This is a genomic window from Orrella dioscoreae (assembly GCF_900089455.2).
Lineage (GTDB): Bacteria > Pseudomonadota > Gammaproteobacteria > Burkholderiales > Burkholderiaceae_B > Orrella > Orrella dioscoreae.
This window is the reverse complement of record NZ_LT907988.1, coordinates 2,207,080-2,263,076: the sequence shown is the minus strand read 5'-3', so window position 1 is coordinate 2,263,076 and position 55,997 is coordinate 2,207,080. Positions and strand designations below refer to the sequence as shown.

Below are 55,997 nucleotides of genomic sequence, written 5' to 3'. Positions count from 1 at the left end.
CAGAAATCGGGCAAAGCGGGCATTGTAGAAGAAGCCGGGGCAGGTCTCACATGGCCATGCTTCCCGGGGGGCACCGGGGCGGCGCAGCAGCCAGTCCCGGAACAGGCTAGCCAGGGCTTGCCCGCCGACGCAGCCGTGATCACAATGGCCAGGATCGGGTACTGGCGGGAGGCCGCCCGAACAACGGAAAGGAAACCCATGCCTGCCACCAGGATAGACACCCGACGGGGATGGATCGGCGAACGACGCCTGGCCGTCATCGAAGCCGTCCAGCGCGCGCTCCAGCAAGGCTTGAAGATCCCGGACGACGATCGCTGCATCAGCCTGGCTGAACATGACGCCGATGCCATGATCGTTCCCCGGGGCAAGGGGCCGGCCTACTCGGTCATCGAGATCAAGCTCTTCTCCGGGCGCTCGACCGAGGCCAAACGGCGCTTGTATGCCGCCATGACGGACGAGCTGTCGGCCCTGGGCGTGCCGAAGCACGACATCAAGATCATTCTTGTCGAAATCGACCCCGTGAACTGGGGGCTCAGGGGATTGCCCGCCAGCGACATCGATCTCGGTTTCAAGATAGACGTGTGAGCGAACGCCCCGGCTGCATCGCGGCCCGGCGACAAAAACCCCACGCCGCGCCTTCGGCTTGCTGCCCCCCGAGGGGGCCGCTTTTTGGCTTGGGACGGCCCGGCAACAAAAAAAAGCGGGCTGCCCGAAGACAGCCCGCTCCGCCTGGTGGAAGGAAAAACCGGCACCCCTACCGGCCCTTCCCCCACCGGGCTATCGCCTGGAGGCGAGGTGAAACCTTGTGCGCCTAGAAGGCGCGCGAGACCGAGAGCACGGCGCCCAGGCGGCCCGACTCCTTGCCCTTCTTGGTCGGCAACCAGTTGTCGTCGGTGGCGCCCACGGCAGCCAGGCCCACCACCCAGCCGTTCAGGTCCTTGGTGACGCCCAGCTTGTAGTCCACGTAGTGGCCGATGCTATCGCCGTTCATGTCGACCTGGTTCTTGAGCTTCTGGTAGCCCACGTGCGCACCCAGGCCCCAGCCGTTGCCCAGGTCGAAGTTGGCGGCGGCATCCAGGTACCAGGTGCCCTTGCTGTCAGGCGTGTTGAAGAAGTCGGTGGGGGTGTAGGAATACTTCAGGCTGAAGACGTCGTAGCTGAAGCCCACGTACAGGTCGGTGTTCTTGAAGTTGCCGCCCTTGCCATCGATGGGCGTGGTGTCCGAGCCGGGGTACCAGTACTGCAGCACGCCGACGTCCAGCCCCAGCCCGCCGCCCAGTTCGCCGCGCCAGCCGCCGTAGAAGTCCATTTCCAGGTTGGCTTCATTGAACACGTTGTCGGCGACGTTGGAGTTCCAGTTGCCGACATAGAAACCCGAGGTGTGGGCGATGTCGAAACCGGCCTGCACGGCGGGACGGAAATTGGTCTGCGAATAGCCACGGAAACGGTAGTCATTGGCAATCGTTGCGTTGCCGGTCAAGCTGAAGCCCGAGCCCAGGTCGGTCTCGGCAAGGCTGGGCGCAGCAAAACCCGCGGCCAGAACGGCGGTGAGCGAGGAGGCAAGCAGCGTCTTCTTCATGATGGGTTCCTGGATGGCAGGGAAAAGGCAAAAGGGAGTTTTCCGCCCCGCCCGCTACCGGCGGATCTGCCGGTGTGATGGGGTTCAACTTTGCTTAAGCACGTTTCGTGCCAACCTGGAACGCAGGGTCTGTCATCGCTGGTAATACTCTGCGCCGACCTGACACGCCAGGGTTCCAGCACCACCGTGGTGCGCAGCGCTGGCGCGCACGCGGCTGCACGCTTCAAAATGGGGAAAACAACAGGGCGGCGCACCGCAATGCTTCGGTGCGCCGCCCAGACGGGACAAGCGGGATCCGGCGGAATTGCCGGCAATCAGTCGGGCATCAGCCCTGGTTGGCGGGCGCGCGGCGCTTGCCGTGCTCGGCGTGGCGCTGCTTCACGAACTCGGTCACCTTGCCTTGCTGCGTGGCATCCAGGCTGTCCCAGAGGGCAAGCCACTGCTTCTGGACGCCTTCGGCCTGCGCGCGGAACTTGTCGCGCTGCGACTCGCGCGCCTGGACCAGCGCACGCGGATCGAGCTTGCCGGCCTGCAGTTGCGCATCCAGTGTGGCACGGCCGGCCTGGCGGTCTTCGCGCATGGCCTGGTGCAAGGTGCGCTGGGCATCACGCGCCTCGGTCAGATGCTTCTGTTGCGCATCGTTCAGCGCCAAGCCATCCAGGACGGGCTTGGGCACCGGGCCCAGGCCAGGAATCCAGGCGGCGTCGCGGTGCTGCTTGCCAGCGTGGTGGCGGCCTTCCTTGCCGGGTTTGCCTGCCTTGCCATCATGGCGCGATGCCTCGGCCGACGTGGCTTTGGTTTGCGTGGCGGGGGCAGCATCGGTCGCGGCCAAGGCCGAGCCGGAGAACGCGGCGGCCACGGCCAGGGTCAGGCCAGCGAGGGTTGCGGATCGGTTCATGGCGTCACTCCTTGTGTGTTAGGACGTGAACGCATTGTGGGCGCGGGGCGATTTCGCTTGGATTACGCGAAAAGCGAGAATGCTTCAGGCGATTACGCCCTGCCCCGCGCTGTCTGGCGCCTTCATGCCCAGGCGGCCAGGTATTCCTTCCAGTGCGGCGCATCGCTGGCGGCCAGCGTATCGCGCACCAGCGCGATCTCGGCGTCATAGGCCTGCTGGTCGAGTTCGCCGCGCAGGAAGCGGAAGCGGCAATACACCAGCCAGGTGTTGACGACGTCGGTCTCGCAGTAGGCTCGCACCTCGTCGGCGCGGCCATCGTTCCATGCCGGCCAGACCTGGCTGCCGTCCATGCCCAGCTTGCCGGGGAAGCCGCAGAGCTTGGCCAGCTGGTCCAGCGGCGCATTGGCGCGGCCGTTGTACTTGGCCAGCAGGTCCATCAGGTCGATGTGCCGGTTGTGATAGCGCGAGATGTAGTTGTTGTAGCGGAAGTCCCGGTCGTCATCGCCCGTGTCCCAATACCGGGGCGCGGGCACGCCGTGGATGAGGCTGCGGTAGTGCAGCACGGGCAGGTCGAAGCCCGACCCGTTCCAGCTGACCAGCCGCGGCGTGTAGCGCTCGATGGTCTTGAAGAAACCCGAGATCAGCGTGGATTCGGGATCGCCGGGCTGGCCCAGCGTGCGCACGCGAAAGCCCTGGTCGTCGCGGAAGACGCAACCGATGACGGCGATCTTCTGCAGGTGCAGCGGCAGGAAGTCGCTGCCCGTGGCTTCGCGGCGCGCCGCGAAGGCGCGTTCGGCAACCTCCAGGTCAGGGACGTCGTCGCCCCAGTCGTGCAGCTTGCGCAGCCCTTCGACGTCGGGCAGCGTCTCCAGGTCGAAGACCAGCGTCGGGGTCATCGCGGCGGCAGGTAGCGCAGCGGGTCGACCGGCGTGCCCTGGCGGCGCACTTCGAAGTGCAGGCGCGGCGAGGTGGTGTCGGTCTGGCCCATTTCGGCGATCTTGGCGCCGCGCTTCACATCCTGGCCGCTCTTGACCAGCAGCGAGCGGTTGTGCGCATACGCGGTGATGAAGCCGTTCTGGTGATTGATGATGATCAGCTCACCCAGGCCGCGCACGCCATTGCCGCTGTACATGACCTTGCCGTCGGCGGCCGCCGTGACCGGGTCGCCCGGCTTGCCGGCGATGTCGATGCCCTTGGTGGTGGCGCTGAAGTTCTGGATGATCTGGCCCGATGCGGGCCAGGCCCAGTTGACGAGCGAGGCATCCGCCGCGCGCGGCGCAGGCTTGGCGGGTTCGGACGCAGGCGTGGCCGTGGCCGGCTGCGCCGGCTGCTCCGTGGCGGCAGGCGCCTCGCCCACGGGCTCGAGCGGGCGGCTTTCGATCTTGCCCGGCGCGGTGGACGCCGCGCCGACCTGCGTGGCGCCCGTGCCGGGCCGAGGCGCCGAGCCGCCGCTGGACAGTTGCAGCACCTGGCCGATGCGCAGGTGATTGCGGTCGGCGATGTTGTTCCAGCGGGCCAGGTCGTCGACGCTGACATTGTTGTTGCGCGCGATCTGGTTGAGCGTGTCGCGCGGCTTGACCACATAGGTGGCGCCCGATGAGGGCGGGGCCTGCGTTTCCGTGGGGGCCTGCTGCTTGGTGATGTCCACCACGGGCGCGCGTTGCTGCGAGGCGCAGCCTGCAAGCAGCATCACGCCGGCCATCAAGGCCAGCAGACCGGGGCGGCCAGACAGGGCCGCGCCACGGGAAACCAAGGATCCGGTCAGTTGAGACTGCCCGACGAGCATACGATTCTCCTGTTTGCTCATGATTGTATTCCGGCCCGCAGGGGCACGAATCTGACGGCTTCCAATTCCGTGCGTTTCCAGGTGGAAACGTCCGTCCGTTCTATCAGCACCAGGCGTTGTTGCACCGTGCCTTCGGGCGCGATGAGACGGCCGCCCACGGCCAGTTGTTCCAACAGCGCCCTGGGAATTTCGATGCCTGCGGCCGCCACAACGATAGCATCGAACGGCGCGGCCCCGGGCACGCCCGCCATGCCGTCTCCAAAAGAGAGTTTTACCCGGTGCAGACGCAGCCGGCGCAGGCGGTCGCGCGTGCCGTCATAGAGCCCGCGCACGCGCTCGATGGCATAGACCTCGCGTATCAGCTGGGCCAGCACGGCGGCCTGGTAGCCGCAACCCGCGCCGACCTCCAGCACGCGCTGCGGCGCGCGGTCGCGCAGGACCGCGCTGATCATGTGGGCCACGACCCACGGCTGGGAGATCGTCTGGCCGAAGCCGATGGGCAGCGCCGCGTCTTCGTAGGCACGGCTGGCCAGCGCCTCGTCGACGAAATGATGGCGCGGCACGGCCATCATGGCGTTCAGCACACGCTCGTCGGCAATGCCTTGCTGGCGCAGGCGCTGGACCATGGCCGCGCGCATGCGGTCGGAATTCAGGCCCAGGTTGCCGGGCATGCCCTGCACCGACACCGAAGGCGGCACGGCCGCGGGACGACCCGTGGCCGGCGCCAGGATGCGGGTGTTGCTGTTGCTGGTCGTGATGCCGCGCGCGGGGCTGGCCACCGGCGCATTGCGCGGGCCGATGCCGATGCCCGGCTTGCTCCAGAACGATGGATCGGGGGAACGCTTGTTGCTCATAGCGGCCCTGCCCAGCCGCGCACCTCGGCCAGCTGTTCGTGATGCGTCAGGTCCAGGCGCAGCGGCGTGATGGACACCGCGCCCTCGGCGGTGGCATGGAAATCGGTGCCCGGCGTGGCATCCAGGGCATTGCCCACCGGACCGATCCAGTAGACCGTCTCGCCATAGGGGCTGGTCATGCGCACGACCGGCTCGGAGGGATGGCGCTTGCCCAGCCGGGTGACGCGGATGTCACCCATGTCTTCGATGGGCAGGTTGGGGATGTTGACGTTCAGCAGGATGGGCGCGGCCAGCGGACTGGCCAACTGGCGCTCGACCACCCGGCGCGCGACGGCCGCGGCGGCGTCGATGTGCTGCCAGCCCTTGTTGACCTGCGAAAAGGCGATGGCGGGAATGCCGAAGAGATAGCCTTCCGTGGCTGCGGCGACTGTGCCCGAATAAAGCGTGTCGTCGCCCATGTTGGCGCCGTTGTTGATGCCCGAGACGATCAGGTCGGGCCGGTGCTCGAGGATGCCCGTGAGCGCGACGTGCACGCAGTCGGATGGCGTGCCGTTCACATAGATGAAGCCGTTGGCGGCGGTGCGCACGGCCAGCGGGCGATTCAGGGTGAGCGAGTTGGACGCGCCGCTGTGATTGGTTTCCGGCGCCACCACCGTGATCTCGCCCAGGTCGCGCAGGGCGTCCGCCAGGGCCTGCAGGCCAGGCGCGGTGTATCCGTCGTCGTTGGAAACCAGAATATGCATGCGTCGTCCAGGAAACGGCGCCGCCCTCCTGCACAGAGGGCGCGCCGGCAAAAAAACGTGACCGAACGCGGCAGATTGTACCTTTCCCGCCACGCCCCAAAGCGCCAAACAACGACGGTAGAATGCGACCACTTCGCATCCCCCGCCATTTCCATGACCACCACCGATACCCTGCCCCTGCTTCTGCTGGTTCTCGCCGCCGCCTACCTGGTGGGGTCCGTCCCCTTCGCCGTGGTCGTCAGCCGCCTGATGGGGCTGCAGGATCCGCGCAGCTATGGCTCCGGCAACCCCGGCGCCACGAACGTGTTGCGCACGGGCAACAAGCTGGCAGCCGCCCTCACCCTGGTGGGCGACGCGGCAAAGGGCTGGCTGGCGGTCTGGGCGGTGGAAACCTGGGGGCCGGCCCACGGCCTGGGCTCGGTGGCGCTGGCGCTCACGGCACTGGCCGTCTTCCTGGGCCACCTGTATCCGGTGTTCCTGCGTTTCAAGGGCGGCAAGGGTGTCGCCACCGCGCTGGGCGTGCTGCTGGCCATCCAGCCCTGGCTGGCGCTGGCCACGGCACTGACCTGGCTGGTGGTGGCCGTGTGCTTCCGCTACTCCTCGCTGGCCGCACTGGTGGCCGCGCTGTTTGCACCGGTGTATTACCTGTTCGGCTCGGGCATCGTCTGGTACGCAGCGCGGCCCGTGGCGGCTGCCATCGCCGTCATCGGCCTGCTGCTGATCTGGCGCCACCGCGGGAATATCTCGCGCCTGATGGACGGAACGGAAGGACGTATCGGCGGAAAGAAGAAGGATCCGCAGGGCTGATCGCCCCGCGGTCCCGTCGGCCCGGGCAGGTCAGGCGGATATCTCGGCCAGGTCCCAGCGCGGCCGCACCGAGAACGCATGCTCGGTCGCCTGCGGTGCCTTGGGATCGAACAAGCCGGCGTTGACCCGCTGCGCGGCCGCGAACGCGATCATGGCGCCGTTGTCGGTGCACAGCGACAGCGGCGGGAAGAAGGCCTCGGCCTTCAGCGGGCGCAAGGCCAGCGCCAGGCGCTCGCGCAGCTTCAGGTTCGCGCCCACCCCGCCCGCCACCACGATGCGCTTGAGTCCCGTGCGTTTCAGCGCCTGGGCTGCCTTGGCCACCAGCACGTCGACGATGGCGTCCTGCGTGGCGGCGGCCAGGTCGGCCGCCAGCGCCGGCGTGTCGCCGCCCTGCTCGCGCGCCGTCTTCAGGCGCGTCAACACTGCGGTCTTCAGGCCGCTGAAGCTGAAATCGAGGTTGCCGCTGTGCAACATGGGCCTGGGCAGGCTGTGGCGCGACGCGTCGCCGTGGTTGGCCAGCGCGGCCAGTGCGGGCCCGCCCGGATAGCCCAGGCCCAGCAGCTTGGCGGTCTTGTCGAAGGCTTCGCCCGCCGCGTCGTCCAGGGTTTCGCCCAGCAGTTCATAGCGCCCCACCCCGTCCACCCGCATCAGCTGGGTGTGCCCGCCCGAGACCAGCAAGGCGATGAAGGGAAACGCCGGGGCGGGCTGCGCCAGCAGGGGCGACAGCAGGTGGCCCTCCAGGTGATGGATGGGAATGGCCGGCAGCCCGCGGGCCCAGGCCAGCGACTGGGCGAAGCTTGCCCCCACCAGCAGCGCGCCAGCCAGGCCCGGCCCGGCCGTATAGGCCACGGCGCCGACGTCGTCCAGCGTCAGGCCGGCCTCGGCCAGCACTTCGCGCGCCAGCGGCAACACCCGCCGGATGTGGTCGCGCGAGGCCAGTTCCGGCACCACGCCGCCGAAATCGGCATGCATGGCGACCTGGGTGTGGAGGGCGTGCGACAACAGGCCGCGCTCGGTACAGACCGCCGCCACGCCGGTTTCGTCGCAAGAACTTTCAAAACCTAGAATAATCATGGCCGGAATTTTACCTTTCGCGGGGAACCCCCATGTTCGAGAAGCTGTTCAAACTGCGCGATCACAACACGACGCCGCGCACCGAGGCCGTCGCCGGGCTGACGACCTTCCTCACGATGTCCTACATCATCTTCGTCAACCCGGACATCCTGTCGAGCACGGGCATGGACCGCGACGCGGTGTTCGTCGCCACCTGCCTGGCCGCGGCGCTGGGTTCGCTGATCATGGCGCTGCTGGCCAACTGGCCCATCGGCATGGCGCCGGGCATGGGACTGAACGCCTTCTTCGCCTTCACGGTGGTCGGCACCATGGGCTATTCCTGGCAACAGGCGCTGGGGGCCGTGTTCATCTCGGGCGTCATCTTCCTGATCCTGACCGTCACGCAGGTGCGCACGTGGCTGATCCAGGGCATCCCGAAATCGCTGCGCAGCGCCATTGCCGCGGGCATCGGGCTGTTCCTGGCCATCATCGCGCTCAGCAACGCCGGCATCGTGGTGGACCACCCCGCCACCAAGGTCACGCTGGGCGACCTGCGCGAACCGGGTCCGTTGTTCGCCATCCTGGGCTTCTTCATCATTGCCGCGCTGGACGCCCTGCGCGTGCGCGGCGCCATCCTGATCGGCATCCTGGCAGTCACGGCGCTGTCCATGCTGCTGGGCTTCAACACCTTCAAGGGGGTGTTCGCGCCGCCGCCCAGCATCATGCCCACCTTCATGCAGCTGGACATCATGGGCGTGCTGCAGACGGGTTTCCTGCACGTGATCCTGGTGTTCGTGCTGGTGGAAGTGTTCGACGCCACGGGCACGCTGATTGGCGTGGCGCGCCGCGCGGGCCTGGTTCGTGACGGCGAGGCCCAGCGCCTGGGCCGCCCGCTGATGGCCGACAGCACCGCCATCGTCGCGGGCTCGATGCTGGGCACCAGCAGCACCACCGCCTTCGTGGAAAGCGCTTCGGGCGTGCAGGCGGGCGGGCGTACCGGCATGACCGCCCTGGTGGTGGCCGGCCTCTTCCTGGCCGCCCTGTTCATCTCGCCGCTGGCGGGCTCGGTGCCGGCCTATGCCACGGCGCCCGCGCTGCTCTACGTGGCCGGCCTCATGATGCGCGAGCTGATCGACATCGACTGGCACGACGTGACGGAAGCCACGCCAGCCGCGCTGACCGCGCTGGTCATGCCCTTCACCTATTCGATCGCCAACGGCCTGGCTTTCGGCTTCATCAGCTACGTGGTGCTGAAGGCCGCGACCGGCAAGGCCAGGGAGGTGCATCCGGCGATGTGGCTGGTGGCCGCGCTGTTCGTGATCCGCTACGCCTTCTTCCCCGAATGACGGGCGCAGGCATGCTGCGGCTGGAAAACCTGGGCAGGCGCCATGGCGACCATGTCGTCTTCGAAGGGCTGACGCACACGTTCGGCCCCGGCTGCGTGGCGCTGTGCGAGGAAGAAAGCACAGGCAAAACCAGCCTGCTGGAGATCATCGCGGGTGTCCTCAAACCGGACGCCGGCGACGTATGGATCGATGGACACTCCCTGCGCCAGGCGCCGCAACAGGCGCTGGATCGCCTGGCCTACGTGCCCGACAACTGCCTGGTGGCGCCCACGCAGACGGGACGTGACATGCTGGTCCAGGCCGCTGCCGCGAAGCAGGTCGCCCTGGATGATGCCGTGCTGGGGCTGGCGGACGCGCTGGGCCTGGCGCCGCACCTGGACAAGCGTTTCGAGCAGATGTCCACGGGCACGCGCCGCAAGGTCTTCCTGACGGCCGCCGTACTGGGCGATCCGGCCGTGGTCGTCGCGGACGGCCCCAGCAATGGCCTGGATGCGCAGGGGCGCAGCGTGCTGGCCGAGGTCTTCAGGCGGTGGGGGCAGGACCGGGTCGTGCTGTTCGCCAGCCATGACCCCGACCTGGTGCGGGCCTGCGGGGCGAAGGCGGTCGAGGTGGGATCGCTGCGATAGCGATGTGGCGGCGAGCCGTCTCTACAACACCTCCCAGCCGCCCTTCCCCCGCGTCAGGTCCGTCGCCAGCGCCTCGGCGGCGGCCAGGCCATCCAGCGGCACGGCCAGCGTCAGCCACGCGCCCTCGGCGGTGAAGTCCTCCTGGTCGATCCTGGCACCGGCCTGCGCCATGCGGGCCTTGAAACGGGCCAGGTCGGCGTAATCACAATGGCAGCGGGCGCGCGCCAGCGCCACCTGCGTGATCTTCGGCGCGGCGCGCAGGCATTGCGCCGCGCAGCCGCCATAGGCGCGCATCAGGCCGCCCGCGCCCAGCTTGATGCCGCCGAACCAGCGCACCACCAGCACCGCCACGCCGTCCAGGCCCTGGCCATCGATGGCAAGCAGGATGGGCTTGCCGGCCGTGCCCGTGGGCTCGCCATCGTCGTTGTAGCGGTATTGCTGCCCCAGGCGGTAGGCCCAGCAGTTGTGGGTGGCGCCGGGGTCGCCATGCTGCGCGAAGAAGGCCATGGCCTCCTCCACGCTCTCGATGGGCGCGGCCCAGACCAGGAACCGGCTCTTGCGGATGTCTTCCTGCAGCGCGTGGGGGGCTGCCAGGGTGATTCTGTCGGTCATGCGCAATGCGCGGCACGGCAAGCCTCAGGCTTGCCGCGGTGCCGGTCCGGCTGCCTGACGGATGGCACGGCAGGCGCGAACAACGATCAGCCCTGCTCGCGCGAAGCCAGGAACTCTTCGTAGTTGCCGCGGTAATCCACGACCTTGCCATCGCCCGCCACTTCGAAGATGCGCGTGGCCAGGCCCGAGACGAACTCGCGGTCATGCGACACGAAGACGAGCGTGCCTTCGAATTTCTCAAGCGCGAATTGCAGCGACTCGATCGATTCCATGTCCAGGTGGTTGGTCGGCTCGTCCATCAGCAGGACGTTGTGGCGGCCCAGCATCAGGCGGCCGAAGCTCATGCGGTTCTTCTCGCCGCCGGACAGCACGCGCACGGCCTTCGAGATGTCGTCGCTGGAGAACAGCAGGCGGCCCAGCACCGAGCGCATGGCCTGGTCGTCGTCGCCCGGCTGGCGGTACGCGGTCATCCAGTCGAACAGGTTGTCGTCGGAATTGAACTGGTCGGAAACGTCCTGGGCCATGTAGCCCTTGTCCGCGTTCTCGGACCACTTCACCTCGCCGCGGTCGGGCGCCAGGTCGCCGGCCAGCAGGCGCAGCAGCGTGGTCTTGCCGACGCCGTTGGCGCCGATGATGGCGATCTTCTCACCGGCCTCGACCATGGCCGAGAAGTTGGTGATGATGGGGCGGTCGTAGGCCTTCGAGATGGCTTCGACGTGGACCGCCTGGCGGTGCATGACCTTGTTCTGCTCGAAGCGGATGAAGGGGTTCTGGCGCGAGGACGGCTTGACCTCGACGGCCTCGGCCTTGATGCGGTCGATCTGCTTCAGGCGCGAGGTGGCCTGGCGGGCCTTGGACTTGTTGGCCGAGAAGCGGCGCACGAAGTCCTGCAGCTCGATGATGCGTTCCTTGGCCTTGGCATTGGACGCCGTGACACGCTCGCGCGCCTGCGTCGAGGCCAGCATGTAGTCGTCGTAGTTGCCCGGATAGACGCGCAGTTCGCGATAGTCCAGGTCGGCCATGTGCGTGCACACTTCGTTCAGGAAGTGGCGGTCGTGGCTGATGATGATCATCGTGCTCTGGTAGCCGTTGAGCACGTTCTCGAGCCAGCGGATGGTGTTGATGTCCAGGTTGTTGGTGGGTTCGTCCAGCAACAGCACGTCGGGGTTCGAGAACAGCGCCTGCGCCAGCAGCACGCGCAGCTTCCAGCCCGGCGCGATCTCGCGCATCGGCAGTTGGTGCTGCTCGACCGGGATTTCCAGGCCCAGCAGCAGTTCGCCGGCGCGGGCCTCGGCCGTGTAGCCGTCGTATTCGGCGAACTTGGCCTCGAGGTCGGCGGCCCTCATGTAGTCGTCTTCGGACGCCTCGGGGTTCGCGTAGATCGCATCGCGCTCCGCCATGGCTTCCCACATTTCGGTGTGGCCCATCATGACGACGTCCAGCACCCGCATGTCTTCGTAGGCGAACTGGTCCTGGCGCAGCTTGCCCAGGCGCACGCCCGGCTCCAGCGAAACGTTGCCCGAACTGGACTCCAGGTCGCCGCCGATGATCTTCATGAACGTCGACTTGCCCGAGCCGTTGGCACCGATCAGGCCATAGCGGTTGCCCTCCCCGAACTTGACGGAGACGTTCTCGAAAAGGGGTTTGGGACCGAACTGGATGGTGAGATTGGCGGTAGAGATCACGATGGTAAAAGAGGAAAATCCATGTAACGGGCGGCGTGCCCAAGCCGTCAGTGTAACGCGGGCGTTGCGCGCTCCCAACTGGTGTAACCGATGTGCCTATTCGGCCCTATCCGGGACCTGCCCGCGTGCTATACCCCCTTCTGCCGGCCCATGAATTGGCGGCAGAAGGAGAATGGCCATGTTCAAGACCCTGGAGCTCGTGGTTGGCCACCGTACCGCGACCGTCTGGATGAATCGCGCCGAACAGCGCAACGCCCTGAACGGTCCGATGATTGAAGAACTGGTGCAGGCCTTCGCCGGCCTGAGCCAGGACGACACCGTCCGCGCCATCGTGCTGGCCGGACGCGGCTCCGCCTTTTGCGCGGGCGCCGACCTGACCTGGCTCCACGCAGGCACGCCCGCCGAGGCGGAGAACCCGAACGACGTGGAGGCCATGAAGACGTTGTTGCGCACCGTCCACGCCTGCCCGAAGCCGGTGCTGGCCCGCATCCACGGCGCGTGCATCGGGGTGGGCATGGGGCTGGCGGCGGCGTGCGACATCGCGATTGCCGCGCGCACGGCCTCCTTCGGCCAACCCGAGACCCGCCTGGGCCTGATGCCTGCCTTGACCGCGCCTTATGTGGTGAAGGCCATGATGCCGCGCGCGGCGCAGCGCTGGCTGCTGACCGGAGAGGCCTTCGGCGCCGAAGAGGCCCGCCGTATCGGTTTCGTGCACGACGTGTGCAATCCGGCGGAGCTGGATCCACGCATCGACGCCCTGCTGGGCAGCTTCGTGATGGCGAGTTCGCAGGCCGTCAGGGCCACCAAGGCCCTCCTGCGCACGCTGTCGGATGCGGAAGACCTGGGGCCAGGCCGCAACGCCGACAGGGCGTTCTAGGCGGCCGCACAGGCCGGGGCCCTGCCCCGGCCGGCGTCAGTGGGCGTGATCCTCGCCAGGCGCGTGGCTCGGCCCATGGTCATGGCCGCAGGCATCGCAGTGGCCGTGTGCCGCGTGGTCCTGCGCGTGGCCGTGATCCTGCCCATGGTCATGGTGGTGCTCATGCAGCACCAGGTAAGCCATGCCATCTTCCGTCGCCAGACCCACTTTCGCGCCGATGGGCAGCGTGGCCTTGGTGGGCACGTGGCCATAAGGCAGGCCCGTCACCACCGGCACCTTCACCACGCCGCGCAGCCACGCCACGACGGCGTCCATGTCGTAACCCTGATCGTGCGGCGCCAGCTTGTAGTCGGTGAAGCGGCCCAGCACGATGGCCTTCTGCCTGGCCAGGATGCCCGCGTGCAGCAGTTGCGTCAGCATGCGCTCCACACGGTAGGGATGCTCGCCCACGTCTTCCAGCACCAGGATGCCGCCCCGGACCTTGGGAAGATAGGGCGTGCCCACCAGCGAGGCGACGATGGCCAGGTTGCCGCCCCACAGCACGCCGCGGCAGTCCACGGCGTCGGCGCCGGGCGCCTCGAAGCTCAGGATCTCCAGTTCGCCGCGCATCGTCTCAGCGAACAGGTCCGGCGTCAGCGCATCCAGCTTGCGGCCGCCGAAATCGGCGCAGGCGCACGGCCCCGTATAGCTGACCGCGCCCGTCTGCGCGAGCAGGGCCAGGTTGAAGGCGGTGAAATCGCTGTGGCCCACGAAACGCTTGCCGCTGTCCGCGATGGCCTGCCAATCCAGCAGGTGCAAGAGGCGCGACAGGCCATAGCCGCCGCGCGTGGCCATGACGATGGGCAGCTTCTGCTTGATGGCGCGCGTGAAGGCGGCGGCGCGCTGCGCGTCGGTGCCGGCGAAGCGCTGGTCCACCGCCAACGCGGTGCGATCGACGGCAGTGCGAAAACCCATCCCGCCCAGCCGCTCGCACGCGAGCGCCAGGGCCGCTGGCTCACGCACGGCGCCAGACGGCGAGATCATGTAGATGCCGCGGTAATCGGCCGGGGTCGGATGGATGTGGCTGGGGCAGTTGTCGGCGCGCTTGGCCCTGCCCTTGCTCTCGGTTTTGCTCATGAAGAAATATCCTGGTCGTCGTCCACGGCGGGCGCCGTGGGGGCGGAAGGCTTGCGGCGGCGTTCGCGGAAGAAGTCGCGCAGCAGCTCGCCGCAACGCGCTTCCAGCACGCCGCCTTCGTAACGGGTCTGGTGATTGAGCTGGCGCACGCCCCCGACGTCCAGGACGCTGCCGCAGCAGCCCGTCTTGGGATCGGCGGCGCCGTAGACCACGCGCGCCAGGCGCGCGTGCAGCATGGCGCCCATGCACATGGCGCAAGGCTCCAGCGTGACGTACAGGGTGGCGCCGGGCAGCCGGTAGTTGCCGGCCTGCCGCGCGGCGGCGCGCAGCGCGACGATCTCCGCGTGGGCCGTGGGATCGCTGTCGACGATGACGCGGTTGTGGCCGGTGGCCACGAGCTCGCCCTGCGCATCGACCAGCACCGCGCCCACCGGCACTTCGCCGATATCCCAGGCCTGCTGCGCCGCGCGCAGCGCCAGGGCCATGCAGGCTTCGTCGGCGGCCCGCGTGGCGGCAGCGCCAGCGGCCTGCGGGACCAGCGTGTCAGCCACGGTACACACGCGACTTCAGCGCGATGCGCCCGGCCAGGCTGGTGACTGCCTCTTCCAGCCATTGATAGAGCTCGGCATCGTCGTCGTAGCGCGCCTGGTTCAGGTTCGACACGCGGCCATCCTCGATGAAGCCCCATGCCCGGCTGCGCTTGTCGCGGTGCTTGCGGTCCCACACGCCGAAGGCGAAGCCACCGGCGCGGCGGATGACCGAGAAACACGGGATGTCGGTGTAGCCGTCGCCCACGAAGATCATCTGCTCGAACGGGATGCGCAGACGGTCTTCGGGCACCTTGCGATTGACCTCGAAAGGTTTGCCCACGTAGGCCGGGCCGATGATGCCCTTCTGGATGTGGAAGAGATAACGGGTCTTGTCGGTGAAGCTGACGATGCGGCGCGGGAAGACGATTCCGCCGGCGTCGTCGTAGGTGAACTCGGAGGCCCAGATCTCGGTGAACTCGTGCGCGATGGGCGTGGCGCGCACCACGTCGCCGATGCCGCTGGAGATCAGGTAGAACTCGAGCTGCACCTGCGGATGCGCCTGGCGTACGGCCTGGCGCAGGCGCGAGAACAGCGTGGGCACGCCGTCATGCAGGGGCAGCGACTGGCCCCAGGCACGCAGGCGCTCGCGCGTGATGCGGCCGTGGCTGCCTTCGCGCGAGAGCTCGATCATGCGGTGGAGATAGGCCGGGACGGGATCCCAGTCCTGGGCGAGCAGCGGGTCGACCTGGTCTTTCCAGAAGCTCGCGGTGTCGACGCCCATGCTGTCGAGAAAACCCGAGGTGCTGTCGGGCGCCAGCGTGTCGTCGAAATCGAAGATCAGGGCAATGACATCGGACATGGGCGCGCCACAGGCAGGAAGGAAGGCGCCATTGTACTGGGCGCCCGCCCCGCCGCCTGGGTAGCGCGGGCCATCCCCCGTGCACCGCCGGGTGCGCGGGGGCCGGGATCAACGGACGTTGGTGCCGGGCGCGCCGGGGGTGCCCATGGGAGCGGGGGTCTGGTAGCCCTGGGTGGGCGGGGCCGGCGGCTGGTAAGCCGGCGGGGGCGATTGGTAGGCCGGGGGCGGCGTCTGGTACGTGGGCGCCGGGTTATTGCCGGTGGCGGGCGGCACCGGCATGGGCGCCGGCGCCGTGGCAGGCGCCGAGGTGCCCGGGGCGTGATAGACCGGCGGCGGATTGCCGGCGGCCGGGGCCGCGCCAGGCGCCGGCACCGTGATCGTGCGTTCGCGCAGGACGCCGCCGCCCGGCACGCTGCCGTGGACCTGGGTGTCAGGCGACTTCATGGTCGCCTCGCAGGACGCGCGATCCGCCGCGGGCAGGTTCTGGCAGCGGCGCACGGCGTTCTGCTGGCGCTGTTCGGGCGTCGTCTGGACGTTCGGGCGGGGCGACTCGGTGCGCACCGCGCCCGCTTCCCGCAGGCAGGTGGCGCGATCCTGGCCGGTGGTGCCGCTGTTGCAGGCAGCCACGTCGCGCTGGTATTGCTGTTGGCGCGCCGAATCGGCGGCCAGGGCCGGGCCGGCGGCCGTGGCCGAGATCAGCAGCGCGGCGGCGCACAAGGCGAAGCCGCGGCGCGCGGGCTTGCGTTGGGGCATCTGGTCGAGGGTATTCCGCATGGCGTATCTCCTATCCAACCCATCGTGGGCGGGGCTGTTGCGCCAGCCTTGCCGTTGCCTGCGCGAAAGACCGCGCCGGCCGCCGCAGGGCTGGGTGGAAACCCATTATGCGGGCCCCGCCCGGGGCTCGGCCACCGCCTGCTTACGTCTGGCAAGAACTCTTTCCAATCCCTACCGCGCCCGCGGGGGCGTGCCCCATCTGGAGACGATTGTCACAGGCGCTTGCGCGCCAACCGTCGTTCAGGCGCGCCGGCGGCGCCGCGGTCCCGCCACGCAGGCAATGGCCAGGATCAGCCCCGACATCACCGCGATCATGCCGGCGGCGCTGACGCTGTCGGGCGAACCGAACAGCATCGGCCCGTAGGCGGCCAGGAAAAAGCCCGCCAGCGAGGAGAGGGCCGCGAACGCCACGCTCCAGCCGATCTGCGCCCCCAGCTTGTCCGTCATGAGGCGGGCCGCCGCGGCCGGGCAGATGAACATGGCGACCACCAGGATGGCCCCCACCGCCTCGAAGGCCGCGACCGCGCTGACCGCCACCATGACCAGCAGCAGGAAGCCCGTCAGGCCCGGCCTGGCGCCCACGCTGGCGGCGAAATCGGCGTCGAAGGTGCCCAGCACCAGTTCGCGCCGGCGATGGAACAGGAACAGCGCCACCACCAGCAGCACGACGGCCAGGCGCGGCAACTGCACCGGCAGCTCGGCCAGCACGGCGGGATCCAGCAGGTCGCCCCAGTCGATGGCGGCCAGCCAGATGAGGCTTTCCAGGTTGCCGTACAGCACGTGCTCGACGTCCAGGTGCACGGCGCTGGCGCGTGAGCGCTCCAGCCACAGCACGCCGGCGGCGAACAGCGCCGTGAAGACCACGCCCATGGCCGCGCCGGATTCGATGCGCCCCAGCTTGCGGATGGCCTCGATGAGCCCCACCGCCAGCACCGCGGCAATTGCCGCGCCCGCCAGCATGGGACCGGTGCTGACCGTGCCGGTGACCAGGAACGCGCCCACCACCCCCGGCAGCACGACGTGGCTGACCGCATCGCCGATCAGGCTTTGCCGGCGCAGCACCAGGAAATTGCCCAGCAGCGCGCACACCACGCTGGCCAGGAGGCCGATGAGCGCGGGGGTCAGGCTCAGGCCCAGGAAGTCGGCCAGCATCATCGCGCCGCCTCCAGCTTGCGCTCGAGATCGGCCAGCGTATCGGGCGGCAGCACCTCGCGGATGGGCAGCACGCGCTGGTACAGCCCTGCCGAGACGCTGCCGGGGCTGTCGCGCCGGTATTGCATCCACAAGGCCTCGTCGCGCGCGGCCTGCGCGGCGGCGATGGCGCCCGCTTCCGTGGCGACGCCGTCGCGCCGGATGTGCCCGGCCCGGCGCAGCACCCGCAAGGTCAGGCCGTCATAGATGGGTTCGCCCCGCCCGATGGCCAGCAGGCCTTGGCGCCGGTGCACCCGCAGGCGAAAGGCGTAATAGCGCACGGCCACGGCCAGCAGGCCACGGCTGGGCGCCAGCAGCATCGACACGGCGAAGATGCTGAACAGCGTCAGCACGATGAGCGAGCCCGTCGGCAGGCCCCGCGCGGTGGAAGACAGCGCGGCACCCACGTAGCCGCCCACCGCGCCCAGGCCCGCGGCGATGGGCACCATGCGGTGCACGCGCTCGGTCCAGAAACGCGCGGCAACGGCCGGGATGATGGTGAGCGCCACGCTCAGCACCAGCCCCACGACCTTCAGGCCGGTGACGACGACGGCCAGCAGCACCAGCGACAGGGCGAGATCCGCACGGCGCACGTTCACACCCGAGACCTCGGCATAGTCGGCGTCGAACGCCACCAGGGCAAAGCGCCGGCGCAGCAGGAAGATGGCCAGGGCCGTGACCGCCGCCATCACGGCGATGAGCACGGCCTCGCTGCGCAGCATGCCCGCGGCCGACCCCAGCAGATAGGAGCCCAGGCCCGCCTGGCTGCCGGTGCGCATGACCTGGATGACGGTCAGCAGCACGACGCCAGCGCCGAAAAACACGGACAGCACGGCGCCGATGGCCGCATCCTCGCGCAGCCGGGTGCGGCCGACGATGGCGCCCACCGCCAGCATGCCCAGCGTGGCGGAAATGGCCGCGCCCAGCATCAGGCCTGGCATCCAGCGGCCATTGCCGGTCCATACCGCCATGACGATGAAGGCCAGCGCCAGGCCCGGCAGCGTGGCATGGCCCATGGCGTCGCTGACCAGCGAACGGCGGCGCAACAGCACGAAGGCGCCCACCGCGCCGCCGGCCGCGCCCAGCAAGGCGGCACCCAGGGTGACCAACGCGGTGTTGTAGCCGGCCTGCATCAGCAAGGCGGACAGGAAGGCCTGCATGGTGTCAGTCCTGTCGGGCGGAAGCGTCGGTTGCAGCCACGGCCGCCGAGTCGTGCGCCTCGGCCAGCCGGTCGATCTGCACGCCCGCCAGGCGGCCGCCGTAGGCGTCCTGCAGGTTGTCGGCGGTGAAGGCCTCGCGCACCGGGCCGGCCGCCACGCGCTGCACGTTCAGCAGCAGCACGTGGTCGAAATATTCCGGCACCGTGGCCAGGTCGTGATGCACGCACAGCACCGTCTTGCCGGAACGGTTCAGCGTGCGCAGCACGCTGATCAGCGCGCGTTCGGTGGCGGCGTCCACACCGGCGAAGGGTTCGTCCAGCACATAGAGATCGGCGTCCTGCACCAGGGCGCGCGCCAGGAAGATGCGTTGCTGCTGGCCACCCGACAGCCGCCCGATCTGGCGGTCGGCGAACTCGCGCATGCCCACCTGCTCCAGGCAGGCGGCGATGCGCGCCTTGTGGCCTGCCTGCAGGAAGCCCCACGGGCTGAGCTGCCGGTAAAGCCCCATGGCCACGACGTCGAAGGCCGTGGCGGGGAATTCCCAGTCGACGCTGGCGCGCTGGGGCACATAAGCCACCCGGTGGCGATTGGCCGCGAACGGCAGCCCGAACAGGCTGACCTCGCCCGATACCCGCGGAATGATGTCCAGCGCGGCCTTGAGCAGCGTGGACTTGCCCGCGCCGTTGGGTCCCACGATGACGCTCATGGCACCGGCCGGCACCACGTGGTCGATGGAGAACAGCACGGTCTTGCCGTCATAGCTGACGGTGAGGCCGCTGAGCGAGAGCGCGGGCGGCGGCGCGCCGGCGTCGCGGGAAGGCGCGGGAGGCTTGGCTCTGGGCATGCCGATCATTTCTTGCAAGGCGCCACGCCCGCGGGAGGCTGGCCGGCGTCGCCGCCCAGCGCGCAGGCGATGGTCGAGACGTTGTGGGCGATCATGCCCAGATAGGTGCCTTCGGGCGTATCCGGCGCGCCCATCGCGTCGGAATACAGCTCGCCGCCCACCCTGACCGTGTGGCCGCGGGCGGCCGCGCCTTCCATCAGGGCGCGCACGTTGCGCTCGGACACGGACGATTCGACGAAGATGGCGCCGATCTGGCGCTTGGCCAGTTCGCCCACCAGGCGTTCGACCTGGTGCAGGCTGGCTTCGCTTTCCGTGGAAATGCCCTGGATGCCCAGCACTTCGTAGCCATAGGCGCGGCCGAAATAGCGGAAGGCGTCATGCGCGGTCACCAGTACGCGCCCCTTGGGCGGCACGCTTTCCAGCACCTTGCGCGAATAATCGTCCAGCTCGTCCAGTTTCAGCTGGTAGGCGCGCGCATTGGCCTCGAAGACGGCCCGGCTGGCCGGCTCGGCGTCGATCAGCGCGTCGCGCGCGGCCTGGACCACCCGCTCCCACAGGGACGGATCCATCCAGACGTGAGGGTCGTAACGATCGGGGTAATCCTCGTCGGCCAGCAGGTCGGCGCGCGGCAGCGCGGTTTCCGCCAACGCCACGACACGCTGGCGGCGGGCCAGGTCGTGCATGAGCTTTTCCAGCTGGGCTTCCAGGTTCAGCCCGTGCCACACCACCAGGTCGGCGCGCGTCAGCCGGCCGATGTCCGAGCGCGTCTGGCGGTAGGTGTGCGGGTCGACGCCCGGCCCCATCAGGGTCGTCACGCTGACCCGTTCGCCGCCCACGGCCTTGATCGCATCGCCCAGCATGCCGGTGGTGGCGACGACGTCCAGCGGCTCGCCCGAGGGCTGCGCCCGCGCCGGCAGGGCCGTGAGGAGCAGTACCGCCAGCACCGCGGCCAGCGCGCCCAGCCAGGCCTGGCCTGTCCGCCTCGGCCGGCCGAAGGCGGTCGCCGCGCCTGCCCGTGTTTGCGTGCCTGGGTGTGCCGATACGTCCATGCCCCTGATCATGCCTGCCATCCGTGTTGTCAAATCACCTTAATGATAAGGGTTTGCGTTTGATCACAGGGAATGCCCTTGTGTCGTGCAGGCCTATGACGCCGCGCAACGGGCTTGAGAGGCGCAAGACGTTGCGCTACTCTGGCTCGCCCGTGCGCTGCGGGCGCTGGCGGGCCCCGCCCCGGAGACACGAATCATGACGCCGTCCACGCCCTCTTCCCCCGTCACGCGCCCGGCGGCCCTGCTGCCTTACGGGGTGCGCATCGAGATGGGTGCCGGGGCCGACCCGCAAGCCGTCGAAGCCGAGGCCCGCGCGCTGCTGGCAGCGCTGTCCACCGAAGACTGCACCGACATCCTCCACGAGGCGGGCGGCGTACTGCGTCTGGTCTTGTCGGCCGACGCCACGGCGCGCTGGGCGCCAGGCCTGGACACCACCGGCCTGGTGGACGCCCTGGGACTGGACACCCACGCCCGCGAAGCCGACCTGGACCGCGAGATCCTGCTCGCCCTGCTGCTGGCGCCCGTGCCGCTGGCCTATCCCAGCGTGGCGGAACTGGCCTCGGCCATCCGCATCCGGCGCTACACGGTGCAGGCCGCCCGCAAGACGGCGCTGGCCTTCGACACCGAGGCAGCCGAGCGCCCCGAAGACTGCTGGACCTATTCCGAGGCCACCGGCTTCGTGCTGCGCCCGGGCGCCGACCTGATCGATGCGCTGCGCAAGGCCACCCAGCCCGACGCCACCGGCAAGCTGTATGCGTTCTCTTGCTATCGCGCCACCGAATACGTCACGCTGCTGGGCATTGCCCAGGAGCTGCAAGACACCAATCCGCCGCTCTATCGCCGCCTGCAACGCCAGTGGGAGCAGCGCGCCATCATGTCCGGCCTTTTCCACGACGTCTTCCTGCGCGAGTACGGCTCGCTGCAGGCCCCCTTGCCCTCGCGCTATTACGTTCCCGGCGACCGCCTCTGGTTCCGCAACCCGGACGAAGCGTCGGCCAATGCCGAAGGCTACGAGGGGTCGTGGGTGGTCTACGTGGGCGAAGGCCGCTATACGAATTTCTGGAAGCGCGACCAGCCCTTCACGCTGGTGTCCAAGTGCCTCGAGATCTACCACTGGCGCGATGCCACCTATGAGAACGACCGCGGCCAGTTGCGCGTGAACGACGACGAGGTGGATCGCCGCGTGCACCAGACCCAGCAGGATCCCCAGGCCGTGCAGGCCATCCTGGCGCGCATGCTGCGCATCCGCGACCCGCAAGGCGTCTACGCCGAAGGCGGCTGCATCGATGCGACGCGGGAATGCGCGCGCTGGGTGCGTCCCGGCAGCGCGGACCTCGCGCTGCCTTGAGCGGCCTCCCCCGGCGCTGCCCCTGAGACTGGCCCCCTGGCGGCAACCGCCAGGGCCTCTACCGCCACGCGGCCATCTCCGGCTGCTATGCTGCGACGCTGGCCGCGCCAGATGCCGGCCTCCATCGTCCGGCTGGCGGGCCGCTGGAGTTCCCAACACTATGAATATGAAGCGCTTTTCCAAATATTTCTTGCGCGGCCTGATCGCCATCCTGCCCCTGGCGCTCACGGTCTACCTGCTGGTCCTGCTGGTGGCATGGCTCGAGTCCACCGCCATGACCCTGCTCAGCCCCTTCATCGGCAGCTTCTACGTGCCTGGCATGGGCCTCGTGCTCGGCATCCTGGGCATCTTCGCGCTGGGTGCCCTGCTCTCGGGCGCGCGCGTCCAGAAGGTCATGACCTATGTGGAAATGCCCTTCACCACGGTGCCCGTGGTCAAGAGCATCTACTCCTCGCTGAAGAGCTTCGCCGATTACTTCTCGCCGCGCGGCAAACAGGACGGCCCTGCCCAGCAGGTGGTGCTGCTGCGCCTGCCTGACCAGCCGCTGGAGGTGGTGGGCCTGGTCACCCGCCACGGCGTGGACGGCCTGCCCGAAGGCTTCCTGCAGGACGACCGGGTGGCCGTCTATCTGCCCATGGGTTACATGATCGGCGGCTACACCGTGTTCGTGCCGCGCAGCTGGGTGCACCCCATCGCGATGTCGGTCGAGGAAGCGATGCGCTCCTCGCTGATCGCGTGGATGTCGCGCAGCACCGATCCGCTGCGTCCCGGGCCGGCCGAGACGCCGGCTGCCGCGGCCGTCGTGCCGCCGGCGGCGGCCACCGCGACGGACACCGCGGCCCCGCCCGCCGCGGCCGACGGCGAGGCCGACGCCGAGGACGCCAGCACGGTGGCCCGGCAGGAACCGCCCCAGGAGCCCCGCGCATGAAGCTGCGCATGGCCAGGAACTCCATCTTCGCGATCCTGCTGCGCTCGGCGTGGTGGATCAGCGCCGCCATCGCCGCGGCCATCGTCATCGCCGCCAACGCGCTGCTGCCGCCCCAATACTTCGGCTTCGGCGCCTTCGCGGCTTTCCCCTTCGTGATCATCGCCGGCATCGCGCTCTACAAGCAGCTGCAACGGCCGTCCGAGGCGCGCGTGGCGGAAATCGAGAACGCCGCCCGTGCCATGAGCTGGCAGACGTTCTCGCAAGCCCTGGCCGATGCCTTCACGCGTGACGGCAGCCAGGTCGAGACCCTGAACGGCGATCCACGGGCCGATTTCGCCCTGACCCGCAACGGACGCCGTGCCGTGGTCGCCGCACGCCGCTGGAAGGCGTCGCGCACCGGCCTGGAAGCGTTGCGCGAGCTGGTGGCGGCCCGCGAGGCCCACGCGGCGCATGAGTGCATCTATGTCGCGATGGGCGACCTCAGCGAACAGGCGGCGCGCTACGCCAAGCAGGAGCAGGTCCACCTGCTGCAGGGCCCTGAACTGGCGCGGCTGGCGCCCAAGTTCGCGCAGGCGCACTGAGCCCTGCCCCTGGGCGGGGACGGCATGCCCGGCGCTGCCGGTGCGATAATCGCATCCCGCCCTTCCCCCTATTGCTGGAGACTGCTGTGAGCCGCATCGACGATGCCTTGCACGACCGCGAGGTCGGCCAGGCCGACGCCACCCTGGACACCACCCGCATCGACGACGTGCGCATCAGCGCCGTGCGTCCGCTGATCTCGCCCGCCCTGCTGCAGGACGAGCTGCCCATCTCGGCCAACGTCCAGGCCCTGGTCGAGCGCAGCCGCGCCGAGATCTCCGACGTGTTGCATGGCCGGGATGACCGGCTGGTGGTCGTCGTGGGGCCCTGCTCCATCCACGACCATGGCCAGGCCATGGACTATGCGCGGCTCCTGAAGCAGGCCGCGCAGACCCTGTCCGACGACCTCGTCCTGATCATGCGCGTCTACTTCGAGAAGCCGCGCACGACCGTGGGCTGGAAGGGCTACATCAACGATCCGCGCCTGGACGGCAGCTTCCGCATCAACGAAGGCCTGCGCCGCGCGCGCGAACTGCTGCTGGAAATCGGCGAACTGGGCCTGCCTGCCGGCACCGAGTTCCTGGACCTGCTGAGCCCGCAATACATCGCCGACCTGATCGCCTGGGGCGCCATCGGCGCGCGCACCACGGAAAGCCAGAGCCATCGGCAGTTGTCGTCGGGTCTGAGCACGCCGCTCGGCTTCAAGAACGGCACCGACGGCGGCGTGCAGGTGGCGTCCGACGCCATCGTGGCCGCCCGGGCCCCGCACGCCTTCATGGGCATGACCAAGATGGGCATGGCGGCCATCTTCGAAACGCGCGGCAACGACGACACGCACGTCATCCTGCGCGGCGGCAAGTCGGGCCCCAACTTCGACCGTGCCAGCATCGACGCCTGCTGTGCCGTGCTGGCCAAGGCCGGCCTGCGCGAACAGGTCATGGTCGATTGCTCGCACGCGAACTCCAACAAGTCGCACGCGCGCCAGGTGAACGTGGCCGATGACATCGCCGCGCAGATGTCGGCGGGCGACCGCCGCATCGTCGGCGTGATGATCGAGAGCCACCTGGAGGAAGGCCGCCAGGACCAGCGGCCCGGCGAGCCGCTCAAGCACGGCGTGTCGATCACCGATGCCTGCCTGAGCTGGGCCCAGACCGAGCCCGTGCTGCAGACCCTGGCCGCTGCGGTCCGTGAACGGCGGAAGGCTGCCTGATACGGGCTGGACTTCCCAAGCAAAACAGGACGCCACGGCGTCCTGTTTTGCATTGCGCCGAGCGCGTCAGGCCTGGCCGCCCCGCGCCTCCGACAGCGCAATGGTCAGGTGCTGCACTTTCTTCTTCAACTGGTCACGCTCGTCGGTCAGCTCGGCCACGCGGTGTTTCAGCTGCGCGATCTCGATCTGCTCGGGCGTGGCGTCGGGCGGCAGTTCCAGCGGTTCCGGGGCGGGCTTGGGCGGCAGGCGCGACTCCCGCACCTGGCGCGCAGCCTGGCGCAGTTCCTTCTTGCCGCCCGCCACCGCCGCCACCTGCTGCTCGCCCGGCAGGCTGGCCACTGCCGCCGCGGCGTTGATGGAGATGACGCCCGACTTCACCGCGTCGACCAGCTCGGGCGCGGCGGTCTTGCGGATTTTCTCGATCTGGCCAAGCGTGTTGCTGCTGATGCGCGCGGCACGCGCCAGGGCCTCGCGGCTGATGGCGGGCGCGCTGGCGACGGGCGAGGGATCGAAGGCCGGCCCCGGGTCCGCAGGCGGCGCGGACGCATCGGCGTCAACGGCAGGCTCCTCGCGCGCGCGCTCGGAAAGAATCTCCTTCTTGCGCAAGGCCAGCACGCCGCGCTGGAAGTCAGACACGCTGCGGCGGCCCAGGTGGTTGTCGATCATCCACAGGTGCACGTCTTCCATGCTCTTGAAGCGCGTGTTCTGCACGGTCTGGAACGCAATGCCATGCTTCTGGCAGATGCCGTAGCGGTTGTGGCCATCGACCAGCAGGTCGCCCCACAGCACCAGCGCGTCCCGGCAGCCCTCGTCCAGCAGACTGCGCTCGAGCGCGGCGTATTCGTCTTCGGTGAGCGGGTCGATGTAGCTGCGCAGCGATTCGTCGATTCGAATGGTCGTCATGGGAATGCCCGGGAAATACCAATGAGTAAGAAGACCAGCGTGCCGGCCAACCCGTAATGATGACACGAACATTTTGTTAACCCCTTGGCGGGCAGGGACTTCCCGGACGCGATTGCCCCGCGCGGCTAAGATGGCGCCGGCTGTCCCGTTCAGTGGGACGGCAGCAGACTCACCCCGCCACGCGGGCTGGGCAGCAAGACCGCGTGGCGGGGCGCAGACCTTGCCACTTCCAAGACGGTCGGGAGGAGACTCAGCCATGGAACGGACGTCCGCGGAACCCTTCCATTTCAATGACCGAGTAGACCTTGCTTATGAAGAAAATCCTCAAAACCCTCGTGGGTCTCGTCGCCCTGCTGGCGCTGGCCGTGGGCCTGTTCCTTTATTGGCCGTTGCACGAGCGCTCGGTGCCACCCGCCGAGAACGCCGAACCCGTCGATGCCGTGCTGATCGGCGGCGGCATCATGAGCGTCACGCTGGCCACCTATCTGCAGGAACTCGAGCCTGAGTGGCAACTGCACCTGTTCGAGCGCCTGGACGGCGTGGCGATGGAAAGCTCCGACGGCTGGAACAACGCCGGCACGGGCCACTCCGGCTTCGCCGAACTGAACTACACCCCCGAACGCGCCGACGGCTCCATCGAGACCGCCCGCGCCGTGGGCATCGCCGAACAGTTCGAGGTCTCGCGCCAGTTCTGGGCCCACCAGGTCCAGCAAGGGCTCATGCAGACGCCGTCTGACTTCATCAATCCGACGCCGCACATGAGCTTCGTGTGGGGCGACGAGAACATCGCGTACCTGCGCAAGCGCCACGAAGCGCTGATCAAGAACCCGCTTTTCTACGGCATGCAGTATTCGGAAGATGCCGCGCAGATCGCCCAGTGGGCGCCCGTGATGATGGAAGGCCGTGATCCCAAGCAGCGCATCGCCGCCACCTACATGCCGCTGGGCACGGACGTGAACTTCGGCGTGATCACGCGCCAGCTGACCCAGGCCCTGCAGAAGAAACCCAACTTCCACCTGCACCTGGGAAATGAAGTGCGCGCGCTGCGCCAGAATGCCGACAAGACCTGGAACGTCACGGTCTACGACCTGAAGGCCGGCAAGGAGCGCACCGTGCGCTCGCGCTTCGTCTTCATCGGCGCGGGCGGCGCCTCGCTCAAGCTGCTGCAGCTGTCGGGCATCCCCGAAGCGCAGGACTATGCCGGCTTCCCGGTGGGCGGCCAGTTCCTGGCCTTCGAATCGCCGGCCATCGCCGACCGCCACGACGTGAAGGCCTACGGCAAGGCCGAAAGCGGTTCGCCCCCCATGTCGGTGCCGCATCTTGACGCGCGCAAGCTCGACGGCAAGCCCGTGGTGCTGTTCGGGCCGTTCGCGCTCTTCAGCACCAAGTTCCTGAAGGAAGGCTCGTGGTTCGACCTGTTCTCGTCGGTCAACCACGACAACGTCACCGGCATGCTGCGCGTCGGTTCGGAAAACCTGGACCTGGTGCGCTACCTGGCGCAACAGGCGCAGCTGTCCGACGAGGCCCGCCACGCCGAACTGGTGAAGTACTTCCCGCAGGCCAAGCGCGAGGACTGGCGCCTGGTGACGGCAGGCCAACGCGTGCAGGTCATCAAGCGCGATCCGGAGAAAGGCGCCATCCTGCAGTTCGGCACGGAAATCGTGACCGACAAGGACGGCACCATCGCGGCGCTGCTGGGCGCCTCGCCCGGCGCGTCGACCTCGCCGCCCATCATGCTGCAACTGCTGGCGAAATCCTTCCCCAAGGAAATGGCCGACGGCTGGCAGGCTCGCCTGAAGGAAATCATTCCTTCGTATGGCCGCAAGCTCAACGACAGCCCCGCGCTGACCAACGAGATCCGCCGCCAGACCAGCCAGTCGCTGCAACTGCCCTACCTGGACGTGCCGCAGGACCTGAGCACGGCCAGCGCGCCGGTGGTGACGCCGGCGCAACCCGCCGCGCCCCGGCCTGCCGCCGACCAAGCCGGCCCGCAAGCCGTGCCGCGCACGGGCAATGCCAACGCGGAAATGCAGGCGCTGTAAAAGGATAGTCGCCCAAGCGAAAAGGCCGCGTCATGAACTGACCCCCGAAAGTTGGACGAAATCCAATCTTCGGGGGTTTTTGCATGGCGAAGTACGACGAGCAGTTCAAGCTCAGGGTAGTCAGGCGGTATTTATCGGGCTCAGCGGGAGCCAAGACGGTCGGTGCTGAGCAGGGTCTTGGCCATGCGACGGTCAGACGCTGGGTGCAGAGCTACCGGGAGCATGGCCTGTCCGGGTTGCGCCGCAAGGGGGCAAGCTATGACGCAGCCTTCAAGCTGCAGGTGCTCAGGCGAATGCGGCAGGAGCACTGGTCACAGGCCCAGACGGCGGCCGCGTTCAACATTCGCTGTGCGACTCACATTGGCAAGTGGGCACGCCAGTATGATGCGGGAGGACTGGGCGCATTGGCGCCCAAACGTAGAGGTCGACCTCCGATGCCCCACAAGCACCCGCCCGCGCCAATTCCCACGGACATGACTGCCGAGCAGATGCGCGAGGAGCTGGCCTATCTGCGCGCGGAGAATGATTATCTAAAAAAATTGAAGGCCTTGATCGAAGCGGAACGGACCGAAGCGCTGGTGAAAAAGCGCAAATTGTCCAAGGATTGAGGCCGACACATCCGCTGTCGCTATTGCTGCGGGCGGCCAAGCTCTCGCGCAGCACGTTCTACTACCATCTGAAGGCGCAGGGTGCGGTCGATCAGTACGCCGCGCTCAAGGCCAAGATCCGTGCTATCTACACACGTCACAAGGGCCGCTACGGCTACCGGCGCATCACGGCCGCGCTGCGCCAGGCCGGCCAGTGCGTGAACCACAAGACGGTGCAGAAGCTGATGCGGGCGTTGGGACTGAAGTCCTTGGTGCGACCGAAGAGGTATCGCTCGTACCGAGGCGAGGTAGGCCGCGTGGCGCCGAACGTGCTGGCGCGCCAGTTCGAGGCCGACCGTCCGAACCAGAAGTGGGTCACCGACGTGACGGAGTTCAACGTGCGCGGCCAGAAGCTGTATCTGTCGCCGGTGATGGACCTGTACAACGGTGAGATCGTGGCCTACGAGACCAGCGAACGCCCGCTGTTCGGGCTGGTGGGCAACATGCTCAAGAAGGCGATGCGCCGCCTGTCGCCGGGCGACCAACCGCTGCTGCACTCGGACCAGGGCTGGCAGTACCAGCAGCCCAGCTACCGGCGCATGCTGGCCGATCGTGGCCTCACGCAAAGCATGTCGCGCAAGGGCAACTGCCTGGACAACGCCGCCATGGAGAGCTGGTTCGCCACGCTCAAGACCGAGTGCTTCTACCTGCGCCGCTACGACAGCATCGAGCAGCTTCAAAAGGCCATCGGCCAGTTCATCCACTACTACAACCACCAGCGTATCCGGCTCAAACTAAAAGGCCTGAGCCCGGTGCAATACCGAACTCAGGCCTTGGCCGCCTGATCTTTTAAACTGTCCAACTTCTGGGGGTCAGTTCATCACGCGGCCTTTTTGCTTGGCGTCGCGCCCCGGGGCCGACAGGCCCGGGGCGCGACGCACGGGTGACGCAGCGTCAGCTGCCGACCACGCCGCCGTCTTCCTTCCAGATCACCACCGTGGACGAACGCGGACGTCCGCCCGTGGCTTCCGGCCACTTCGAGAACGCCAGCGGATCGACCTCGGGGTCGGGCAGGCCCGCGGCACGGGGATGCTGGCCGTACTCGCCCGGGTGCTGCACGTTCACGAAGACATACTTGTGATCCGGCGTCCACGTGATGCCCGTGATTTCGCAGCCCGACGGGCCGACCAGGAAACGGCGGATCTCGCCATTGCCGGCGCCCGCTTGCGGATCGGCCACCAGCATCTGGTTGTTGCCCTGGCCAGCATAGCGGCCGGTGTTGGAGTAGTTGCCGTCGGTCTGGATCCAGAGGCGGCCATACTTGTCGAAAGCCAGGCCGTCCGGGCTGTTGAAGGTGTTGTCCGCCGTGATGTTGGCCGAGCCGGCCACCAGGCCGTCACCCGCGTTGGGGTTGCCGGCCAGCACGAACAGGTCCCATTCGAAGGTCAGGGCGGCGGCATCGTTGCCGGTCTCGCGCCAACGCACGATCTGACCGTAGACGTTGTTCGCACGCGGGTTGGCGTCGTCTTCCGCACCGGCGGCGCGGCCGCTGTTGTTGGTCAGGGTGCAATAGACCTCGCCCGTCTGAGGATGCACCGTGACCCACTCGGGACGGTCCATGGGCGTGGCGCCCGCGGCGTCGGCGGCCAGGCGGGTGTGGACCAGCAGCTCGCCGATGTCGGCGAAGTCGTCGGCCAGCGTGCCGCCCGCCGTCTTCGGCGTGTCCAGGCGCAACGGGATCCAGCGGCCGGTGCCCATCATATCGCCCGTGGCTGCGCCTTCCTCGAACACGGCAACGTAGAGCGTGCCGGTTTCCAGCAAGTTGCGGTTCAGGTTCGGCGTGGCGGCGTCGTACTTGCCGTCGGACACGAACTTGTAGATGTAGTCGTTGGCCTGGTCATCGCCCATGTAGACGACGACGCGGCTGTCGGCGGCCAGGGTCTGCGCGGCGTTCTCGTGCTTGATGCGACCCAGCGCGGTGCGCTTCTTGGGGGTGGAGTTCGAATCGAAGGGATCGATTTCGACGATCCAGCCGAAGCGGTTCGATTCGTTCGGCGTCTGGACATAGTCGAAACGCGTATCGTGGTCTTCCCAGCGATAGCCGCTGGTGGTGGCGCTCAGGCCGTAGCGGCGCTGGCTGGCATCGCGCGCATCGGCGCCGGTGGTGGTGCCGAAATAGCCATTGAAGTTCTCTTCGCAGGTCAGATACGTGCCCCACAGGGTGTAGCCGTTGCCGCAGTTGTTGACCGTGCCGAAGGACAGCGTGCCGGTCGGGTCGGCCGCCGTCTGCACCAGGGGGTGGCCGGCCACGGGGCCGGTCAGCAGCATGGGCGTATTCAGGTGAATGCGGCGGTTGTACGTGGAGGGGATGACCACTTGCCAGTTGCCGTCGACCAGCCGCACGTGCGCGACCGACACGCCATGGGCGTGCTGGCCCTTGCGGATCTGTTCGAGATCCCAGCCCGCGCCACCCGGCACCACCGTGGGCGGATAGAAGAACTCGGGGTTCAGGTACTCGTGGTTCATCACCAGCAGGCCTTCGGTGCTGGTCTCGCCGTCCAGCGGGAAGAAGTGCATGCCGTCATGGTTGTCGCCGAATTGCAGCGTTTGCTCGGCAGCGGTATTGGTGGCGTCGGTTTTCCAGGCGGCAGCCGCATTCACCAGCGGATCGCCCCAGCGACAGAACACGGCGGAGCGATAGCCGGCGGGCACGACGATGTCGTCGCCCGTGCTGGCGGGGATGGCCTGGAAGCCCAGCAGGGGCGCATCGGGCGTGGGGGTTTCGGGCGGCTCTTCGCCAGGCGCCGGCGCGTCGTCATTGTCGCTGCTGCTACAGGCGCTCAGTCCCATGCCGAAGAAGCCGACAGCCCCAAGGCCCAGGCCGGTTTTGAGGAAGCCGCGGCGAGCCTGCGCGCGTGCCACGATCTCATTGAAGGTCGTGTTGCCAGAAGCATTGGTGGGGATGTTCTCGGGATCGATGAGGGGCATGGTTCACCTTCTTGAAATAGAAAAATGGAGCTGGGCGAGCATCCCGCTTTCCGGGCCTGCCGCCAATGAGGCAGGGGAGTCAGGAGATGGCGCGACGATGCTAAGCACCGCAAATGACGTACGGATGACGCTTTCGAAAGCAGTCTGTAAGGAAATGCAGTGACGACGACTCCCTTGCATTTCCACAGCCAGCCGCAACAACACTGAAACAAGAGGCCAGGAGAATCCCGCTTTCTTTCAGACCCCTTTCACCTTCAGAACACATGTCCCTCCCCTCCCGGTTCCGCCTGGCGCGCTGCGCCCACGCCGTCGCTGCCTGCTCGCTCGCCCTGACCCTCGCCGCTTGCGGCAGCTCGAATGACGACGAGCCGGCCAGCACGCCGCCTGCCGTCGAGCCGACGCCAACGCCGGTGCCCACGCCAGTGCCCACGCCCTCAAGCGTGAAACTGTCCCTGCTGTCGCGCTACCAGTCGGGCGAATTCGGCGTGAGCGCCGCCGAAATCCCCGCCTACGACGCCGCCAGCAAGCGCGCCTTCGTGGTCAATGCCCGCAAGGGTTCCGTCGACGTGCTGGACATGAGCGATGCCGCCGCGCCCAGGCACCTGGGCGAAATCGACGCATCGGCCGTCGCCGCCGGCGCCGAAGTCAACAGCGTGGCTGTGAAGGACGGCGTGGTCGCCCTGGCCATCCAGGCCGCCGACAAGACCGACCCCGGCTTCGTGGGCTTCTACCGTGCCGACACGCTGGCCCCGCTGACCCACGTGGTCGTGGGCGCCCTGCCCGACAACCTGGTGTTCACGCCCGATGGCAAGACCGTGCTGGTCGCCAACGAAGGCGAACCCAGCGATGACTACCAGCGCGATCCGGAAGGCTCGATCAGCATCATCGACGTGAGCAACATCGCCCGTCCCGGCGTGCGCACCGCGCGCTTCGCCGCCTGGGACAGCAAGGAACAGGAACTGCGCGACCAGGGCGTGCGCATCTTCGGACCGAGAGCGAGCGCGTCGAAGGACCTGGAGCCCGAGTACATCGCGGTCTCGGCCGACAGCAAGACGGCCTGGGCCACCCTGCAGGAAAACAACGCCCTGGCGCGCATCGACATCGAGACCGCCACCGTCACCGCGATCCTGCCGTTGGGCTTCAAGGACCACGGCGTGGCCGGCAACGGCATGGACACCAACGACGAGGACCAGGTCATCGACATCCGCGAGCGTCCGGGCGTGATGGGCATGTACATGCCCGACGCCATGGCCGCCTACGACGTGTCGGGCAAGACCTTCCTCGTCACCGCCAACGAAGGCGATGCGCGCGCCTGGGGCGAGGACATGCCGGCTTACTGGGGCACGTCCGCCACGCCGGGCGATGTCAACCTGGGCTTCGTGGAAGAGTTCCGCGTGAAGCATCTGGTGCACAACAGCGGCTTCGCCCGCCGCCGTGGCGACGACCTGCCCCCGCAGTTGGACGCGCTCGCCACGCGCGCACTGCTGAATCCTGCCACCTTCGGCTATTGCGGCGCCATGACCATCGCCTCGGGCGGCACGTCCACCACCAGCGGCGATTGCCGCGAGGACGAAGAACTCGGCCGCCTGAACGTCACCTGGACGATGGGCTATCGCGCCGACGCCACCGGCGCCCCCGTGAAGTTCAACGCCACCGGCGCCGAAGACCCTGCCGGCACGCTGTTGATGTACGACAAGCTCTACAGCTTCGGCGCCCGCTCATTCGCCATCTGGGGCGAGGACGGCAAGAAGGTCTGGGAATCGGGCGACCAGTTCGAACGCTTCCTGGCTTCCGACGCGTGCCAGCTGGGTGCGGCACGCAACATCCCCTGCAAGACCTACTTCAACAGCGGCCACGATGAAGGCGGCGCGATGGACAGCCGCAGCGATGCCAAGGGTCCGGAACCCGAAGGCATCGAACTGGGCCGCCTGGGCGACAAGACCTTCGCCTTCATCGGCCTGGAGCGCATGGGCGGCGTCATGGTCTACGACGTGAGCACGCCCACGGCGCCGGTCTTCGTCGACTACTTCAACACCCGCGAAGACTGGGACACCGCGGACCCCAGCACCGTCCTGTCGACGGTCGGCGACCTCGGTCCGGAAGGCCTGAAGTTCATCTCGCCCCCGGAGTCGCCCACGGGTGAAGCCCTGCTGGTGGTCGGCAATGAAGTCAGCGGCACGACCGCGATCTACACGGTCGGTCAGCTGTTCGAGGACAGCGGCGACACGGCGGCGCACGCGCAGTAAGCCTCGTCATGACTGCGGCGCTTGCGGCCTGGCCGCAAGCGAAAACGCCCCGTCCAATGGACAGGGCGTTTTGCATTCTGGCGATGCAGGAAGAACGCGCTCAGCGCTGGACCGGCACGAACCCTGGCGAAGACAGCGCGGGCGCGGCCGGTGCCTGCACGCGCTGCGTGGCGCCATCCGCCGACAGCACGACGCCGTCGGCCTCCACGCGCGCCAAGGTCACGCCCTGGGCCAAGGGCTGGCCCACCCGATAGGCCTGGGGCGGCTGGCCGTCGACACGCAGCACCGCGGTGCCACGCTCGCCGGCAGAGATGAGGCCGACGATGACGACCTTGATGGCGGACGATGCCGACGCGCCGAACCACTGCGCCAGCGGCGCGATGTCGCTGCGCGCGGGCGGTGGCGCGGTCAGGCCGGGCGGCAAGGCCTGGGGCTTGGGCGCGAGCAGCAGCGCCCCCCAGACGCCGACGCCGGCGGCGCAGGCAAGCATGGCGCCACGGCGGGCGAGTGTTATGAAATTGAAATACATGGGAAGCGCGGTCCGGCCGCAACAATGCGGCGTTCTACATATGGCTGTCACAACGGAGGCCGATGATAGCCGGGTCTCGTGACAATTGAGTGTTTATCTGTCCGCACTTTGCCAAAGCTCGCGCAGATCGCAACGCTTGCATCAACGGGCTTTGCCACGCTGCCTCCCCCTTGGGCCCCTGCCAGCAAAAAGACAGGTGACATACATATGACTGTCACAAAAGAGCCGCATCATAGCCACGGTTCATGACAGTCCGACGTATGTGTTGTGACAGTCATGCCTCGCTTCCCGGGACCGCCGCCCAACGCGTGCAGCCTGCCAGCATCGCTTCCATCCGTATCGCTTCAACCCCCGCCATTGATGTCTATTCCCTCCCGATCCCTCCCCGCCTCCGCCCTGTCCCGCTCGCGCCGCGCCTTTCGCGCCGGACACGCCTGTCGCCAGCGCGGCTTCTCTCTCATCGAGATCATGGTGGTGGTGGTCATCATGGGCATCCTGGCCGCGCTGGTCGTGCCCAACCTGCTTGACCGGCCCGACCAGGCGCGCGCCGTCGCGGCCCGCCAGGACATCGCCAGCATCGCGCAGGCGCTCAAGCTCTACCGGCTGGACAATGGCCGCTACCCCAGCTCCGAACAAGGCCTGCGCGCGCTCGTGGAGCGTCCCGCCAACGGCGCGAACAACTGGCGCAATTATCTTGAACGCCTGCCCAACGATCCTTGGGGCCAGCCTTATCAGTACCTGAGCCCCGGCGTGCATGGCGAGTTCGATGTGTTCTCGCTGGGCGCCGACAGCCAGCCTGGCGGAGACGGCGCCGATGCCGACATCGGTTCCTGGATGCTCTGACCGGCGCGTTCGCCGCCCGCTCGGGCGACAGTCCGGTTTCTCGCTGATCGAACTGCTCGTCGTGATCGCCATCATCGGCATCGCGACGGCGGCAGTCGGTCTGGCCGCCTTCCCGCCCAATGTCTCCGCCCTGCGCCGCGATGCCGACCGCCTGGTCCAGCTATTCGCGGTCGCGCAGGCCGAGGCGCGCGCGGGCGGACGCCCGATCGTCTGGGAGCCCCGTGAACAGGACTACCGCTTTCGCCGACGCGCCGACTGGCGCCCCAACAGCGCACACGATGCCATTACCCAAGCCATGCCCGATGATCTCTTCGAACGCGACCAGGCCTTGCGCCCGCGCGCCTGGGAGGCAGGCAGCGTGCAGGTGACCCTGGGCCCCGCACGCGCAGCCGTCTTCAACAGCGAATGGATCGCCGACCCGCTGCGCATCCAGCTGAGCGACGGATCACGGCAGATCGCCATCGTGCGCGATGCCGCCGGCCGCTACGAGGTGCAGCAATGACACCGCGCCTGGCCATGCCCACCGGCAACCTGGGCACCATGGCGCAGCAGGGCTTCAGCCTGATCGAGGTGCTGGTCGCGCTGGCCATCGTCGCGGTGGCGCTGGCGGCATGCATGCGCGCCACCGGACAGATGGCCGACACGCACGCGCAATTGCGCAACCGTTCCCTGGCATTGGTGTCGGCCGAGAACGTGCTGGCCGAACTGCGCGCCACCCGTACCTATCCTGCACTGGGCAGCCAGCGCGCGCCTTGCCCGCAAGGCGCGCTGGTCCTCGTCTGCGAACGCGAGGTGTCGGGCACCGCCAACAATGCATTCCGGCAAGTCACCGTGCGCGTGACCGAGGGACCCGACGGCCCCCTGCTGGCGGAACTGCGCAGCCTGGCGTCAGCATGGCCATGACGCCGCGAGCGCCCCAAGGCGGCTTCACGCTGGTCGAGGTGCTGGTCGCCCTGCTCCTCATGGCCGTGCTCAGCCTCGTTTCGTGGCGCGGGCTGGACAGCGTGACCCGCATCCGCGAACACCTCGAGCGCGACGGCGAGCGCGATGAAGCCATCCTGCGCGCGCTCGGCCAGCTGGAGCGCGACGTACGCATGCGCGCGCCCGACCACGTGCTGGATGGCGGTGCGCTGGCAAGCGCCGCGGTGGGACCGCGCCTGCTGCCGCCCGCCGTGGCGCTGGCGCAGGCCGGCCAATCCTGGCGCCTGGACGTCGTGCGCACGCCCGCCGAAGGCGAAGGCGCCTGGCAGCGCGTGCAATGGTGGCAGCAGGACGGCGTGTTGCGCCGCGCCGCGCCGCCCGCCAGCGACGCCTACCCGCTGCCCGATCCTGAATCCGTCCCAAGCCAGCCCGTGCTGGCCGGCGTGACCGGCTTCTCCGTGCGCGCCTATATTCCTGGCCGCGGCTGGATGGCCCTGCCCCAGTCCGCCAACCAGGCCGCGCAAGCGGCCAGCGGCCTCGAGTTCACGTTGCGCCTGGCGGCCAATGGCCAGCCGCCGCAGGAATACCGCCGTGTGGTGTCGCTGCCATGAAGCGCCTGCGCTCGCACCTGCCCTCCTTCGCCCGTGCCCCGGGCCCGGTCCCGGTGCCGGTTCCGGTTGCGGCGCGCCAGGCCGGCATGGCGGTCATCAGCGCCTTGCTGGTGGTGGCGACCGTCTCGCTCATCGCCGCAGGCATGATCGACCGCCAGGCCACGCGCGTGCGCACGCTGGAAAGCGAGCAGGCACGCGTGCAGGCGCGCTGGCTGCTGTCAGGCGGCATGGACTGGGCCCGCGCCACCTTGCGCGGCGAAGCCCGGCGCAGCAGCGTCACGCACAACGGCCAGCTGTGGGCCACGCCCATCACCGACCTGCGCATCAGCGAGGAAGGCGCGGCGCGCCAGGCCGTGTTCTCGGGGCGTGCCGAAGACGAACAAGGCAAGTTCAACCTGCAGAACCTGGCGCGCGACGGCCAGGTCCTGCCCGAACAGGTGCAGGCCTTGAGCCGCCTGCTGCAATCCCTGCGCCTGCCCGCCGAGCTGGCGCCGCGCATCGCCGAGCGCATGGCGCGCGCGCAATCCCGCCCGGCGTCGTCCAGGACGGATGGCGAATCCGGCGCCGCGCAAACCGATGGCGATGCCGAGTCCGGCACGGACACCGGCACGCCAAGCCCGTCGGGCGGCCGGGCCGGCACGGCGCTCGCGCCCGGCCTGCGCAGCATCGACGACCTGCGCGGCATGCGCGGGCTGGACGAAAGCGCCCTCACCGCGCTCACCCCTTACCTGACGGTGCTGCCCGCGCGCACCGCCATCAACGTGAACACCGCGCCCGCCGAAGTACTGGCCACGCTGTCGCCCGCGCTATCGCTGTCGCTGGCCATGAGCGTGGCCGACCAGCGCGACCGCGGACAGACATTCAACAACCGCGCGGATTTCATCAACCGCCTGGCCAACCCCGAGATCGAGATCGGCAGCGATGCCGTGGCCGTGGACAGCGACTGGTTCGCCGTCTTCGGCACGGTCCGGCTGGACCGCGCCACGGTGGATATGCGCGCGCTGCTGCAACGCGACGGACAGAACATGCCGCGCGTCATCTGGATGATGGAGGTCCTTTGAAAACCGTGATGCGACTGGCCTTGCCGCCCCTGGGCTCGCTGGCTGCCGCCACGCCCGTCGCCTATGCGCTGCTGGGCCGCGACCGGCGCGTGCTGCGCGCCGACGCGCTGCCGCTGGAAGAACTGGCGCCGCTGGCGCGCGGCCACCGCCTGGAAGCCGTGCTGCATCCCGCCGACACCGTCGTCACCGACCTGGTCGTGCCGCCGGTGCCGCGCCGCCAGATGGCGACCGCGGTCGCCGCGATGATCGAGCCCCTGACGCTGTCCTCTGTCCAGGACCTGGCGGTGGGCCACACCGCGCGCGAAGCGGACGGCCGCGTGGCGGTCGCGTGGACCGACAAGACACAGTTGGCCCGCGCCTGGCGCCAACTGAGCGACGCCGGCCTGTCCGTGCATGAGCTGCTGCCCACCGCCGCCGTGCTGCCCGATGACGACGCGCATCCCGAGCTGCCCTTGCGCCTGCCCGCCGATGCCCGCTGGCAAGGCGCCGCGCGGCGCTGGTCGCTGGCGCTGCCCGCGTTGCGGCCGGCGGCGGCGCCCCTCACGCGCTGGCACGGCCCGCTGCGCTGGGCCGCTGCCGCGGCGGTGATCTGGCTGGTCGGGCTCAATCTTCATGCCTCCCAGTTGCGCCAGGAAGCCGCGCAACTGCGCACGGCCATGCAGCAACAGGTGCGCCAGGCCTTTCCCGACATCCCGGTGGTGGTCGACCCCTTGAAGCAGGCCACGCAACGGCGCGACAGCCTGCGCGCCGCACAGGGCACCGCCAGCGAGAACGACTTCCTGCCCCTGGCGCTCTCCGCCGCCAAGCTGCTGCCACCCGACGCCCAGCGGCTGGCGGGCTTGCGCTATGACAAGGGCACGCTGGACCTGACGCTGCTGGACGACCAGGGCGAAACCGCCGCCCCCGATGCCGCCCCGGTCAAGCAGGCCGCCGCGCTGGGGCTGGCGCTGTCGCGCACGGAATCCGGCTGGCGCATCGCCCGTGCCGGCGGTGGGGCAGGCACCCAACACGCGGGCGACAACGGCGCGCCACGCATCCAGATCCAGCAAGGAGGCCGCCCATGAACAGCAAGCTGTCAGGCCGCCTGGCCGCCAAGCTGCCCGTGCTGCCGCCCGCCTGGCGCCAGCGCTGGCATGCCGCCCGCGACAAGGCGGCTGCCCGCTGGCGCCAGTTGACCTCGCGCGAGCAGGCCCTGCTGGCCGCGCTGGGCGCGATCCTGCTGCTGGCCCTGGTGGTGCAGCTGGCCGTGCGCCCGGCCTTGAACGACATCGCCCGCAGCGGCACCGAGCTGCCGCGCCTGCGCGCCCAGGCCGCGCAGGTGGACGCCATGGTGCAGGAAGCCCAGGCGCTGCAAGGCGCCGTGCGCGGCCGCATCCCGCCCGCCGAACTGGGCAGCGAACTGGCGGCCAGTCTGGCGCAGGCCGGCCTGAATGGCGAGCATGCGGTGGCAGCCGTCGCGGACGGCGCGGACCCCGCCTGGGACCTGCGTGTCTCCGAGGTCTCCGCCGCCGCGCTCTTCAACTGGCTGGCCACTGCCCCCGCCCAGTTCCGGCTGTCCTTGCAATCAGGCGAGCTTGCACGTTCCGAAGACGCGGCCGGCAAGCCCGTGGCCGCGCGCCTGACGGGCACGCTGCGCCTGGTGGCGACGGGGGAAGGCTCATGATGCGCCGGCTCCTCATGCCCCTGGCCGCGCTGCTGGTCGCGCTGTGCGCCGCGCTGGCCGTGCTGCCGGCACGCTGGATGATGGCCTGGGTGCCCGAGACCCTGCCTTTCGCGCTGGTGGATGCCTCGGGCAGCCTCTGGCGCGGCCAGGCCCTGGTCGCCGTGGGCCCGCCCGGCCAGCGCCGCACGCTGCCCGATCCGCTGCAATGGCGCTGGACGCTCGCGTCCGGCTGGCAGCCCGCGATGGCCGTCACGCATCCCTGGCTGGCAGGTCCGCTGCAGTTGCGCCCGACAGTCTCGGGCATGGCGGTCTCGGCCCAGACGCTGCGCCTGCCCGCCACCACGCTGATGGCGGCCGGCGCGCCGCTCAATACCCTCTCGCCCGGCGGCGAACTGCGCGCCAGCTGGCCTGCCCAGGTGCTGCGCGCGCGTCCCGCCGCGGGCCCGCTGCTCACGCTGGATTGGCGCGATGCCTCGTCGGCCCGCGTGCGCATCCAGCCGCTGGGCAGCTACCGCGCGCAGGTCAGCGCGCAGGAAGACGGCGCCATCGCGCTGAAGATCAATACCTTGAACGGCCCCCTGCGCGTGGAGGCCGAAGGCGCCTTGACGCGCGGGCGCCTTTCCCGATTCGCCGGCACCGCCCAGGCTGCCCCCGATAGCGACCCCGCCACCCGCGAGGCGCTCGCGCCCCTGCTGGGCCTCGTCGGCCCAAGCAGGAATGGCGTCACCCAACTGAGACTTCATTGAGTACCGACAGCATGATGCCCATGCGTGCCCCGCACCTCTCCCGCTCCCTGCAACCGGCGCCGCGCCGCGCCCCGCTGGCGCTCGCCCTGGCCAGCGCCCTGCTGCTACTGGCCGGCTGCGCCACCGACAAGCAGCAGCGTCCGGCGCCCATGGCGCTGCCGGATTCCCCGCTGGTACGCGCCACCACCGATGGCGGCACGCCCGCCACGGTATCGGGCGTGAGCGGCGCCCCGGTGCGCATGCAGGAAGCGCCGCGCCAGCGCGACCTCGGTCCGCTGCGCGTGCGCAATGAACCCACCCGCGCCGTTGCGGCAGCCGAAGCGGCCGGCGCCCAGGACAGCGGCGAGCGCGTCACGCTGAACTTCGTCGAGGCCGACCTGCCCGCCGTCGTGCGCGCCCTGGCCCGCTTCACCGGCCGCAACTTCATCGTCGATCCGCGCGTGAAGGGCCAGCTGACGCTGGTTTCCGAAGCCCCCGTCACCTCCCGCACGGCCTACGACATGCTGGTGGCCGCCTTGCGCATGCAGGGCTTCGCCATCGCGGAATCGGACGGCATCAGCCGCGTGGTGCCCGAGGCGGACGCCAAGCTGCTGGGCGGCGTCGTCACCGACGGCAGCGGCAGCCCCACCGGCAGCGGCGGCCTGGTCACGCGCGTGTTCGCCTTGCAGTATGAAAACGCGGCGAACCTGGTGCCCGTGCTGCGCCCCATGATCGCGCCCAGCAACCCGATCAACGCCTACCCCAACAACAACACCCTGGTCGTGACCGACTATGCGGACAACATGGCGCGCATCGCCCAGGTCATCGCCGGGATCGATACGCCGGCGTCGCTGAACGCCGACATCATCCCCGTGAACCACGGCGTGGCCAGCGACATCGCGGTGCTGGTGGGCCAGTTGCTGGACGCCCCCCAGGGCGCTGCCGGCAACGATGCCTCGCAACGCGTGACCGTCATCGCCGATCCGCGCAGCAACAGCGTGCTGGTGCGCGCCAGCAGCCCGGCGCGGGCGCAGCTCGCGCGCGAGCTGGTGCGCCGCATGGACAGCCCCAACACGCGCCCCGGCAACCTGCACGTGGTCTATCTGCGCAACGCCCAGGCGGTGAAGCTGGCCGAAGTGCTGCGCGGCACGCTGACGGGCCAGAGCGGCAACCCGACCGGCGGCGAGTCCAGCCTGAGCAGCGGCGGCGGCAGCGCGGGCGGCGCTTTCGGCAGCAGCAACCGCAACACCGGCACGAACAACGCCTCCACCGCACGCAATGGCATGGGCGGCGCTTTCGGCGACAGCAACACCAGCGGCGCCATGGGCGGCAGCGGCCAGCTGGGCGGCGGCAACACCACCCAGTCGGTGGCTTTCTCCGCCGGCGGCGCCACCGTGCAGGCCGACCCCACCACCAACACGCTCATCATCTCCGCGCCCGAACCGCTCTATCGCAGCCTGCGCGAAGTCATCGACCAGCTCGACCAGCGCCGCGCGCAGGTGCTGGTCGAAACCCTGATCGTGGAAATTTCCAGCGAGAACGCGGCGGAATTCGGCATCCAGTGGATGACGGGCGGCGGCGGCCTGGACGGCAATGGCACCTCCTTCATCGGCGGCGCGAACTTCGGCGGCACCGGCCTCAACCCCAACGCCGGCACGACCATCGACGCGCTGGGCGCCGGCCTGAGCCTGGGCGTGGTGCGCGGCACGGTCAACGTGCTGGGCCAGCAGATCGTCAACCTGGGCGTGCTGGCCACCGCGCTGCAGCGCGTCTCGGGCACGAACATCCTCTCCACGCCCAACCTGCTGACGCTGGACAACGAACAGGCCAGCATCATCGTCGGCCGCACCGTGCCCTTCGTCACGGGCTCCTACGTCACCAACTCGGGCGACGGCGCGGGCAATCCCTTCCAGACCATCGAACGCGAAGACGTCGGCCTGACGCTGCGCCTGCGTCCGCAGATTTCCGAAGGCGGCACCGTCAAGCTCGATCTCTACCAGGAAGTGAGCAGCATCGACGAGGCCGTGCAGTCGACCGCCGGCATCATCACGCGCAAGCGCGCGCTGGAAACCAGCGTGCTGGTCGACAACGGCCAGATCATCGTGCTGGGCGGCCTGCTGGAAGACACCAGCAGCGACAGCACGCAATCGGTGCCCCTGCTGGGCGACCTGCCGCTCATCGGCTCGCTGTTCCGCTACGACCGCCGCCAGCGCTCGAAGACCAACCTGATGATCTTCCTGCGCCCGCACATCGTGCGCTCCGCCCAGGACAGCAGCCGCGTCTCGCTGGATCGCTACGACTACATGCGCCGCCTGCAGGACAACGCACGCCCGGAAAGCCACTTCGCGCTGCCCGACACGGATACGCCGCAACTGCCCGCGCTGGACGACAAGGGCCAGCCCGTGTCGCTGGACCTGCGCCCCGGGAACGTCGACGACACGCTGCGCCACGGCACGCCGCCCGCCACGGCGGAAACCGTCGAGCGCCATGCCGCGCCGGTGCAGCCGCCCGTGCCCGCCGCGCCCGTCGGCGGCCCGCCCCGCATCGCCAGCACGGCGGCCGAGGACGTGCCGCAGGACGGCCCCGCGCGCGTGCTGGAAGTGGCCAACGCCGCCACCCCCGACGAGGCGCAGCGCATCGTCAAGCGCATCCGCGCCACCGGCCTGAACGCCTATACGCAGGTGGCTCCGGGCGGGACAGGCACGCTGGTGCGCACCCGCGTGGCCAACAACGAATCCGTGCAGGCAGCCCAGGCGCTGCTGCGCGGCCTGGGCTACAACGCCCAGCCGCTGTAAGGAGACAGGGATGCAGGCCTCGAACTCGCTGCCCTATGCCTGGGCGCGCGCGCAACGCGCGCTGCTTTCGGTGCGGCCGGACGGCGTCTGGCTGACCTTCAGCCCGCGCACACCCAAATGGGCGCGCGCCGAGGCCATGCGCTGCAATCCGCAGGCACAGGTGCGCGAAGCGCCCGACGAAGAGCTGGAAACGCTGCTGGCAGCGGCCTATGCCGGCAACGGCGATGCCGCCACCGTCATGGACACGGCCCAGAACGAGATCGACCTGGACCGCCTGCTGCAGGACATGCCAGACGTGACCGACCTGCTGGACGCACAGGACGACGCGCCCATCATCCGCATGATCAACGCGCTCTTCACGCAAGCCGCGCGCGACGGCGCCAGCGATATCCACATCGAGGCCTTCGAGACGCACTCGGTGGTGCGCTACCGCGTCGACGGCACGCTGCGCGACGTGGTCAGTCCGCGCCGCGCGCTGCACAATGCATTGATCTCCCGCATCAAGATCATGGCCAACCTGGACATCGCCGAGAAGCGCCTGCCCCAGGACGGCCGCATTGCCCTGCGCGTGGGCGGCCGCCCCATCGACGTGCGGGTGTCGACCCTGCCCACGGGCCACGGCGAACGCGCCGTGCTGCGCCTGCTGGACAAGGAAGCCGGCCGCCTGCAACTGGAAAGGCTGGGCATGGCGCCGGACATCCTGGGCCAGCTGGACCGGCTGGTGCGCCAGCCCCACGGCATCGTGCTGGTGACCGGCCCGACAGGCAGCGGCAAGACCACCACCCTCTATGCCTCGCTGGCGCGGCTGGATGCCACCACCAGCAACATCCTGACGGTCGAGGATCCGATCGAATACGACCTGCCCGGCATCGGCCAGACCCAGGTCAACTCGCGCATCGACATGTCTTTCGCCCTGGCCCTGCGCGCCATCCTGCGCCAGGACCCGGACGTCATCATGATCGGCGAGATCCGCGACCTGGAAACCGCACAGATCGCCGTGCAGGCGTCGCTGACGGGCCACCTGGTGCTGGCCACGCTGCACACCAACGATTCGGTCTCGGCGCTGACGCGCCTGACTGACATGGGTGTCGAGCCCTTCCTGCTGTCGTCCTCGCTGCTCGGCGTGCTGGCCCAGCGCCTGGTGCGCAAGCTCTGCCCGCATTGCCGCGAGACCACCGCCACGCCCGACGGCTCGCCGGCCTGGCGCGCCGTGGGCTGCGAACGCTGCAATCACACCGGCTATTCAGGCCGCACGGGTATCCACGAACTCTTCGTCATCGACGAAAACCTGCGCGGGCTCATCCACGCCGACGCGGGCGAACCCGCGCTGCGCGAAGCCGCGCGCGCCAACGGGATGCGCACGCTGCGCGAAGACGGCGAACGCTGGGTGCGCGAAGGCCTGACCTCGCAAGAGGAAGTCATCCGCGCCACGCGCGACGCCTGAGCCCGGACAGGAGACCGCCATGCCGTCCTTTCATTACGAAGCCGTCGATGCCGCGGGCAAGCGCGAACGCGGTCTCGTCGACGCCGATTCCGACCGCGGCGCGCGCGGCGTCCTGCGCGGCCGCGGCCTGGTGCCGCTGTCGGTCAAGGAAGCCGGCCGCACCCGCGCGGGCGTGCAGGGCCGCTTCGGACCGACGCTGTCCGACGCGGACCTGGGCTGGCTGACGCGCCAGCTGTCGGGCCTGCTGGCCGCCGGCCTGTCGCTGGACGCGGCGCTCTCGGCGACGCTGGACCAGTCGGAAAAACGCCACGTGGCCCACGCCCTGGCGGCCGTCCGCGCGGACGTGCGCGCCGGCCACCGCCTGCAGGACGCGCTGGGCGCCCGCCCGCGCGACTTCCCCGAGATCTATCGGGCGCTGGTGGCGGCCGGCGAGGAATCCGGCGACCTCGCCCGCGTGATGGAGAAGCTGGCCGACTACATCGAGGAACGCAACGCCTTGCGCGGCAAGGTGATGACGGCCTTCATCTATCCCGCCATCGTGGCGGTGGTGTCCGTCTGCATCGTGTTCTTCCTGCTGGGCTACGTGGTGCCGCAGGTGGTGGGCGCCTTCGCCCACACCAAGCAGCAATTGCCGCTGCTGACCCGCATGATGATGGGCGCCAGCAGCCTGGTGCGCGACTGGGGCGTGATCGCAGCGGTGGCGCTGGCCCTGGCCGTGACGCTGTGGCGGCTGCGCCTGCGCGCGCCGGCGGCGCGGCTGGCGTGGCACGCCAAGCTGCTGAAGCTGCCGGTGTTCGGCCGCTTCGAACTGGGCGTGAACGCGGCGCGCTTCGCGTCGACGCTGGCGATCCTGGGCGGCAGCGGCGTGTCGCTGCTGCGGGCACTGGACGCGGCGCGCGACACGCTGACGAACGTGCGCCTGCGCGCCGCCGTGACCGACGCCACCAGCCGCGTACGCGAGGGCGCGGCACTGGCCGCCTCGCTGCAAACCCAGCAGGTCTTTCCGCCCCTGCTGGTCCACCTGATCGCCAGCGGCGAACGGACCGGGGACATGCCGCCGATGCTGGAGCGCGCGGCGGGAACCTTGTCGCGCGACCTGGAGCGACGGGCGATGGCGATGACGGCGATGCTGGAGCCGCTGATGATCCTGATCATGGGCGGAGTCGTGCTGGTGATCGTGCTGGCGGTGATGATGCCGATCATCGAGATGAACCAGATGATCAAGTAGAGACGCTGCTGGAGGGGGCTTGATTGGATTCGGGGGCGTTGGCTTGGGTTGTCATGCGCCGCTGGGTTGATGGCTTGTGTTGTGCACTGCTAGGTTGACGGCTTGCGCACCGCTTCGTTGACGGCCGCCGAGGGTGGTCGTGCCGTCGGTCGCCTGCCGCGTGGTGGGGCGCCCACAGCGCCCCGCCCCCCGCAGAAGGCGCCCGCCGTCCCGCCCACCCTCGACGTCCTGCAATGTTGTGTTCTGGACCTTGGGTAGCCACCTTGGTCCTGCTCGCATTCTTGCCTTCTGCTCGCTGCCTGCCCGAAGATCTTGGCTTGCCGCTGGCCGGAGGGCGCCCACAGCGCCCTCCGGTCAGCATTCGGGAAAGCAATAGGGCAGCTTTTGGGAGAGTGGGGGCGAGAGGTGGAGGGGGGAGGCAGCGCGCTTCGGGCTACGGGCGCCGCTTGGCCGTGTTGCCTGCTTGGGGAGGCTGCTCCACCACCGCCACCAATTTGCCGAAGCCGCCTGGCTCATCATGCGTCTCGGTGCCTCTGCCCGCGCAAGACTCCCGCCATTCAGTCACGCTGACGGAACAACGCCTCCAAGCAGACAACGCAGCCTCACGGGGGCCCCCGCCCGAAGCGCGATGCCACCCACCTCCACTCCCCTTCCCCCCTCTCTCAAAAGCTGCCCCTTTTTCTTTCGCGAATGCTGACCAATGGGCGCTGTGGGCGCCCATTGGTCAGCGGCAAGCCAAGATCTTCGGGCAGGCAGCGAGCGGCAGGCAAGAATGCGAGCAGGACTCCGGCGGCTGACTCCGGTACACACCACTCAACCGCAGGACGTCGAGGGTGGGCGGGACGGCGGGCGCCTTCTGCGGGGGGCGGGGCGCTGTGGGCGCCCCACCACGCGGCAGGCGCCCGACGGCACGACCACCCTCGGCGGCCGTCAACCTAGCGGTGCACAAGCCGTCAACCCAGCGGCGCACAACACAAGCCATCAACCCAGCGGCGCATGACCGTCGACCTAGCAGCACACACCCCCAAACCTGGCAAATTCCCCCCCATTGACCTGCGTCAATACCCCCTACCTCCCCCTCCCTTATTGTTCCGTCAACGGCCCCCGGTCCGGTTTGGCGCCCCCCCTTAAACGCCATGCCGGGCCGGTCAGGCCGTGCCAACCCCGAGGCGCCGCAAGCGCGCTTCTCTCCTCCGCCGCCTGCCGCGGCCCAAGGACTCTCAATGCAGACACTCGACGCCCGCATCGCCAGCTTCCTGGAGGACAACCATGTGCTTTCCCTGGCCACCTGCTGGGCCGGCAAGCCCTGGGCCGCCAACGGTTTCTATCTTTACGACGACGCCGACACCAGCCTCATCATCCAGGCCGCGCACGACACCTGGCATGGCGGCACCTTGCCGCTGAATCCCAGCGTGGCGGGCTGCATTGCCGGGCAGGCGCTGTCCGTCGATGACATCCTGGGTGTGCAGTTCTCGGGCACGGCCCGGCTCATCCCCATGGAAGAACTCGAAAGCGCCCAGCGCGCCTTCTATTGCCGCTTCCCCTCGGCCATCGCGATGGCGGCGCCGCTATGGCGCATCGCGCTGAACCATCTGAAGCTGACCGACAACCGGTTGCTCGGCTTCGGCGGCAAACTGGTGTGGCGCCGCGAAGCCGTCGCGGCCTGACGCCCCGCCCTCACGTGCCAGGCGGCGCGGCAGCACCAGGCTGACCCGCAGCCCGCCCTGGCCATCCTGGCCGCCGGCATTGGCGGCAAGCACCTCGCCGCCATGCGCGCGTGCGCAGGCCTGCACGATGCTCAGGCCCAGGCCTGCGCCGCCGCCCGTCGGCACCGCGCTGCGCACCCGGTAGAACGGCTGGAAGATGCGTGCCAGTTCCGCCTCGGGCACGCCCGGGCCCGCATCCAGGATTTCCACCCGCGCACGGTCGGCGTCGGCCGACAGGGACACCTGCACCAGGCCGTCCTGCCGGCTGTGCCGGATGGCATTGCGCAGGATGTTCTCGACGGCGCTTTCCAGGCTGGCGTGATCGCCGCGCATCGGCACCGCGTTCGCCACATGCCAGGCAATCCGCACGCCCCGCGCAGAGGCCTCGAAGCGGCCGTTTTCCACGACCTGGTCGACGATCTCGGAGAGGTCCACGGCATCGGCCGGCAGCGTCATGCCGCCCAGGCGGGCCAGGCGCAAGGTGTTGCCCACCAGCTCGTCCAGCCGTTCGCCTTCGCGCGCGATCCGGTCCAGCTGCAGGTCCAGCGTGCCGTCCTTGCGCCGCGCCAGCTCCACCGACAACTGCAGGCGCGCAAGCGGCGAACGCAGTTCATGCGCCACGTTGCGCAGCAAGGCCTCGTGGGCCTGCACGAAATCCTGCATGCGCTCGGCCATGGCGTCGAAATCGCGCGACAGTTGGCCCAGCGCGTCGCCCCGGCCGCTCAAGGCGGCGGGCGTCCGGGCATCGAGCCTGCCCACGGCAAGCAGGCGCGCGGCGTGCTGGATGCCTTGCACCGGCTTGTTCACGGCCCGCGCCAGCAGCCAGCACAAGGGCGCCGTCACGACCAGCGCAATGGCGATGAGCGCCACCAGCACCTGCCAGGCGCCCAGGGCATCCCATTGCGAGGCATCGTAGGGCTGGAACACCACGCGCAACGACTCACCCGACGGCAGCACCACGGATTGCGGCTCCCACCACGACAGGCGCACGGCATCGGGGCTGGAAGGCGCGGCGTAATAGGCCATGCCGCGCAGCGCATCGCTGGCATAGCTTTCCGGCGTGCTGTCCAGCAGGTCACGCACGCGCAAGGGAATCTCCCGGCCCAGCAGGTCCTGGCCGTTCTCGCCCACCAGGTAGATGCGCAAGGCGGAATAGCGGCGGTCCATGGCCTGGACCCAGCGCCGCAAGCCGGTCTCCCCTTCAAGGCGCGCCAGCTGGCTGGCGTCCTGCATCAGGTTGGCCGGACTCAGGCGGTCCAGCGAGGTGACGCGCTGCCAGGCAACGGACGCCGTCAGCGCGACGCCCACCGCCACGATCGCGGCCATGCCCAACCAGAACGCCAGGAAGCTGCGCCAGAACATGGCGCTCAGGGCACCGAGGGGCAGGCCAGCACGTAGCCCTGCCCGCGCACGTTGCGCAAGGTCAGCGGCGCATCGTCGGCCGTCAAGTCGAGTTTCTTGCGCAGGCTGCTGATGTGGGTCTCGACGCTGCGGTCATACGGCCCGGGCGCGCGGCCCAGTGCGTAAAGCCCGATGCGCTCGCGCGAGACGATCTGCCCCAGCGAGCGCAGGAGCAGTTCCAGGATGCGCTGCTCGGCGCCGGTGAGCTCCACCGCGGTCTCGCCCAGGCGCGTGCGGCCGCTGGCCGGATCCATCGACAGGGCGCCGGCCGTCAGCAGGCCTGGCTGCCGCGCCTGGCTGTCCGCCACGCTGAAACGGCGCAGCACGGCGTGGATACGCGCCTTCAGTTCACGCGGACTGAAAGGCTTGGCCAGGTAATCGTCGGCGCCCAGCTCCAGCCCCAGCACCCTGTCGGTTTCCGACCCGTGGGCCGTGAACATGATCACGGGTTTGTGGGACGCGCCACGGTAGCGGCGTAATAGATCCAGGCCATTGGCGTCGGGCAGCATCAGGTCCAGCAAGGCGATGTCGAAGTCCTGCTGGGCAAGCAGTTCGCGTGCCCGGGCGCCCGTGTGGGCCAGCGACACCACGTAGTTGTCGGGTTCGAGGTACTCGCACAGCATCTGCGCCAACTCGACGTCGTCATCCACGAGCAGCACACGCCGCTTCTCGTCGGCGGAGGGAGGAAAGGGAGTCATGCGGGCCATCCTCCACGCGCGGCGTGCAAGGCAGCGCCAGAGTCAAGAAATGCAAAGAACATCAAAGTATGGGCAAGAGGTGTTGCTGAGGCATTTTGGGGCAATTCTAATATGAGAATTGTTTTCATTCATATTCAGAAACGGCTTTGGCAGACGGTGCCAGCACAGCCTCGACAGTACGGAGAAGCTCGAATCATGCAGCCCCAGGCAACACATCACATTTCTCGCGTCCCGCGGCGCACCAGGCTTGCCGCGGCACTGTGCCTGCTTGGCACTGGCAGCGCTTTCTCCAGCGCGCTGGCACAGTCGCAAGCTGTCGCCGTGCAGACGCTGGACAATGTGGTCGTGACCGCCTCCGGGCACGCGCAGGCCATCCAGGATGCGCCCGCCTCCATCAGCGTCATCACCCGCGATGATCTCGACAAGAAATTCTATCGCGATGTGCACGACGCACTGGCCGATGTGCCGGGCGTGATCGTGGATGGCGGTGGCGATCGCCAGGAAATCCTGCTGCGCGGCATGGGCTCGCAATACACCTTGATCCTGATCGACGGCAAGCGCCAGAACTCTCGTGAGACGCGCACCAACTCCGACGGCGCTGGCGTCGAAGGCGGCTGGACCCCTCCCCTGTCGGCCATCGAGCGCATCGAGGTCGTCCGCGGCCCGATGTCCTCGCTGTATGGCTCCGATGCCATGGGTGGCGTCATCAACATCATCACGCGCAAGGTCCCCACCGAGTGGTCGGGTGAAATCCGCACCGATGTGACGATCCAGGAGAACAATCGGTCGGGCGATATCTACCAGGGCAACTTCTACCTGGGCGGCCCTATCAAGACCGACCTGCTGGGACTGCAGGTCTACGGCCAATACACCCAGCGCGACGAAGACCGCATCATCGGTGGCTTCCGTGACCGCCGCGCAACCAGCGCCACCGCCAAGCTCGCACTGACGCCGACGCGCGACCACGACATCGTCCTGCAGGCCACCACCGGACGCCAGAAGCGGGAAGAAACGCCTGGCAAGACCCTCGAGGCCACTGGCGCGCTGTCGCTGAACGACTACCGCGAGGAAAAGTACTCGCTCTCGCACACAGGCCGCTGGGGCAAGGCAGTCTCGGACAGCTACGTGCAACACGAGACCTTCGACAACCGCTCGCGCCAGATGAAGATCAAGAACTTCGAGGCGCAATCGAGTTGGTCGCTGCCTCTGGGCGACCATATGCTGACCGTCGGCGCCAACTATCTGGAGCAGAAGCTGGATGATCAGACCGGCAACCAGTTGCGCACCGGCATCACCAACGTCGAACGCTACCAATGGGCGCTCTTCGCCGAGAACGAGTGGCAGATGACCGACAGCTTCGCACTGACGGCGGGCTTGCGCATGGATGACGACGAGAATTTCGGCACCCACTACAGCCCCCGCGTGTATGGCGTGTGGCACCTCGCCGACCGCTGGACGCTGAAAGGCGGCGTCTCCACCGGCTTCCGCGCCCCCAACCTGCGCCAGACCGTCGCGGGCTGGGGCCAGGTGAGTCGCGGTGGCAACATGTACGGCAACCCCGACCTGAAGCCCGAAAAGTCGGTCACGCAAGAGATCGGCCTGAACTATGACGACGGCGCGGGCTTGAATGCCGGCCTGACGCTATTCAACAACGACTTCAAGGACAAGATCACCCGCGTGACTTGCCCGGCGACGCAATGCACGGATGGTCCCAACCAATTCGGGCGCGACCCCACCACCTACGAAAACGTCGATGACGCGATCTCGCGCGGCGTGGAAGCCAGCCTGGGCTGGGATCTGTCGGCCGCCTGGTCGGTGAAGAGCAGCTATACCTATACGAAGTCGGAGCAGAAGTCCGGCCAGTACAAAGGTCAGCCTTTGAACCAATTGCCCCGCCACATCTTTACCACCTCGCTGAACTGGCAAGCCACGGAAGGACTGCAGACCTGGGCACGCGTCACCTATCGCGGCCGTGAGAGCCAGCCCATCACCCAGGCATCTTCGAGCACCATCGTGGCGCCTTCCTACACGTTCTTCGATCTGGGCGCATCCTACGCCATGACCGAACGCGTGACGGCCTATGCCGGCATCTACAACCTTTTCGACAAGACGGTCACCAACGACGATTACGGCTATGTGGAAGACGGACGCCGCTATTGGCTCGGTCTGGGCGTGAAGTTCTGATTCATCGATTTGAAACAGTTCGGCGCCGCTCGTCTTGCGCGGGTGGCGCCACCCATGATGTGATGCGCGTCTTGTCATCAGGATTGTCCATCCGCCGCACATGCTTCGCCTGGCACGACCGTTACGTTTCCTCCGCAGCACAAGGAGTTCCATCCCAATGTCCACCCCTTCCCTTTCCGTCCGGCGCTGGACGCGCGGCGCGGCCACGCTCGCCCTGAGCCTGTGCGCAACCTTCGCCCATGCCGACACCCAGCAGGTCAAGCACGCCCGCGGCACCACCGCCGTCGCGTCGCCGCCCGCCAAGGTCATCTCCATGGACGTGGCCTCGCTGGACACGCTGAATGCCCTGGGCGTGAACGTCGCCGGCGTGCCGGTCGCCAGGTTCCCGCCCCGCCTGTCGCGCTACGAGACCGACCAGGTGCTGCGCACCGGCACGCTCTTCGAGCCCAACTACGAAGTCATCCACGCCGCCAAGCCCGACCTCGTCATCGTGGGCGGCCGTTCGGCCGAGAAGTACCCGGACGTGGCACGCATCGCCCCCACCATCGACCTAACCGTCGACCAGAAGGACCTCGTGGGCAGCGTGCTGCGCAACACCGACACGCTGGCCAGGCTGTTCCACAAGGAAGCCGAAGGCGCGGCCCTGTCCAGGCAGCTGCAGGAGGCCATCGCCGGCCTGAAGCAGCGCGCGGCGGGCGCCGGCACCGGCCTCATCGTGCTGACCACCGGCGGCAAGATGAGCGCCTATGGCCCCGGCTCGCGTTTCGGCGTCATCCATGACGCCTACGGTTTCCCGCCGGCCGTGCGCGACCTGAACATGGCCAACCACGGCCAGGCCATCTCCTTCGAGTTCATCGCCAAGACCAATCCCGACTGGCTGCTGGTCATCGACCGCGACGCCGCCATCGGCCGCGAAGGGGTCGCCGCCAACAAGTACCTGGACAATGAACTGGTGCGCCGCACCACCGCCTGGAAGAAGAAGCAGGTGATCTACCTCGACAGCACCAACTGGTACCTGCTGGGCAATGCCAGCGTCCCTGCCATGCTCTCCAACATCAAGCAGATCGTCGACGCCCTCGATGCCGCCAAGTAGTGCCCCACTGGCCGCTGCGCCATCCGCGCGGCTGGCCAACCCTGCGTGGTTGTTCGGCCTGGTGGCGTTGCTGCTGGGCCTTTGCGTCATCAGCGTGGGCATCGGCGCCGGCGACCTCTCCTGGCCCGCGCTGCGCGATGACCTCCTGGCCGGGCGGCTGGACTCCGACGCCTGGCAATTGCTGCTGATCAGCCGGGTGCCCCGCACCCTGGCGCTGCTGTTGGCCGGCGTCTCGCTCGCCGTCGCGGGCATGATGATGCAGATGCTCGTGCGCAACCGCTATGTCGAACCCTCGACCGCGGGCACCATGGAGTCGGCCGCGCTGGGCATGCTGACCGTCGCGCTGCTGGCGCCCGGCCTGCCCGTGGTCGGCAAGATGCTCGTCGCCACGGCCTTCGCCATGGCGGGCACGCTGCTGTTCCTGGGCATCCTGCGCCGCGTGCCGCTGCGCTCGCCGTTCATGGTGCCGCTGGTGGGTCTGGTGCTGGGCGGCGTGGTGGAAGCCACCACCACCTTCTTCGCCTACCGCTATGAAATGCTGCAGTCCCTGCGCGCCTGGACCGTGGGCGATTTCTCGGGCGTGCTGCGCGGCCGCTACGAACTGCTGTGGATCGGCCTGGGCCTGTCCTGTGCCGCCATGCTCGCCGCCGACCGCTACACCGTGGTCGGCATGGGCCGCGACTTCACCACCAACCTGGGCCTGAACCACCGCAAGCTGCTGCTGACCGGCCTGCTCATCGTCTCGGCCATCGCGGCGGTCGTGGTGGTGACCGTGGGCAGCATTCCCTTCCTGGGCCTCATCGTGCCGAACGCGGTCAGCATGCTGCTGGGCGACAACGTGCGGCGCTCGGTGCCCTGGGTGGCGCTGCTGGGCGGCGGCTTCGTGCTGGCCTGCGACATCCTGGGCCGGCTGGTGCACTTCCCCTATGAAATCCCCATCGGCACCGTGGTGGGCATCGTCGGCAGCGCCCTCTTCCTGACCCTGCTGCTCAACCGCCGGACCCGCGCCGGCTGAGCCCGCGACGACGCACCGTGACCGCAAGCCTGATATCCCTTCTTCCCCGCGCCTCGCGCCTGACCGCCCCCTGGCGGCTGGCGCTGCTTGCGCTGGCCGCGGCCGGCGCCATCACCGCGTTCATGACGCTGGGCGCCAACGGCAACTGGGGCTTCGTGCTGCCCTTTCGCAGCGGCAAGCTGGCCGGCATGCTGCTGGTGGCCTACGCCATCGCCGTCTCGTCGGTGCTGTTCCAGACGATCACGCACAACCGCATCCTGACGCCCTCCATCATGGGCTTCGACGCGATGTACGTGCTCATCCAGACCATCCTGGTCTTCGGCCTCGGCCTGGAGTTGAACGGCAAGGGCGCGCCGCCCGTGGCGAAGTTCCTGGCCGAGGTCGCGCTCATGACGGCCTTTGCCTGCCTGCTGTTCCGCTGGCTCTTCACCGGCGCCGCCCACAGCCTGCACCGCGTGATGCTGGTGGGCATCGTGTTCGGCCTGCTGTTCCGCAGCCTGTCCTCGTTCATGATGCGGCTCATCGACCCGAACGAGTTCCTGGTGCTGCAGGACCGCATGTTCGCCAGCTTCAACAGCATCCAGACCGAGCTGCTGGGCGCCTCGGCGGTGGCCGTGGCGGGCGCGTCGCTGGTGGCCTGGCGCCTGCGCCATCGCTACGACGTGCTGGCCATGGGCCGCGACGTCGCCATCAACCTGGGCGTGGACTATCGCCGCACGCTCATGCTGACGCTGGCGCTCATCGCCGTCATGGTGTCCGTGTCCACCGCGCTGGTCGGACCCGTCACGTTCTTCGGCCTGCTCGTCAGCAACCTGGCCTATCACCTGATGGGCTCGGACCGGCATCGCCTGGTCGTGCCCGCCGCGGTGCTGCTGGGCGTCGTCATGCTGGTGGGTGGCCAGGCGCTGCTCGAGCGCGTCATGGGATTGAGCGTACCCGTCAGCGTCGTCATTGAATTCCTGGGCGGACTCGTCTTCCTCGCCCTCGTCACCCGTAGATTGCGCCGATGATCGAAGTCAAGCAACTCAGCAAACGCTATGAAGACACCGTCGTGGTAGACGGCGTCACGCTCACCATTCCCGCGAAAGGCCTGACCGCCATCATCGGCCCGAACGGCGCGGGCAAGTCCACGCTGCTGTCCATGATCAGCCGCCTGCTGCCCATGAGCGAAGGCCGGGTCAGCGTCGACGGCCTGGACGTCACGCGCTGCGACAGCCGCGAGCTGGCGCGCCGCCTGGCCATCCTGCGCCAGGACAACCACCTGCCGCTACGCCTGACGGTGCGGGACCTCGTGGGCTTCGGCCGTTATCCGCACAGCGGCGGACGGCTGACGCTGGACGACAAGACGCACATCGACCGGGCCATCGACTACCTGTCGCTGGGGCCGCTGGCCGACCGCTACCTGGACGAGCTGTCCGGCGGCCAGCGCCAGCGCGCGTTCGTGGCGATGGTGCTGTGCCAGGACACCGACTACGTCCTGCTGGACGAGCCGCTGAACAACCTGGACATGCGCCACGCCGTAGCCATGATGCAGCTGCTCAGGCGCGCCGCCCGCGAGTTGGGCAAGACCGTGTTGGTGGTGCTGCACGACATCAACTTCGCGTCGTGCTATGCCGACCGCATCATCGCCATGCGCGACGGCAAGCTGGCCTATCACGGCACGCCCGACGAGATCATCCAGCCCCCAGTGTTGCGCGAGCTTTACCAGATGGACATCGCCGTCCACGAACTGGACGGCCAGCGCATCTGCGTCTATTTCTGAAGCGCGCTGCCCGCCAGCGTGGCCGGTGACGCGGCAGGCGGCAGGCCGGGCGCGCGGGCCCATGCCAGCGCGTCCTCCAGGCGGTCATCGCCCCAGAACATTTCCTCTCCCACGAAGAACGACGGCGCGCCGAACACGCCCCGCCGGGCCGCCGCTTCGGTCTGGGCCTTCAGCGCCGCCTTGGCGGGCGCCTCGCCCGCCTGTTCGAGCAGCGTGGAGGGCAACCCCAGCGCCTGGAGCACCGCCGCGATGACCGCTGGAGACTGGATATCGCGATCGTGCACGAAGTTCTCGCGAAACACCGCCTCGCAGAAAGGCCGGCACCACGCCTCGTCCTGCCCCTGGATGGCGATGCGCGCGGCCAGCAGGCCCAGGCGCGGTACGGCGCTGGGCTGCCGGTACGGCACCCCGAAACGCGTGGCGCGGCGCACGACGTCGCGCAGCATGTAGAGGCCCTTGCTCGGATAGAGCCGGAACGGCGTGTCATCCCAGCCCTGGGCCTTGAAGATGGGCCCCAGCATGAAGGGCCGCAAGACCACCGTCACACCCGCCTGCGCAGCCAGTGGCCCTCCACGCACCAAGGACAGATAGCTGTAGGGACTGGCGAAATCGAACCACATTTCAATCGTGGCCGAGGGACGCGACGCGGGATCGGGGTGAACCATGAACGCTCCTGAAGACAGTGGCGGGAGACAGGCGGCAAGCCTTTGATCTTACGCCCGGCAAGGCCTCCTCCCTGCCTGGGAAAGACAGGAATGATATGATCCATATACGATTCATATAAAGGCGTATTCCATGGGCATCGTAAACATCGACGATGAGCTGCACGACCAACTCCGCAAAGCCAGCGCCGTGGCCTGCCGTTCCATCAACGCGCAAGCCGCGTTCTGGATCAAGATCGGCATGCTGAGCGAAATGAACCCCACGCTGAGCTTCAACGAGATCGTGCGCCGCGAGTTGCGCGCGGCCGGCGTCGACGCGCAGGCGCTCACCGGCGCCCCGGCATGAGCAAGCGGCCGGAGGAAATCGCCCTGATGGCGGAATCGGGCAGGCTGCTGGCGGAAGTTTTCACCTACCTGGACACCCTGCCGCTCATCG

The 55,997-nt window shown here is 68.5% G+C and carries 53 protein-coding genes and 1 pseudogene (1 of these 54 running past the window's edge); 31 read left to right on the top strand and 23 right to left on the bottom strand.

The window, feature by feature from the left end; translation table 11 throughout:
• Positions 1-198 precede the first annotated feature (198 nt).
• Positions 199-585 carry a tautomerase family protein gene (locus ODI_RS10585; RefSeq protein WP_067751058.1) on the top strand — a complete coding sequence of 129 codons (387 nt, stop codon included), beginning with the start codon at positions 199-201 and terminating at the stop codon, positions 583-585.
• Positions 586-811: 226 nt separating this feature from the next.
• Here ODI_RS10585 and ODI_RS10580 read toward each other — a convergent pair whose 3' ends face one another.
• The 6 genes from ODI_RS10580 to surE form a co-directional block, all read right to left on the bottom strand.
• Positions 812-1,579 (bottom strand): TorF family putative porin, encoded by a 768-nt coding sequence (locus ODI_RS10580; RefSeq protein WP_067751019.1) that lies wholly within the window; start codon positions 1,577-1,579, stop codon positions 812-814.
• A gap of 325 nt (positions 1,580-1,904) precedes the next feature.
• Entirely contained in the window at positions 1,905-2,477 is a 573-nt protein-coding gene (locus ODI_RS10575) for a hypothetical protein (RefSeq protein ID WP_067751022.1), read from the bottom strand.
• Positions 2,478-2,599: 122 nt separating this feature from the next.
• A complete protein-coding gene (locus ODI_RS10570; RefSeq protein ID WP_067751024.1) occupies positions 2,600-3,373 on the bottom strand; it encodes a 3'-5' exonuclease in 774 nt (257 codons plus the stop codon).
• The gene (locus tag ODI_RS10565) at positions 3,370-4,263 is read right to left on the bottom strand and encodes a peptidoglycan DD-metalloendopeptidase family protein (protein WP_067751027.1); all 894 of its coding nucleotides are present in this window, start codon (positions 4,261-4,263) and stop codon (positions 3,370-3,372) included. The genes ODI_RS10570 and ODI_RS10565 overlap by 4 nt, the downstream gene beginning before the upstream one ends.
• 17 nt (positions 4,264-4,280) lie before the next feature.
• Positions 4,281-5,117: a protein-L-isoaspartate(D-aspartate) O-methyltransferase gene (locus ODI_RS10560; RefSeq protein ID WP_082985203.1), complete on the bottom strand. Its 837-nt coding sequence runs from the start codon at positions 5,115-5,117 to the stop codon at positions 4,281-4,283.
• The gene (gene surE / locus ODI_RS10555) at positions 5,114-5,860 is read right to left on the bottom strand and encodes a 5'/3'-nucleotidase SurE (protein WP_067751028.1); all 747 of its coding nucleotides are present in this window, start codon (positions 5,858-5,860) and stop codon (positions 5,114-5,116) included. Before surE ends, ODI_RS10560 begins: the two co-directional genes overlap by 4 nt.
• Before the next feature lie 153 nt (positions 5,861-6,013).
• Here surE and plsY point away from each other — a divergent pair, with 153 nt between their 5' ends.
• Positions 6,014-6,667, top strand: a complete 654-nt coding sequence (gene plsY / locus ODI_RS10550) for a glycerol-3-phosphate 1-O-acyltransferase PlsY (protein ID WP_067751031.1) — start codon at positions 6,014-6,016, stop codon at positions 6,665-6,667.
• A gap of 30 nt (positions 6,668-6,697) precedes the next feature.
• Here plsY and tsaD read toward each other — a convergent pair whose 3' ends face one another.
• Positions 6,698-7,741 (bottom strand): tRNA (adenosine(37)-N6)-threonylcarbamoyltransferase complex transferase subunit TsaD, encoded by a 1,044-nt coding sequence (gene tsaD, locus ODI_RS10545; RefSeq protein ID WP_067751033.1) that lies wholly within the window; start codon positions 7,739-7,741, stop codon positions 6,698-6,700.
• Between the two features lie 32 nt (positions 7,742-7,773).
• Between tsaD and ODI_RS10540 the strand changes: the two genes are divergently transcribed.
• Both ODI_RS10540 and ODI_RS10535 read left to right on the top strand, forming a co-directional pair.
• A complete protein-coding gene (locus ODI_RS10540; protein ID WP_067751036.1) occupies positions 7,774-9,066 on the top strand; it encodes an NCS2 family permease in 1,293 nt (430 codons plus the stop codon).
• An 11-nt stretch (positions 9,067-9,077) separates the two neighbouring features.
• Positions 9,078-9,692 carry an ABC transporter ATP-binding protein gene (locus ODI_RS10535; RefSeq protein WP_067751064.1) on the top strand — a complete coding sequence of 205 codons (615 nt, stop codon included), beginning with the start codon at positions 9,078-9,080 and terminating at the stop codon, positions 9,690-9,692.
• Between the two features lie 21 nt (positions 9,693-9,713).
• On the opposite strand, the gene ODI_RS10530 is transcribed toward ODI_RS10535, so the two are convergent.
• The gene (locus ODI_RS10530) at positions 9,714-10,304 is read right to left on the bottom strand and encodes an IMPACT family protein (RefSeq protein WP_067751038.1); all 591 of its coding nucleotides are present in this window, start codon (positions 10,302-10,304) and stop codon (positions 9,714-9,716) included.
• A gap of 86 nt (positions 10,305-10,390) precedes the next feature.
• Positions 10,391-11,989 (bottom strand): ABC-F family ATPase, encoded by a 1,599-nt coding sequence (locus ODI_RS10525; protein ID WP_067751040.1) that lies wholly within the window; start codon positions 11,987-11,989, stop codon positions 10,391-10,393.
• A 178-nt stretch (positions 11,990-12,167) separates the two neighbouring features.
• Here ODI_RS10525 and ODI_RS10520 point away from each other — a divergent pair, with 178 nt between their 5' ends.
• The gene (locus ODI_RS10520) at positions 12,168-12,866 is read left to right on the top strand and encodes an enoyl-CoA hydratase-related protein (RefSeq protein WP_067751043.1); all 699 of its coding nucleotides are present in this window, start codon (positions 12,168-12,170) and stop codon (positions 12,864-12,866) included.
• Positions 12,867-12,902: 36 nt separating this feature from the next.
• On the opposite strand, the gene ODI_RS10515 is transcribed toward ODI_RS10520, so the two are convergent.
• From ODI_RS10515 to ODI_RS10480, 8 genes are all read right to left on the bottom strand, one after another.
• Positions 12,903-13,889 carry an LD-carboxypeptidase gene (locus tag ODI_RS10515; RefSeq protein WP_231968255.1) on the bottom strand — a complete coding sequence of 329 codons (987 nt, stop codon included), beginning with the start codon at positions 13,887-13,889 and terminating at the stop codon, positions 12,903-12,905.
• Positions 13,890-13,978: 89 nt separating this feature from the next.
• Entirely contained in the window at positions 13,979-14,521 is a 543-nt protein-coding gene (gene tadA / locus ODI_RS10510) for a tRNA adenosine(34) deaminase TadA (protein WP_074046774.1), read from the bottom strand.
• A 4-nt stretch (positions 14,522-14,525) separates the two neighbouring features.
• Positions 14,526-15,371 carry an HAD family hydrolase gene (locus tag ODI_RS10505; protein ID WP_067751046.1) on the bottom strand — a complete coding sequence of 282 codons (846 nt, stop codon included), beginning with the start codon at positions 15,369-15,371 and terminating at the stop codon, positions 14,526-14,528.
• A 108-nt stretch (positions 15,372-15,479) separates the two neighbouring features.
• Positions 15,480-16,145, bottom strand: a complete 666-nt coding sequence (locus tag ODI_RS10500) for a hypothetical protein (protein ID WP_197707142.1) — start codon at positions 16,143-16,145, stop codon at positions 15,480-15,482.
• A gap of 240 nt (positions 16,146-16,385) precedes the next feature.
• Entirely contained in the window at positions 16,386-17,300 is a 915-nt protein-coding gene (locus tag ODI_RS10495; protein ID WP_197707141.1) for a metal ABC transporter permease, read from the bottom strand.
• Complete coding sequence (locus ODI_RS10490; RefSeq protein WP_067757012.1) at positions 17,297-18,496, bottom strand: metal ABC transporter permease; 1,200 nt, start codon at positions 18,494-18,496, stop codon at positions 17,297-17,299. Before ODI_RS10490 ends, ODI_RS10495 begins: the two co-directional genes overlap by 4 nt.
• A 4-nt stretch (positions 18,497-18,500) precedes the next feature.
• Positions 18,501-19,340, bottom strand: a complete 840-nt coding sequence (locus ODI_RS10485) for a metal ABC transporter ATP-binding protein (RefSeq protein WP_098021002.1) — start codon at positions 19,338-19,340, stop codon at positions 18,501-18,503.
• Positions 19,341-19,345: 5 nt separating this feature from the next.
• Positions 19,346-20,389: a metal ABC transporter solute-binding protein, Zn/Mn family gene (locus tag ODI_RS10480; protein WP_082985422.1), complete on the bottom strand. Its 1,044-nt coding sequence runs from the start codon at positions 20,387-20,389 to the stop codon at positions 19,346-19,348.
• 196 nt (positions 20,390-20,585) lie between these two features.
• On the opposite strand from ODI_RS10480, the gene ODI_RS10475 reads away from it, so the two are divergent.
• From ODI_RS10475 to ODI_RS10460, 4 genes are all read left to right on the top strand, one after another.
• Positions 20,586-21,737 carry a hypothetical protein gene (locus tag ODI_RS10475; RefSeq protein WP_067757018.1) on the top strand — a complete coding sequence of 384 codons (1,152 nt, stop codon included), beginning with the start codon at positions 20,586-20,588 and terminating at the stop codon, positions 21,735-21,737.
• Between the two features lie 166 nt (positions 21,738-21,903).
• The gene (locus ODI_RS10470) at positions 21,904-22,665 is read left to right on the top strand and encodes a DUF502 domain-containing protein (protein ID WP_082985423.1); all 762 of its coding nucleotides are present in this window, start codon (positions 21,904-21,906) and stop codon (positions 22,663-22,665) included.
• On the top strand, positions 22,662-23,246 hold the full coding sequence (locus ODI_RS10465; protein ID WP_067757021.1) for a restriction endonuclease: 585 nt from the start codon (positions 22,662-22,664) through the stop codon (positions 23,244-23,246). The genes ODI_RS10470 and ODI_RS10465 overlap by 4 nt, the downstream gene beginning before the upstream one ends.
• Positions 23,247-23,332: 86 nt before the next feature.
• Positions 23,333-24,454 carry a 3-deoxy-7-phosphoheptulonate synthase gene (locus ODI_RS10460; protein WP_067757024.1) on the top strand — a complete coding sequence of 374 codons (1,122 nt, stop codon included), beginning with the start codon at positions 23,333-23,335 and terminating at the stop codon, positions 24,452-24,454.
• Between the two features lie 66 nt (positions 24,455-24,520).
• On the opposite strand, the gene ODI_RS10455 is transcribed toward ODI_RS10460, so the two are convergent.
• A complete protein-coding gene (locus ODI_RS10455; protein ID WP_067757027.1) occupies positions 24,521-25,357 on the bottom strand; it encodes a ParB N-terminal domain-containing protein in 837 nt (278 codons plus the stop codon).
• Between the two features lie 311 nt (positions 25,358-25,668).
• Between ODI_RS10455 and mqo the strand changes: the two are divergent.
• Both mqo and ODI_RS10445 read left to right on the top strand, forming a co-directional pair.
• A pseudogene (gene mqo, locus ODI_RS10450) lies at positions 25,669-27,294 on the top strand (malate dehydrogenase (quinone)); the annotation flags it as partial.
• Between the two features lie 188 nt (positions 27,295-27,482).
• Positions 27,483-28,831, top strand: a protein-coding gene (locus ODI_RS10445; protein ID WP_098020833.1) for an IS3 family transposase whose coding sequence is annotated in 2 segments (ribosomal slippage) — positions 27,483-27,969 and positions 27,969-28,831 — 1,350 coding nt in all. Because the reading frame shifts where the segments join, the coding sequence is not laid out codon by codon here.
• Positions 28,832-28,940: 109 nt separating this feature from the next.
• Here the strand turns inward: ODI_RS10445 and ODI_RS10440 are convergent.
• The gene (locus ODI_RS10440; RefSeq protein ID WP_067756926.1) at positions 28,941-30,974 is read right to left on the bottom strand and encodes a PhoX family protein; all 2,034 of its coding nucleotides are present in this window, start codon (positions 30,972-30,974) and stop codon (positions 28,941-28,943) included.
• Between the two features lie 263 nt (positions 30,975-31,237).
• On the opposite strand from ODI_RS10440, the gene ODI_RS10435 reads away from it, so the two are divergent.
• Positions 31,238-33,220, top strand: a complete 1,983-nt coding sequence (locus ODI_RS10435) for a choice-of-anchor I family protein (protein WP_067756923.1) — start codon at positions 31,238-31,240, stop codon at positions 33,218-33,220.
• 100 nt (positions 33,221-33,320) lie between these two features.
• Here ODI_RS10435 and ODI_RS10430 read toward each other — a convergent pair whose 3' ends face one another.
• On the bottom strand, positions 33,321-33,749 hold the full coding sequence (locus ODI_RS10430) for a type II secretion system protein N (protein ID WP_231968227.1): 429 nt from the start codon (positions 33,747-33,749) through the stop codon (positions 33,321-33,323).
• A gap of 360 nt (positions 33,750-34,109) precedes the next feature.
• Here ODI_RS10430 and gspG point away from each other — a divergent pair, with 360 nt between their 5' ends.
• The 12 genes from gspG (at position 34,110) to ODI_RS10370 (ending at position 46,707) form a co-directional block, all read left to right on the top strand.
• The gene (gene gspG / locus ODI_RS10425; protein ID WP_067756920.1) at positions 34,110-34,592 is read left to right on the top strand and encodes a type II secretion system major pseudopilin GspG; all 483 of its coding nucleotides are present in this window, start codon (positions 34,110-34,112) and stop codon (positions 34,590-34,592) included.
• Complete coding sequence (locus ODI_RS10420; protein WP_067756917.1) at positions 34,564-35,094, top strand: GspH/FimT family pseudopilin; 531 nt, start codon at positions 34,564-34,566, stop codon at positions 35,092-35,094. The genes gspG and ODI_RS10420 overlap by 29 nt, the downstream gene beginning before the upstream one ends.
• Positions 35,091-35,495: a type II secretion system minor pseudopilin GspI gene (gspI, locus tag ODI_RS10415; RefSeq protein WP_231968226.1), complete on the top strand. Its 405-nt coding sequence runs from the start codon at positions 35,091-35,093 to the stop codon at positions 35,493-35,495. The genes ODI_RS10420 and gspI overlap by 4 nt, the downstream gene beginning before the upstream one ends.
• The gene (locus ODI_RS10410) at positions 35,486-36,124 is read left to right on the top strand and encodes a PulJ/GspJ family protein (protein ID WP_082985418.1); all 639 of its coding nucleotides are present in this window, start codon (positions 35,486-35,488) and stop codon (positions 36,122-36,124) included. Before gspI ends, ODI_RS10410 begins: the two co-directional genes overlap by 10 nt.
• Positions 36,121-37,185 (top strand): type II secretion system minor pseudopilin GspK, encoded by a 1,065-nt coding sequence (gene gspK, locus ODI_RS10405; protein ID WP_082985417.1) that lies wholly within the window; start codon positions 36,121-36,123, stop codon positions 37,183-37,185. The genes ODI_RS10410 and gspK overlap by 4 nt, the downstream gene beginning before the upstream one ends.
• Before the next feature lie 5 nt (positions 37,186-37,190).
• Positions 37,191-38,249, top strand: coding sequence for a type II secretion system protein GspL (gene gspL / locus ODI_RS10400; RefSeq protein ID WP_231968252.1), 1,059 nt, complete (start codon positions 37,191-37,193; stop codon positions 38,247-38,249).
• Complete coding sequence (gene gspM / locus ODI_RS10395) at positions 38,246-38,848, top strand: type II secretion system protein GspM (RefSeq protein ID WP_067756911.1); 603 nt, start codon at positions 38,246-38,248, stop codon at positions 38,846-38,848. The genes gspL and gspM overlap by 4 nt, the downstream gene beginning before the upstream one ends.
• Positions 38,845-39,594: a type II secretion system protein N gene (gene gspN, locus ODI_RS10390; protein ID WP_067756907.1), complete on the top strand. Its 750-nt coding sequence runs from the start codon at positions 38,845-38,847 to the stop codon at positions 39,592-39,594. The genes gspM and gspN overlap by 4 nt, the downstream gene beginning before the upstream one ends.
• Before the next feature lie 20 nt (positions 39,595-39,614).
• The gene (gene gspD / locus ODI_RS10385) at positions 39,615-42,368 is read left to right on the top strand and encodes a type II secretion system secretin GspD (RefSeq protein ID WP_082985419.1); all 2,754 of its coding nucleotides are present in this window, start codon (positions 39,615-39,617) and stop codon (positions 42,366-42,368) included.
• Positions 42,369-42,378: 10 nt separating this feature from the next.
• Positions 42,379-43,812: a type II secretion system ATPase GspE gene (gspE, locus tag ODI_RS10380; RefSeq protein WP_067756904.1), complete on the top strand. Its 1,434-nt coding sequence runs from the start codon at positions 42,379-42,381 to the stop codon at positions 43,810-43,812.
• A gap of 19 nt (positions 43,813-43,831) precedes the next feature.
• On the top strand, positions 43,832-45,040 hold the full coding sequence (gspF, locus tag ODI_RS10375; protein WP_067756901.1) for a type II secretion system inner membrane protein GspF: 1,209 nt from the start codon (positions 43,832-43,834) through the stop codon (positions 45,038-45,040).
• Positions 45,041-46,263: 1,223 nt separating this feature from the next.
• Entirely contained in the window at positions 46,264-46,707 is a 444-nt protein-coding gene (locus ODI_RS10370) for a pyridoxamine 5'-phosphate oxidase family protein (protein WP_067759864.1), read from the top strand.
• On the opposite strand, the gene ODI_RS10365 is transcribed toward ODI_RS10370, so the two are convergent.
• A complete protein-coding gene (locus ODI_RS10365; protein WP_067759867.1) occupies positions 46,609-48,108 on the bottom strand; it encodes a HAMP domain-containing sensor histidine kinase in 1,500 nt (499 codons plus the stop codon). The two genes, ODI_RS10370 and ODI_RS10365, sit on opposite strands and share 99 nt — an antisense overlap.
• Positions 48,109-48,113: 5 nt before the next feature.
• Positions 48,114-48,845: a response regulator transcription factor gene (locus tag ODI_RS10360; protein ID WP_098020892.1), complete on the bottom strand. Its 732-nt coding sequence runs from the start codon at positions 48,843-48,845 to the stop codon at positions 48,114-48,116.
• A 195-nt stretch (positions 48,846-49,040) separates the two neighbouring features.
• On the opposite strand from ODI_RS10360, the gene ODI_RS10355 reads away from it, so the two are divergent.
• The 5 genes from ODI_RS10355 to ODI_RS10335 all read left to right on the top strand — a co-directional run bounded on the left by ODI_RS10355 (position 49,041) and on the right by ODI_RS10335 (position 54,899).
• Positions 49,041-51,029 carry a ligand-gated channel protein gene (locus ODI_RS10355; protein WP_074046865.1) on the top strand — a complete coding sequence of 663 codons (1,989 nt, stop codon included), beginning with the start codon at positions 49,041-49,043 and terminating at the stop codon, positions 51,027-51,029.
• 157 nt (positions 51,030-51,186) lie between these two features.
• Complete coding sequence (locus ODI_RS10350; protein ID WP_067759871.1) at positions 51,187-52,122, top strand: siderophore ABC transporter substrate-binding protein; 936 nt, start codon at positions 51,187-51,189, stop codon at positions 52,120-52,122.
• Entirely contained in the window at positions 52,109-53,137 is a 1,029-nt protein-coding gene (locus tag ODI_RS10345) for an ABC transporter permease (protein ID WP_082985530.1), read from the top strand. Before ODI_RS10350 ends, ODI_RS10345 begins: the two co-directional genes overlap by 14 nt.
• A gap of 17 nt (positions 53,138-53,154) precedes the next feature.
• Positions 53,155-54,147 carry an iron chelate uptake ABC transporter family permease subunit gene (locus ODI_RS10340; RefSeq protein ID WP_408635925.1) on the top strand — a complete coding sequence of 331 codons (993 nt, stop codon included), beginning with the start codon at positions 53,155-53,157 and terminating at the stop codon, positions 54,145-54,147.
• A complete protein-coding gene (locus ODI_RS10335) occupies positions 54,144-54,899 on the top strand; it encodes an iron ABC transporter ATP-binding protein (RefSeq protein WP_067759874.1) in 756 nt (251 codons plus the stop codon). Before ODI_RS10340 ends, ODI_RS10335 begins: the two co-directional genes overlap by 4 nt.
• Here ODI_RS10335 and ODI_RS10330 read toward each other — a convergent pair.
• Complete coding sequence (locus ODI_RS10330; protein ID WP_067759876.1) at positions 54,890-55,564, bottom strand: 2-hydroxychromene-2-carboxylate isomerase; 675 nt, start codon at positions 55,562-55,564, stop codon at positions 54,890-54,892. The genes ODI_RS10335 and ODI_RS10330 overlap by 10 nt on opposite strands.
• A gap of 130 nt (positions 55,565-55,694) precedes the next feature.
• Here ODI_RS10330 and ODI_RS10325 point away from each other — a divergent pair, with 130 nt between their 5' ends.
• Entirely contained in the window at positions 55,695-55,907 is a 213-nt protein-coding gene (locus ODI_RS10325) for a ParD-like family protein (RefSeq protein WP_067759879.1), read from the top strand.
• A protein-coding gene (gene map, locus ODI_RS10320; RefSeq protein WP_067759881.1) for a type I methionyl aminopeptidase crosses the window boundary here: on the top strand, positions 55,904-55,997 show its beginning. It continues 674 nt past the right edge of the window; 94 of the gene's 768 nt are visible here — the first part of the coding sequence; it begins with the start codon at positions 55,904-55,906; its stop codon lies beyond the right edge, outside the window. Before ODI_RS10325 ends, map begins: the two co-directional genes overlap by 4 nt.

Excerpts from the sequence above, each read along its gene's own strand:
- gspE (WP_067756904.1), top strand. The coding sequence starts at position 42,379 with ATGCAGGCCTCGAACTCGCTGCCCTATGCCTGGGCGCGCGCGCAACGC.
- ODI_RS10480 (WP_082985422.1), bottom strand. The coding sequence starts at position 20,389 with ATGGACGTATCGGCACACCCAGGCACGCAAACACGGGCAGGCGCGGCG.
- ODI_RS10440 (WP_067756926.1), bottom strand. The coding sequence starts at position 30,974 with ATGCCCCTCATCGATCCCGAGAACATCCCCACCAATGCTTCTGGCAAC.
- ODI_RS10430 (WP_231968227.1), bottom strand. The coding sequence starts at position 33,749 with ATGTATTTCAATTTCATAACACTCGCCCGCCGTGGCGCCATGCTTGCC.
- ODI_RS10580 (WP_067751019.1), bottom strand. The coding sequence starts at position 1,579 with ATGAAGAAGACGCTGCTTGCCTCCTCGCTCACCGCCGTTCTGGCCGCG.
- ODI_RS10485 (WP_098021002.1), bottom strand. The coding sequence starts at position 19,340 with ATGCCCAGAGCCAAGCCTCCCGCGCCTTCCCGCGACGCCGGCGCGCCG.
- ODI_RS10465 (WP_067757021.1), top strand. The coding sequence starts at position 22,662 with ATGAAGCTGCGCATGGCCAGGAACTCCATCTTCGCGATCCTGCTGCGC.
- ODI_RS10565 (WP_067751027.1), bottom strand. The coding sequence starts at position 4,263 with ATGCTCGTCGGGCAGTCTCAACTGACCGGATCCTTGGTTTCCCGTGGC.
- gspK (WP_082985417.1), top strand. The coding sequence starts at position 36,121 with ATGAAGCGCCTGCGCTCGCACCTGCCCTCCTTCGCCCGTGCCCCGGGC.
- ODI_RS10475 (WP_067757018.1), top strand. The coding sequence starts at position 20,586 with ATGACGCCGTCCACGCCCTCTTCCCCCGTCACGCGCCCGGCGGCCCTG.
- ODI_RS10530 (WP_067751038.1), bottom strand. The coding sequence starts at position 10,304 with ATGACCGACAGAATCACCCTGGCAGCCCCCCACGCGCTGCAGGAAGAC.
- ODI_RS10335 (WP_067759874.1), top strand. The coding sequence starts at position 54,144 with ATGATCGAAGTCAAGCAACTCAGCAAACGCTATGAAGACACCGTCGTG.
- plsY (WP_067751031.1), top strand. The coding sequence starts at position 6,014 with ATGACCACCACCGATACCCTGCCCCTGCTTCTGCTGGTTCTCGCCGCC.
- ODI_RS10455 (WP_067757027.1), bottom strand. The coding sequence starts at position 25,357 with ATGACGACCATTCGAATCGACGAATCGCTGCGCAGCTACATCGACCCG.
- ODI_RS10365 (WP_067759867.1), bottom strand. The coding sequence starts at position 48,108 with ATGTTCTGGCGCAGCTTCCTGGCGTTCTGGTTGGGCATGGCCGCGATC.
- ODI_RS10575 (WP_067751022.1), bottom strand. The coding sequence starts at position 2,477 with ATGAACCGATCCGCAACCCTCGCTGGCCTGACCCTGGCCGTGGCCGCC.
- ODI_RS10355 (WP_074046865.1), top strand. The coding sequence starts at position 49,041 with ATGCAGCCCCAGGCAACACATCACATTTCTCGCGTCCCGCGGCGCACC.
- gspG (WP_067756920.1), top strand. The coding sequence starts at position 34,110 with ATGTCTATTCCCTCCCGATCCCTCCCCGCCTCCGCCCTGTCCCGCTCG.
- ODI_RS10520 (WP_067751043.1), top strand. The coding sequence starts at position 12,168 with ATGTTCAAGACCCTGGAGCTCGTGGTTGGCCACCGTACCGCGACCGTC.
- gspN (WP_067756907.1), top strand. The coding sequence starts at position 38,845 with ATGATGCGCCGGCTCCTCATGCCCCTGGCCGCGCTGCTGGTCGCGCTG.
- ODI_RS10470 (WP_082985423.1), top strand. The coding sequence starts at position 21,904 with ATGAAGCGCTTTTCCAAATATTTCTTGCGCGGCCTGATCGCCATCCTG.
- ODI_RS10505 (WP_067751046.1), bottom strand. The coding sequence starts at position 15,371 with ATGTCCGATGTCATTGCCCTGATCTTCGATTTCGACGACACGCTGGCG.
- ODI_RS10330 (WP_067759876.1), bottom strand. The coding sequence starts at position 55,564 with ATGGTTCACCCCGATCCCGCGTCGCGTCCCTCGGCCACGATTGAAATG.
- ODI_RS10360 (WP_098020892.1), bottom strand. The coding sequence starts at position 48,845 with ATGACTCCCTTTCCTCCCTCCGCCGACGAGAAGCGGCGTGTGCTGCTC.
- ODI_RS10495 (WP_197707141.1), bottom strand. The coding sequence starts at position 17,300 with ATGATGCTGGCCGACTTCCTGGGCCTGAGCCTGACCCCCGCGCTCATC.
- gspI (WP_231968226.1), top strand. The coding sequence starts at position 35,091 with ATGACACCGCGCCTGGCCATGCCCACCGGCAACCTGGGCACCATGGCG.
- gspF (WP_067756901.1), top strand. The coding sequence starts at position 43,832 with ATGCCGTCCTTTCATTACGAAGCCGTCGATGCCGCGGGCAAGCGCGAA.
- ODI_RS10560 (WP_082985203.1), bottom strand. The coding sequence starts at position 5,117 with ATGAGCAACAAGCGTTCCCCCGATCCATCGTTCTGGAGCAAGCCGGGC.
- ODI_RS10500 (WP_197707142.1), bottom strand. The coding sequence starts at position 16,145 with ATGCGGAATACCCTCGACCAGATGCCCCAACGCAAGCCCGCGCGCCGC.
- ODI_RS10435 (WP_067756923.1), top strand. The coding sequence starts at position 31,238 with ATGTCCCTCCCCTCCCGGTTCCGCCTGGCGCGCTGCGCCCACGCCGTC.
- ODI_RS10540 (WP_067751036.1), top strand. The coding sequence starts at position 7,774 with ATGTTCGAGAAGCTGTTCAAACTGCGCGATCACAACACGACGCCGCGC.
- ODI_RS10345 (WP_082985530.1), top strand. The coding sequence starts at position 52,109 with ATGCCGCCAAGTAGTGCCCCACTGGCCGCTGCGCCATCCGCGCGGCTG.
- ODI_RS10370 (WP_067759864.1), top strand. The coding sequence starts at position 46,264 with ATGCAGACACTCGACGCCCGCATCGCCAGCTTCCTGGAGGACAACCAT.
- tsaD (WP_067751033.1), bottom strand. The coding sequence starts at position 7,741 with ATGATTATTCTAGGTTTTGAAAGTTCTTGCGACGAAACCGGCGTGGCG.
- ODI_RS10350 (WP_067759871.1), top strand. The coding sequence starts at position 51,187 with ATGTCCACCCCTTCCCTTTCCGTCCGGCGCTGGACGCGCGGCGCGGCC.
- gspM (WP_067756911.1), top strand. The coding sequence starts at position 38,246 with ATGAACAGCAAGCTGTCAGGCCGCCTGGCCGCCAAGCTGCCCGTGCTG.
- ODI_RS10570 (WP_067751024.1), bottom strand. The coding sequence starts at position 3,373 with ATGACCCCGACGCTGGTCTTCGACCTGGAGACGCTGCCCGACGTCGAA.
- surE (WP_067751028.1), bottom strand. The coding sequence starts at position 5,860 with ATGCATATTCTGGTTTCCAACGACGACGGATACACCGCGCCTGGCCTG.
- ODI_RS10515 (WP_231968255.1), bottom strand. The coding sequence starts at position 13,889 with ATGATCTCGCCGTCTGGCGCCGTGCGTGAGCCAGCGGCCCTGGCGCTC.
- ODI_RS10490 (WP_067757012.1), bottom strand. The coding sequence starts at position 18,496 with ATGCAGGCCTTCCTGTCCGCCTTGCTGATGCAGGCCGGCTACAACACC.
- ODI_RS10410 (WP_082985418.1), top strand. The coding sequence starts at position 35,486 with ATGGCCATGACGCCGCGAGCGCCCCAAGGCGGCTTCACGCTGGTCGAG.
- gspD (WP_082985419.1), top strand. The coding sequence starts at position 39,615 with ATGCGTGCCCCGCACCTCTCCCGCTCCCTGCAACCGGCGCCGCGCCGC.
- ODI_RS10585 (WP_067751058.1), top strand. The coding sequence starts at position 199 with ATGCCTGCCACCAGGATAGACACCCGACGGGGATGGATCGGCGAACGA.
- ODI_RS10420 (WP_067756917.1), top strand. The coding sequence starts at position 34,564 with ATGCCGACATCGGTTCCTGGATGCTCTGACCGGCGCGTTCGCCGCCCG.
- ODI_RS10325 (WP_067759879.1), top strand. The coding sequence starts at position 55,695 with ATGGGCATCGTAAACATCGACGATGAGCTGCACGACCAACTCCGCAAA.
- ODI_RS10535 (WP_067751064.1), top strand. The coding sequence starts at position 9,078 with ATGCTGCGGCTGGAAAACCTGGGCAGGCGCCATGGCGACCATGTCGTC.